Here is a 52,766-nt window from a genome sequence, read left to right on the forward strand (position 1 = left end):
AAACAAATCAGTCAGACGATGTAAGCGAGAGAGTGCGCCAATTAAAGGAAAACCGAAGAAATCATGGTTGTAAGTCCACTTCCGGGGTGCTGGATGCTGGGGGTTAATGGTGCTGTAGCGGACATAAAACAATTCACCAAGTTGGGCTAAATGTTGTTTTAAAGCTTGATGCCAACCGCCCAAAAGTTCAATATGTTCGACGTGCAGCAGTTTATTTTTGGACTTGGCTAAAGCGATTAATTCTTCAGCTTGTTTCACATCCACAGAAAGGGGATACTCGACAATGACGTGTTTGCCGTTAGTAAGGGCAGCATGGGCAATTTTACCATGATCTCGATTAATTGTAGAGATCACAACTAAATCGATATCGTCTTGCGCTACTAGCTGTTGCCAAGAATTCATCACTTGGGTTTGATATTCTTGAGCAAAGGTTGCTGTTTGTTCGGGAGTATGTCCTGCGATCGCGACTAAATGCGATCGCGGATCTTGCCGCAATGCTTCAGCCCGGAGTTTTGCCGCATACCCAGTACCAACTAAACCCACCCCCACGGTTGTATTTGCCAAAGATGCATCGGAATTATACATGATGTTCAGCAGTTCTGTTTGTTGGTTTTTGTACAGCGCTCTTGTTTACTGACTACTTAATTGGTCATAGTGCTATCAATGCCATAGGCATTCTATCAAAAAGCTAGTCTCAAGCAGCTTAATATCGTTTCACTTTCAGATAGCAATAATTTTGGTGTATTAGTCCTAAATTTTTTACACATCCAGGCGCAGATTTTATATAAATAAAACTTATTAGTAATAAGTAACTAAATTTCATTACTAATCGCGGTCAATTTTCGGTTACAAGGTTTAATTTTTCCCGTAGTATCAGAATTGAAGTAAATTTTGACCAACGGCTGATCCCAAAGGGGTAGCCGCACTGTTTGGTTTAGGATTACTTATACTGCCGTTGCAATAAGAGAGGAATACTAAATGGCTACTTACAAAGTCAGACTTATCCACGAAGCTGAAGGCCTAGACACAACAATTGACGTTGATGATGATACCTATATTCTAGATGCAGCTGAAGAAGCTGGTCTTGACTTGCCCTACTCTTGCCGTGCAGGTGCTTGTTCTACCTGTGCAGGTAAGATTGTATCGGGTACTGTGGATCAATCTGACCAATCATTCTTAGATGATGATCAAATCGAAGCTGGATATGTACTAACTTGTGTGGCTTACCCAGCCTCTGACGTAACCATCCAAACCCACAAAGAAGAAGACCTCTACTAAGATTTAGGCGTTACAGTCATCACCGCGCCTTGAAAATCATCTACAAGGCAGCAATCAGGAAAAAAAAGTTTTTTATCCTTGTTTCTGGTTGTCTAAATACAAAATTTCTTTTGCCATTATTGTTGGACAAAAGTTAAAAGGGGGAGTAAAAATGGATATTCCATTTCTGCCCCCTTTGTTTTGTCATTGGCTGATATTTCCTAATTGTTCAAGAAAGGCTTAATATCGTTGCCAAGCATTTTTATTTGCGTACCAGGATAATAGAATTGGAGAATTTTGCTACTCGACCAACCGAGCTTGGCTAAATTTTGAGCGCCAGTTTGACTCAATCCTACTCCATGTCCCAGTCCACCACCTATAAAGGCGTATCCCCACAAGTCTGATGTACCTTTGTTCAGGGGTTGTAAATAAAAAAGTGTACTGCGAGGAGCAGCAAAAGCACTGCGAACCTCATCTTTGTGGAGAAGAAACACACCGATATCCGTTTTCACCGCCAAATCCAAAATCCTGCCGCTTTGACTGCGTTTGACTACGGCTATGGACTCAACTGTTTTAAATTTGGCATAGGGACTCTTTTTCACCCGCAAAAATTTCTGTAAGTCTTTGGTAATATCCTCTAGGCTGGTTTGTTTGTTCCAGCGAAACACATCCCAGGTGCTTTCATTAAATCCTTGTTGCAGCTTAATAAACTGTTGGAAGTTTTTTTCGTCTGCTAAACTTTTCTGGGATAAGTTCCAAAGATTTGTAGATGCATCGATGACTGGACGTAAATAAGGACGATCTTCGCCATTCCAGACATCGCTAAATGAAGCAGTGACTCCACCTGTAGTCGAAGAATAGAGCGCGTCTACTAGCTCGTTGTTATAAGTTAGTACCATACCTCTTGTAGCTGCGATCGCTTGATCTGTTGTTTTAGCCACTCCATTCAGCCCATCATAAACTTGGCAGTGGGTATCGGCACATAATTGGTAGTCATCAACAGCAAACCTGCGTAAATTCCTAAGAGCATAGGTGCGAGCAATCACTGCCTGAGCTTCTAACGATGTCCTGGGCGCACTTGTACCAATTTCATAGGGTAAAACTCCCCGCAAATAGGTTTCTAAGGGGACTTGATTAACTAACGAGTAAGTACCGTAGGCATTGGGTTGCAAGTTCATCTTGCCGGCATAAAGACGCGCATTTCCAGGTTTTTCGGCTTTATTTACGCGAATTAAGTTTTTGCCACTGCTAATTTCTAGAAAGTTCTGGCTGTAGCGTTTACCGTTGACTACCCAACTGATTCGCGGTACTTGTTTGAGAATTTGGGTATCTAGGTAGGGAAGTTTTCGTCCAGAAGTTTCAATACTTTTTAATAGCAAGCGCCGAACTACCGGAGTGCTATAAACATCACGTTTTGCCCATACTTGCCAGCGTTCTGGCTGGGCTATTTCTACCTGTAGTCCCAGATCACGCCAGCTTTTAGCGCTGTCTTCGGCTGTTTCAAAGGTGCGGTAGTTTCCTAAAACCACTACCTCTTGAACTTTGGGTTCGGGTAGGGTTTCCATGACTGTTTCTAGTTGGACAGGTTGGGATGTGACTAGGGTTTGGGGCTGATTACCTACTGAAAATTTGAGCTTGATGCGATCGCCTTTTGTTGGTGTTAGTTCCAGCTTGGCTGCGGGTGTCGCTCCAAATCGCTGTACAATCCCAATTTTTAGTTCCACATTTTGGCTATTGTTCACAGGCTCGGATGCAGCAGTTAGTCCCAATAAGCACAAGGTCGTCAGTATTTGGTAGGCAGAACGCCAGAAAAAAATTTTCATGGAAACTTTATTTTGCTCCCACAGTGAGGCTTTGGGGCTGATTTTAATTGGTTTTGTAGCGTTTTTGTTGTGTCGCATGCTCATTCCCATAATAGCATTACCCGTTTTCCGCCCAACACTTGCTTTATTAAAGTCATAACGACTATGATTTATCTGGAGGTACAAAACAAAACTAATCAGCGAAACTCCTTATGGTTAGGATTCAAGAAATTCCCTTAAATCAAATCCAACGTCCCTTACCGCGTCAGAACGATCCCCAGAAAGTAAAATCCTTAATGGCATCGATTGCAGAAATTGGGCAGCAAGAACCGATAGATGTCCTAGAAGTAGATGGACATTATTATGGCTTTTCTGGTTGCCATCGTTATGAAGCTTGCCAACGTCTAGGCAAAGAAACCATTATAGCCAGAGTTCGCAAAGCTACCAAGAGTGTTCTCAAGATGCACTTAGCATGAAAAGCTATTAGCTGACAGCTGAATGCTTAGGGGAACCCCAAAAAATAAATTACCCAAAAATAGTAGGGTGGGTTACGGACTACCTAACCCACCATAAATTTAGGGGATAGTAATGGTGGGTTACGCAGCGTAACCCACCCTACAAATTGGGGATTTTTTTAATTGGAAGTCCCTAGAAACAACCAGCACTTCAATTGAGTTATTTGGAGCAAAAAATTATGTCATCTTCAGCAAAAGTCAAAAATGTGAATATCGGTATTGACGATGTTAGTAGAGGCAAAATTGCCGAAGGATTGTCTCGCTTGTTGGCTGACACCTATTCACTGTATCTAAAAACCCATAATTTTCATTGGAACGTCACAGGGCCGATGTTCCAAACATTGCATTTGATGTTTGAGACACAGTATATAGAACTAGCCTTAGCAGTTGATTTAATTGCCGAAAGGATTAGAGCGCTGGGCTATCCCGCACCAGGAACTTATAGTGAATATGCCCAACTGAGTTCAATTCCCGAAACTCCAGGAGTTCCTAAAGCGAAGGAAATGATTCAGCTATTAGTAGAAGGACAAGAAGCTGTAGTCAGAACGGCACGATCTATCTTCCCAATGGTAGATGAAGTTAACGACGAACCTAGTGCAGATTTATTAACTCAAAGAATGCAGGTTCATGAAAAAACTGCTTGGATGTTGAGAAGTTTGTTGGAAGAATAGAGATTAAAAAATGGGGTATAATAGGTAACAACGCCTTCTACCCCATCTTTTATGCCGGATGATGATTTCACCCAAAAGTTGCAAAATTTAATGCAACGTGTGGGTATTTCTAGTTTTAAATCTCTAAGTCTTGCTGCTAATGTTTCCGAGCGGCAAATTTTGTCTTTGCGACGGGGACAGCTTCAGCAGATGCGAGTGGAGGTGCTGGTTAAGCTATCAAATAGCTTACAGCTGTCATTGAGTGAATTTATAGCAACTTTTTCAGATGCGAGTTCTGATTTCCAAGCGCTGAGTGCCACGGTTAACACACCGCACCCAAATACTGAAAAAAAGTTATTACAAGAAATAGCCGATTTAAAAAGAGAATACGAGCGAATTGTGCTGACACTCGCACAACAGCGAGAGTTATTACAGCAAGAGTTTCAGCAGTCAAGTTTGCAAATTTTAGAGTCGTTATTGTTGTTCTGGCCGACAGCAGCGCAGAAAGCCAAGGAGAATCCCCAGCTAGAAGCGATCAAAATCGTGCCTTTGGTGCAGAAGTCTCTAGAGAAATTATTGCAGGCTTGGGGGGTGGAAGCGATCGCCTCCGTAGGCGCTGAAATTCCCTATAATCCCCAATTACACCAATTATTGGAGGGAACCGCCCAACCTGGCGAAATTGTGAAGGTGAGTTATATTGGATACAGTCAAGGTGAAAAGCTGCTTTATCGAGCTAAGGTGAATCGGCTCACAAATGTTCAAGGTTAACTATTGATTTGCTATGAATCAATTCCTATCATAAATTTGTTAATTATCAGTTCAAAAATAACAATTATATATGAGTTTTTAGTTAAAAAATCTCAAGTTTCTAGTCTAATTTTCATAATTAAAAGAATTTAGACGATTGGGAAAATTAGATTTTTTTTTAATTGCGATCTTGGTATATACTAGCTAAAACAGAACCTTATTGAGTCAATCAGAGTAACTTAATTATGAGTCAGCAGGTGAAAGTTCTTACAATTGAAAAAAATTTAACCGCCGACACCTCATCAGAATTTCAGCAACACATTGCCCAAATTCTAGAAAGTGGCGCAAAAATTGTATTAGTTGATTGTCAAAATATCACGTTTCTAGATAGTTCTGGTTTGGGAACTCTGGTGTTAGCCTTCAAAATGCTACGGGATGCTGGCACTAAAATGGTTCTCTGCTCGATTAATGAGCAAGTGAGGATGATTTTTGAATTGACTAGTATGAATGAAGTATTTGAAATATTTCCCAGCCAAGATGCCTTTAATAAGGTTTTAATCTCCCAAAATTAGTTAATCGAATTTAATTTGCAAGATAGATAAATCATCATCAAAGGCTTCTTTGGAGTTTAAATTGATTAAGTAATTCAGTATATTATCGAGTTGATAATCAACAGCATGGTGTTGTAAGCTAAGTATTAGCTGAATGAATCCATCTAGACTCCAAAGAGTGCCATCTGATTTAGTAATTTCATAAGCACCATCACTAAAAATATAAAGGCTACTAAATTCGTCAATATTACAAGTTTTATCAACATATTTGGCTTCAGGAAACATCCCAACTGGCATACCTGGTGTTTTTAATAGTTGGACTTCAGGACTACTAATAGAAGATTTTTTGGATACTAATATTGCGGGTGGATGTCCACCACTGGCATAAATTAATTGGCGATTGAGCCGATTATAAACTCCATACCAAATAGTAAAGTATTTGTCATTTTTATAATTCATTTGAAAGGTATCATTCAATGCTGCTAATACATGACTAGGTTGATAGTAATTCAGCCCTTTCAGCGCCCGAGAACGAAGTAAATTCAGTACAGAAACAGAGGGTAAAGTTGCTCTGAGTCCATGTCCAGCAGTATCTAATAGATAAATTGCTAAAGAGTCAGAATCAAGCCAGTAATAATCAAAGCAATCACCTCCCAGTTGTCGAGAGGGAAGAAATCGAGAATTGATAACCAGAGGCGTAGACATGGGTACAGGTAGAAGCGATTTTACATATTCTGCTGCTTCTGCTAGTTCTGTTTCTAATAATAACTTTTGGGTTTGTAAATCTCGATTCAATTGATGTAGACGTAATCCGGCTCTGACTCTGGCTTGGAGTTCATTTTGCTCGATAGGTTTGGAGATAAAATCATCAGCACCAGCATCTAGCCCCTTAACACGATCGGCAACTGAATCTAGGGATGTTAATAAAATAAAAAATGTGGTGGATAACTGAGGATCTTTTTTAATAAGATTGCATACTTCCAGACCGGTTAAACCTGGCATAATCCAATCACAAATAATTAGGGCTGGAGGACAAGCAAGAGCCTGTAAAATTCCTTCCTGTCCATGATTAGCAGTAATTACTTGATAACCCTGTTTTTCTAACATCCTTTTCAGGAATATCTGTATTGAGTAGTCATCATCAATTACTAGAATTTTAAACATAATAAATGGCGTATACAATCAATAAATATTCTATAGCAGTCCTACTTTGATTCACGAAATGACTCTTGGCAGCAGGCAAGCGGCAGTCTAGAGAATTAAGGTTGAGGTTGTTTTTTCACAAATCAAAAAGGAATCCTACTATATTAGGAAAATAAAAGAAAGTAAAAATCTAGTAGTTGCCAGGTACGTTAGAACATAAACTGATCATAATGCAATTTGCAGGCATGACAGCTGATTAGTTTCATCACACCATTAACCCATTTTCAAGCAACTTAATTGTGAATCCTTATGTTTTTTTGATATTCATCAAATATTATTATGGGGGTGCAAGAGGGTTGAGCCACAAGAGCAGGGATTTTTTTAGCTGGTTCAAGTCGCGGTATACTTCTTGCTTAAACCATTGACCTAAAGCATCAAATGGTGTAAAAGAAGTTCCAGGCTGCCATTTAATATCTTGACCTAATGGTGTGGTGTGATTTCCAGATAAGGTTTGTACTGTCACCATTTCTGGAAAGCGATTTTGTAAAATTTTTGTTAAAGCTGCGGATTGATCGAGATTATCATTGCTAAATTTTATAATTAAATTACGCCGGATTTGATAACTGTTTTGTACAAGCTGGTTAGTTTCTGTGGGTGTGGGGGTAAACTCGATTGCTAAGGTAGAATTTAATTGTTCTACTAAGGGGATAGCTTCTTTGGCGGTGTAGTTGTTAAAGGAGATGAGAATATTGCCTGCACGTTCTACTTTAAACTGGCTGCCAATGAGTAAATGGAGTTTACAGCCCATACTATGCCCAACGCCATAGGTAGGGAGGTAAAGCTTGCGTAATTCTCCAGAATCCTGTAAACGTTCTCGAGTGCGTTCAAAGTTGAGTAATACAGATTGCGCGATCGCACTATGATCTAATGTGTTGATAAAGGGAGTCGCTATCACAACATATCCTTTATCTGCAAACTGTTCTAGTAACCAACGGTAAGTCAGATGGGGTGCAGTGGCGACGAATGCTCCTCCCAAAAAATGGATTATACCGATGGGATTTCGGGGAATGATTACCCAGTTACCTCTGATTTCTTTCCAGTCCATACCGATATGGGATACCTAGGGTAAGCTACGTTAACGCTTAATTTATATTATTTAATTTTACTCCCTTGTTAGCAGAATATGAGGAAATTACCTCACCTCCCAGGAAAGGAGTTATGCCTTTCAGAAAATGAAACTGCATTACATAGTAGATCAAGAATAATTGACCGCAGATATAGACACCCGTAGGATGGCTTCTCGTATCGCCAAAAGCGAGGCTATGGCTAACGCCAACGCGCAGCGTCTCGTTCACGTAGTGTCTCCGACAGGAGAAGAGTAGAGTAGACAGATAAATCAATGGTTTTCATGATTCTGTGCCGCCTCACATAAAATTGGTATTATCTTTGACTTTGTAATTTTCTCATTTCATACTGCACATCTAAAGCGATTTGCAATGCTTCATTTAATAATCTGCCATGCTCACTGGCTTGTTCAGTAACTTGCATGGATGTTAAAGTAGCTAAATTATTAACAAATAATTCCGAGTTTTTAAGAATAAAAGTTTTATTTTCTCGCAAAATTTTTTCTGTTTTTAAAGCTCGAACTAAATCACTTTTTGTGAGTTTTAAGGCTTCAATCACTCTCTCTCTTTGCTTAATTTCTACTTCTGGGTTTCCAGCTGCTTCGATTTGGTCATTAATATTGATAGCTTTAATAACAGCATTATAGCGTTCAACATCATTGAGTAAAATTCGCAGAGAATTAGTCATATTAGTTTTGAGAAAGTTACTTTTAGCTTTCCACACCATATATAATATAGTTTGTGTCATACCACCCAGCCACAAACTCAGGAGGATTAATAATATCCCAGATGGGATTTTTATCTGTGGAGCAAATAATTTAAGGATTAGATCAATTAGCAAATAGACAAAAATTAAGGTAGAAAATCCAATAAAAACTACGGTAGCACCCTCGGAACCCTTTATTTTGCCTATTAATTGCTTTCCCCATTTTTTCAGCGGATTAGTAATAATGAGCAATTCCTCATTAACAGGTAAATTAGTCAATTCCCGAAGTTCTTTTTGACTAATGTCCAAGCCCTGTAAATCATCCCGCACAGCTTCTTAATCCTCGCCATAATAGTAATTTAGTCTAATATAGCAATCAAATTTAGAGAATAGTAATCCATCAGGCATTTTGGCAGACAAAGGCAGACAAAAATTTATCTAGCTAAAGATTCACTTCTGAGCTAAACAATTGCTTTTTTATACATTTTTTCTATTCATTTACAGAAATATACTTTAATTACTGCGAGAGATGGTAGTAAATGAATTGAGTAGTTTCTAGGGGCTACACCAGCTACTACTTATTAAATAAGACGAATACGTAATAACCAATTATAGTAAATATGAAAAGCATAGTGGCAGGATATACTACTACATCTTTGACAATAAATAATATCCAATCTTTCCTCAGTTCTTGTTTAAACTTGAGTTCCCGCAACTTGCGCTCAAGTTCTACGTCTTCTTTGGTAGAGAAATTGACAGTACGGCTGGTATATATATCATCAATAATTTCTGCTGTACTGCTTGTATCTTCGTCAGTGATAAAAGATTGGACAAAAGATTCTAATGGCTGATTTGTCTGTGTTGATAAAATTGGTAAGTTATCCTCTTTAAGATTCTTGAATTCTTTTTTGATAACTTTTTTAACAATTTTGACTATTAAAGCTTCCAAGTTTTTCTCTATCATGTGTTGTTAATTGAGAGAGTTTATATCATGGTGTTTCTATTTTTAGTTTAGTTGAAATTCAGTTGGAAGGACTGAAGTCTTTGCTACATAAACAGAACCTAGATAACTGAAGCCTGCGGTGCATTTGTCAATCAGTAATTGGGTTATGCTGGTAATTTTTATGGTTAGGTAGCCGCAGCATTAACCCAATCTACTATTTTAGAACTATTGCTTCTATACTGAAAAATTCAGAAGTCCTGAGAATTTAGAATGATAGTTTTCAGCCATTATAGATTCTAACATTTAGTTGCATTGGGATCTTCAAATTCACCAGGTTGACGGATGAGCAATTTATTTAAAATCATCTGACCTGAAGGATTTATTACCTGTAATCTCACCAAATCGGCTTGAACAGTTTGCCAGGAAACTCGATATTTATATTTGGCATTAGTCCAGGTGAAGACAGGACGGGCTTTATTACCAGATGCTGTACCACCAATTAAACAAAGTTTTTTTCCTGTTTTCAGGTTTAAGTTTTTGTAGTAATACTTACCTTTTGCTTGCCAAAGAGTTAAATTCCAATTGCGTGGTTGTCCTTCCACGTCAAAAAATTCCCCCTCTGGAAAAGCGAGGTTAGCCACAGCTTGATTCTGGACGGCAATATCTGTGACGATAGGCAAAGAAAGACCCAGAACTAAAGCGATGCTTATTCCTTTAATTCGCATAATTGATTACTACCCTAGAAGTAATATAATTTTAGCTACGTTATTCTATAATATTATTCTTTTGACCAACCTCATATTTACGCAATAAAACGCAAACTTATCCGGTTAAAATCAGGTAAATAATCAATCTTAGAAATCGGGGATCTGAATCAGGTGAGGTGAATATTTCCAAGTGTATGTGTGATGGTTCTATTGTCTTCTCTTATTTACATGATAGTTGGTGATGGTTGGGTGAGATGATGTGAACATATACAGGGTTTTTATAGCCTAATCCAGCATCATTTTGATATAATTGAGAAGACGATAGCATTATGATAAAAGCAATGTCACAGACAGGATTAAATCTATTCATTCCTATGGAATTATTGATTAACTCCTTAAATACCCTAAGTTTATCAGAAAAACGGCAAATTTCGCAGATACTGGATGAAGCGATCGCTCAAGCTGAAGAGGAAAATTGGCGAGAAGATGAAGCTAGTAAAAGAGAAATTCAATTAGTGCGCGATGAATATACAAATGGTAATTACAGTGAATTTAGTAATATCAAAGAACAGTTAAAACAAGGAGCTATTAAAAGAGCAGAACGTGATTTAGGATTAGTTGAAGAGTGGTTTAATTTGGAAGAAGAAGCGTGTTAAGTAAAGGAAAAATTATCTATCCCCAACGTGGTGAAATCTACTTGGTTAATTTTGATCCAACTATAAATAATTCTTGTTCCAGACTATTTAAAAAAGTAATTTGAGCTTGAACTCCTTTGCGAGTTAGCAAAAGATAACAGGTTTCTGTAACAACACACCATGTCGTAATTAAAGGTTCATTGTATTTTTTTAAAGCTTGTTTTGCTATTTCGTGGTAGGTGTCTTTTTGATCAATAAGTGCTAACCAAAATCCTGTATCAACTATGATCATATTTGTTTGGTAATGTATTAGATAAAACTTCTTTATATGTGGTTGATAAATTTTCTTCCACAGCACAACAACCAATTAATCCAATTTCATCAAATTTTTCATAGATACTTTTTTCTATATGATGATTTTCTGGTTGTGGATAACGTTTTTTAAGTAATTGAATAAAATCAAGTAGTAAGATTTGTGCTTCTTCTGGTAAGGTGTCAATATCTTTAGATACTTCTGCAATTTTTATTACCATCATTAACTCCTCAATTGAGTAAATTTTTTCGGTATGATTCTATTATCAACTACGCACTAAAGATCCCCGACTTCTTTTCAAGATTTTTCTATCATATCCATAATTAATCTTAGAAGTCGGGGATCTAAATCAGGTGAGGTGAATGTTTCGGTGGTGTATCTGTGATGGTTCTATTGTCTTCTCTTATTTACATGATAGTTGGTGATGGTTGGGTGAGATGATGTGAACAGATATAGGGTTTTTGGGTTGTAATTTAGGGTTATTAATGGTGGTTTATGTTGTTGTTTACCCACCTTCAAGAACTTTTTTAAGGTGAAATCCAGTTGTCTAATTTTAGCTATGAAATTCGGCTATAATGACGAGTGTTGTTAGTTACTAAAATATAGTTTTTAGTTATTGCAACACTAGCAATTAGTAAATCGAAATCTGCTACTGGTTGTCCTATTTTTCTAAGTTCTGCTTTTAATTATCCAAACTTTTTGACAGCATTATTATCTAAATTTATAACTTCAATATCTTGAATGAATTTTTCTGCACGAGTTAAATTTTCTGCTACTTTTTGAGAATTATAAGCACCAAAATACAATTCAGCAACGGTGATGTTGCAAATACAAATTTGCTCCCATCCTATTTGTTGAATTTTATCTTTGACGGAATTAATGTTTTTAATCCAGTAAATGCAGGTGTCAGTATCTAATAAATAAATTATAAGCTAATATCGTAGTTAGAAATAGTTCGGCTATCATAAATCTCTTTGACTATTTCTTCTGCTGTGCGTTCATCTTCCCAAGCACCATATTTTTCTATAAATGTATCTAGTGGATGTGGTTTTTGTTTTTGGGTAGATGAGAAAGTTATCTCATGTTCTATGTGTTGATTTTCTGGTTGTGGATAACGTTTTTTGAGTAATTGAATAAAATCCAGTAGTAAGATTTGCGCTTCTTCTGGTAAGGTGTCAATATCTTTAAATATTTCTGCAATTTTTATTACCATCATTAACTCCTAAGTTGAGTAAATTTTTTCGGTATGATTCTATTATAAACTACGCTAAATTGCACTTTGACGTTTGTTAGTTTTTTCACGAACTGCTTGACGAATATCTTCCCAATCTTGAGCAGTCATTTCTGTGGCATTTCCTGAGTTTAATCCTTCTAAGAGCATGGTTTGTAGTCGTTCGTTTGCTCTCTGTTTTTGGTCTTGTCGCACTAATTCCCGAAAATATTCACTAACGCTGCTGTAACCTCCTTGCGCTACCTGTTCTTCTATATAATCGCGCATGGTGTCAGGTAAGGAAATATTCATACTTTTCATAATGTGACTTCCTAAATCTACTTTTCTATAGTATGGCAGATTTTGTCATTTTATGCCATGATAACGGTGATGATTATTTGTAAAGTATTGTAAATACTAATCAATGAGTTTTCAAAATTACCAAATTTAGCGTATATTGTGGATTGACAAGTGTAACCTATAAGGTTACAGTAAATATTGTTATTTTACTTATGATCAGAAATTTCAAGCATAAGGGGTTAAGAAAGCTGTTTGAAGATGATAATAGAAGTGGAGTTAATCCAAATCATGCTGAAAAACTGTTAGATTTATTAGATAGACTAGATGCTGCATCTGTAGCTGAGGATATGAATTTTCCTGGTTCTAAGTTTCATCAATTAATAGGAAATAGGAAAGGTGAATATTCAGTTACAGTTTCTGGTAATTGGCGTTTAACTTTTGTTTTTGAAGATGGGGATGCTTACGACGTAAATTACGAGGATTATCATTAGGATTATGAACATGAATACTAACAGAAAACCTAGACATCCTGGTGCTTTGATTAAACGTCAATATTTAGAACCTTTAAATATGACGGTGACAGAACTCGCTAATATTTTGGGTGTGTCTCGAAAAACGGTTTCGGAAATTGTGAATGAACGTGCAAGTGTAACACCTAATATTGCTTTGCGGTTAGCAAGTGCTTTTCAAACTACGCCGGAACTTTGGTTAAATCTTCAGCAGAAATTTGATATTTGGTGTGCAAAAAATGAATCTGAAGAATGGAAAAATATTTCACCTATTGAAATTAGTTAAAATAGTCCTGGTGATAATTCTCAGGTGAGGTGAATGTTTCCATGTATATCTGTGATGTTTCTATTGTCTTCTCTTATTTACATGATAGTTGGTGATGGTTGGGTGAGATGATGTAAACAGATACTTTAATTCACCCTGCAAAATGATTTAAAATCAAGTAAATGTCTAGTTGTAAATCTCTCGCCGATGTCCAACTCTATCAATAAAAATAATTCTTTTCTCTGTGTCAAATTCATAAATTACTCGATAATCTCCAACTCTCAATTTAAAGAAATTTGATAAGTCAGCAGTCAGAGGTTGCGGTGTAATTTGGTCGAAATTTTCAGCTAACCAATTAATTTTATTAACTATTCTTTGACAAACCGATTTTGTCAATTTTTCTAGGTCTGCTAGTGCTTCTGGTTCATACTCAACTAGGTAATTCATCTGTTTTCTAAACCTAGTCTTTGCATTACTTCTGCTGTGGAAATACCTCTAACACCTGTTTCTCTGCGTTTCTTAATGGTTAATAGTTCTTGTTTGAAATTCTCTTTGATGCTTTGATTTGTATCTGGGTCTATTAGCAGTTCTTCTATGGTTTCTCTAACTGTTTCCCGAATGAGGGCTTTTAGTTCGTCAATGGTGAGATTATTAACTTGCATACTGGCGATTTTGTGAAAAGGCTTGTTTACTAATTTTAGCCTATCGGTAGGAGATTTGATTTAGTTCGGGTGATAATTCTCAGGTGAGGTGAATGTTTCCAGGTGTATCTGTCATGGTTCTATTATCTTCTCTTATTTACACGATCGCTCTACTAATCCCTAGTAATGCTTGAGTAAGATACAGGATTTTTGGGTTGTAATAAGTGCGTTATTAGGTGAATAGAAATTCTATATCCAGTTAGGTTAATTAATAGCAACAGAAGACTGAATAAGTGATAACAAGAAAACTTTGATTTCTTGTATTAATGGATGTTGTTGCAATATCTTAATTTCATCATCATTTAGATTTCTCAGTATTTTGTCATTGAGCGACGCTTTGTTATCTAAGACGGTTTCTAAAAATTCTTTAGGTTTGCTTTGAGCTAATTGCCATTCTAAATCATTAAATTGACGTTTTGCTATTTTTTCAATTAATGATTTATCTTGTAAAAATATAGATTCTATTTCTGGAACTGCTAGAGAAACTTGAAAAGGAATACCAGATGATGCTTGATTTAATACATATTTAATTAAATCTTTCTTTTCAAATATTTGCGATTCGTTATTTGTATCTGCATCTATGACAAGAGCAACTGGTGTTTTTCTAGTAGCAAGTAATGAAGTAGCTAAAGAACGCGCTCGGTAAGAACTTCCACCAGCTATAAATTGAATATCTTGAGTTAGATTTTTTGGTAATAATTTCTGTAGAATTTCTATGTCCTTATCACCTTCTGTGAGAATGTATGCTAGTTTCATGAAAAAGCTCCTTTACAATGCTGTAATTATTAAATGATAATGTCGTAATTTGGGATACCTTTATGAACACAAACGCGATATTTTTTGATGAGAAATTTACATATAGATTTATTTTTTAATGAATATTCAATTTCTTCTCCTCCCCACAATAGAATGGTTTGAGGTGCTACAAATCCAGTTAATGTTACTGTAGCTTCTGTAAATCCACTGCGACTAAACACACTACCAATAGCTGTTGCTGGTCTTCGCAATAATTGATTTCTGAGTTTGGCTATGGGTTCAATATTAACTTCCTCGCTGGTATCTTTACATTCTATCAGACAAGCTAGGCTATCTGCATATACTACGCCATCAATTTGTTCTACTATTTTACCTTGAATTTTAACGGTTTCTGGCCAAGCTATATCAGCACCATCAAGTTGAAATGCACGTAATATCAAATATTCTAATGCTTTACCTGCATCCCAAAAATTTGATGTCTTTTTTGTTTTAATTTCTGACCATAATTTTACTAAATCATCCCAATTATAAGTAGTAATTCTTGTTTGATATTCTGCATCTGTGGTCATGATTCTATTTCAAGTGTATTAATTTATTGACGATTTAATATTATACTACTAGCACGTAAGCTATTTATTCTAGGATTTGATTTAGTTCGGGTGACAATTATTAGGTGAGGTTAATATTTGTGCGATCGCCCTAAACATCCCTAGTAATGCTTGAGTGAGATAACGTAAACAGATACAGGGTAAGGTTTTCGGGCTGCGGATCTCTCCACTAATCCCTAGTAATGGTTGAGTGAGATGATGGGAACAGATACAGGGTTTTTGGGTGGTAATTCCGTGTTATTAATGGTGGGTATTGTTGGGTTTCCTTGCGTCAACCCAACCTACTAACTAAGGTGATGATGAACTTACTAAATCGGCTGTTTCTCGATCTAAAACGGTGAGGGCTTCTTGAATTAATTCGACTTCATGAGTTTCAAAAAGTGATTCACCACATTGGTCACAAACCCATGCTGGAATTGCATCCCAAGAAATATGATAGCCTTTTCTATCAATGGTAAATGGGGCTGTTCCTCGGTGCATTTGTCCTTTACAATATAAGCATTCCATTTTAAATTCTCCTTGTGAAATCAGATGACCATTGTGTTGAATCAGGAATGTAAGCGGTGATGATTGCTAAATATTCGTCTTTGGGTGAACAAACTACGTGAATTGCTCGGTTATTTTGTCCAAAGCCTAATATCAAACAACTATGACCTCTTGTATCTTCAGGATAGTCTTCTATGACTTCTCCTGTCATCACAATTGACTGAATTTCTTTTGTTGTAATCATGCGTTCTGGACGTGATATTTGTCGAATGGTGTGAGGAAGAAATAGAAGGCGTTTAGCTGCTGTTTCTTTTATACGTTCATGAATGTTATCGAATGCCACATTAATTTTAAAATAAATTCCCCCTATAGCATAATATTAAACTATCTATCAAATCTATGTTTGATTTTGCTACGGTGATAATTCTCAGGTGAGGTGAATATTTCCAGGTGTATCTGTCATGGTTCTATTATCTTCTCTTATTTACACGATCGCTCTACTAATCCCTAGTAATGCTTGAGTAAGATAACGTAAACAGATACAGGGTAAGCTTTTCAGGTGCGAACTGCTTGCAGCAGCGCTAGTTCCCTCCGGGACGCTCCGCGAACGCTATCGCTCTAATAATCCCTAGTAATGCTTGAGTGAGATAACGTAAACAGATACAGGGTAAGCTTTTCAGGTGCGAACTGCTTGCAGCAGCGCTAGTTCCCTCCGGGACGCTCCGCGAACGCTATCGCTCTAATAATCCCTAGTAATGCTTGAGTGAGATAATGTCAACAGATACAGGGTTTTTGGAGAGTTACTAAAATGGGCGTAGATTTTGGATATAATCGAATTAAGTTACCTTCCAGCTATATTTACACTATACTTTATAATCAAATGGAAGATGACTTTGATTATTTAGCTGAACAATCTCAAATTGCAATTGTCAAAGATAGAGTTTAGGACTTACGCATTGACAAAAAATATCATCTATGTAGTCTAGATAATGGCATCCTTGCGAAGGTTGGCAAAAATATGCTCACGGACAACAGAAGTAAACAGATTCCTTTGTACTTCATACCAATTGCTAATTATATTTTCAGAGCGCATAAACTCCAATTTCACAAAAGCTTGAAGTGAACAAAATATATGAGTTTTGATTGCACAGGTATCTCTAACCATGAACCGACAAATTCCACATACTTGTTTTATGGCTCGATGAAATGTTTCAATACCCCAATGGGTATCATGAATTGTGATAAAGGTACTTCTGGTTATGTCTTTGATTTTCTCCTCATCTAGTAGATATAAAATATAATGTCTAGAGTCTTCCTTTTTAAAGTCTTTCCTAAACAATTTTATAAATCCAAATTCTTTCAGATGAGTCCTTAATCCTTCTTGGGGAATAGCCAGAGTGCTTACTTGACAATACTTGTGTGGCTCATTTGAAACAGTTCTATTTTTTTCAATTCCGAATAGGAAACCCAATTTCTGGTTTTTTAGAAATTTCAAGTTTTCTACTCCAGAATACCAACTATCTCCTGTTACCATTCTGGGTTTGACTCCCCAGCTTATTATTTCAATTACCATTTCTCTAAAATAATCGTTTTTTGTTTTTCCCTCCTTTTTATCATATATTCTATAATTTATTGGTACTGAATTACCATTAATATCACTGTAATATAGACTAATTAAATTTAAGCCAATAATAGTTTTATGGGCTTTCCCTGACCAAAAATAACTGATTAATTCCGCATTTTTAGGGTCGCTGTAAATCTTTTCTATGACTGTATCGTCTACACTTAATATCCCTCCTTCCAGATTGATAATTTTCTCTATTATGCTGAATAAATCTTTGGGTTCGTATCTCTCTCTCAATAAAAAGCGGTTTACACTATCATGTGAAACATCTCCCAATATCTCCGCTAACCTACTGCACCCTCCATACTTTGGCTCTGACAGCAAAAATAAGGTGTAGATGTCTAGATTGCATTGTGCTGTCGAGGGTTTAGTAATTTCTCTCATTCTCTCATACCCATTACTCGACGACTCTTATTTATCAATGCACTATTTTGTTATTCTGTCAATGCGTAAGTCCTAGAATATTCAATTTCGGAAAGTTCATTTCTTATTTTAAGTGGCATATACAAAAATTACTCATTTAATTTATAGTTCATTTGATCTATATTTTCTAAAACTAGATTCTATTGATTTATCTATTGATAAATATGAATCACTTTCACTGCTAAATAGTTCTCTAAAGAAGTAGTAAAAATACATTCTTTGAGAATTACCAATTTTTCTAGCAGTTTTACTGATATCGTCTAATGTTAGAATTAACTCGTCAAGAAAACTTTGATCATTATTGCTAAGATTAATCTGGGTAATCTTCTGATTTATATCATCAAATGAATCAATCAGATGTTTATCTTTTAAAAATCCTACAGCAGCACCAAAACCCGTCATTAGTTGTGATTTAGTAAATATCTTATCTACGCTATCACCAAAAGGTTTACTTGATAATCGGATTTGCTCATCATTAAACTTCCAATCACCTGACAATTCGCGTATTTTTTTAACAAATTCATTATATGTTATTAGATAACTTTTAAATAGATCCTTATTCTGATTTTCCTGCGCGAGATTTTCTAAACTTTTAATGATTTCAAGTAAGTCTCTTCTATCTAAACTAGCCTCATCTCTAAGAAGGTAGGAAGTAAAGCCATCTATTACATCATTAAATCTATATTCAAATCTATATTCCCCAATTTCATGAGGACTTGGTTCATCAACTTCTTTAAGTAACTTGATTTCTGAAGAAATACTTTCATCAAGATAATCAGAATAAAGTATTTCTATTTGATGTCTAACAGACATAGGGGATTGACCAGTATTAAGTGTTAGCATTCTGTAAAGAATACCTATTTTATTAATGCCTAAATAAATTTCAAATCTTAATTTATGATTATGAAATTTTTTGAGTACATCTATATTATTTTCAAACTGTAAATCTTGATCTACATCTATTAATGAGTGTGTTCTTTGTAGTCCATCAAGAATTATTAATTTATCTTTATGGGAATTTATATAATTGATAATTGTATTATCATGAACATTATCAAAATCTATATTTTCCTGGATGTCATTACTAAGAGCTAAAACTATAGGTGGTATAGTACACCCTATTTTTATATCTTCTTTTAGTAGGTTATATATTGATGAATATGATTTTAATCTCTTCCTTTGCAAAGGATTGTTTTTACTAATAAAATTAGCTATTTCTAAATATTCATCAATAGAAATTTCCGTCAGAATATTGTGCGCGTTTATTCTGTTATCAAAGATTCGAGAAAGTATTTTCATAACAGTTAGATTCTATAGTAATCAATTCTATAATTTTATCATAGTTTTAAAAAAATAACTCAAAACAACACAATATGTAAAGAAAAATTAAGTAAGATTTTTTACGAGATATCCAACCGTGCGATCGCCCTAAACATCCCTAATAACGCTTGAGTGAGATAACGTAAACAGATACAGGGTAAGGTTTTCAGGTGCGAACTGCTTGCAGCAGCGCTTCGCTATCGCTCTAGTAATCCCTTGTAATGGTTGAGTGAGATAATGTGAACAGATACAGGGTTTTTGGGTTGAAATTTAGCATTATTAATTATAGGTATTGTTGGGTTTTGTCAACCCAACTTACTAACTTTTATTTTCATGAAACTAATTCATCAATTTTTGCTATTTCATGATTTTTCTGATTTTGACAAAATTCTTCAAACAAGGTAAAAAATCTATTTACTGCGCTTTTTTCATCGGCTGAATGGAAAAGAAGAATACTTGACCATAATTGACCTGTTTCTACATTGAATTTGTGTCTTATCCATTGTAAAAAAGTTTGAAATTCAGTTTCTTCTGCTGTTAAAGGAATACCAATTTCTCGACGGGCAAAATAGTATCCATCTAAAAATGCTTGGAGGCTAAAAATAGAATTTTTACCTAAATACATTGCAGGTCTTTTTTTGATCTTTTGCAGTAAGTTGTAGAGATTATCCATGTTTAACTCACTAAATTTCTAGGTTAAAAGTAAGTTTCTGTGATTTGAAACTCTAATCCTGCATCTAAAATAGGTGAATAGAGATTCTGTATCCAGTTTAATCGGGTAATGCCTTGATGGTGAATATTGTCAAAAACAAGTTCTCCGTCATTTATCTCAATAATAACACCTTCATGATGACCAGTGGTAGCAATCAATTCTCCAATACTATCATCACAAATTCTGCCATAAATTGGATCTTGAGAATTTGTGGAGATTTGAATATGTAGGATGATGTGCTAAAATATAAAAGCAGAGCAGTAAATATTAATTTATCCTCAAGGACAAATCAAATGACTGTTGAAGAAATAATTATAGACAAGGTAAAAATATTACCTCCTGATAAACAACAAGAGGCGTTAGATTTTGTAGAGTTTTTATTAGAAAAAATGCGAAAACAAGGGTTATCTAATCAAATAAAAAAATCAAGTATTTCGGCTTTAACTATGGCTCAAGAATACGTTGGTTGTGTGGAAGCAGCCGATGATTTATCTACTAATAAAGATTATATGAATGGTTACGGTACATGATGAGAGGATGTGTTTTATTAGATACGGGTCCATTGGTAGCTATAATTAATCGTCGTGATCAGTTTCATGGTTGGGTAACATCACAATGGGATAACATTGAGCCTCCTTTATTAACTTGTGAAGCTGTAATTTCTGAGGCTTGTTTTTTGTTGCGAAATGTTTATGGTGGTCAAGATGCTGTGATAAATTTGGTGAAGAATGGAGTTATTAAAGTACCTTTTAAGTTGGATGATGAATCTGTAATTATTGGTGAACTTATCAAGATTTATCAATCTGTTCCGATGTCTTTTGCAGATGCTTGTTTGGTACGGATGTCTGAACTTTATAATGATAGTTTTTTATTAACTTTTGATAGTGATTTTCTGATTTATCGGCGCAATAAAAATCAAGTTATTCCGGTAATAATGCCACAATAGGACGTTTGATTTAGTTCAGGTGATAATTTTGGTGGTGAGGTGAATATTTACACGATCGCAGCTATCGCTCCACTAATCCCTAGTAATGCTTGAGTGAGATAACGTAAACAGATACAGGGTAAGCTTTTCAGGTGCGATCGCTCCACTAATCCCCAGTAATAGTTGAGTGAGATAACGTAAACAGATACAGGGTAAGCTTTTCAGGTGCGATCGCTCCACTAATCCCCAGTAATAGTTGAGTGAGATAACGTAAACAGATACAGGGTAAGCTTTTCAGGTGCGATCGCTCTACTAATCCCTAATAATGGTTAGGTGAGATAATGTAAACAGATACAGAGTAAGGTTTTCGGACTGCGATCGCTCAGTAATCCCTAGTAATGCTTGAGTGAGATAACGTAAACAGATACAGGGTAAGCTTTTCAGGTGCGATCGCTCCACTAATCCCCAGTAATAGTTGAGTGAGATAACGTAAACAGATACAGGGTAAGCTTTTCAGGTGCGATCGCTCTAGTAATCCCTAGTAATGCTTGAGTGAGATAACGTAAACAGATACAGGGTAAGGTTTTCGGGTGCGATCGCCCTAAACATCCCTAGTAATACTTGAATGAGATAACGTAAACAGATACAGGGTAAGCTTTTGAGGTGCGATCGCTCTACTAATCCCTAGTAACGCTTGAGTGAGATAATGTAAACAGATACAGGGTAAGCTTTTCAGGTGCGATCGCTCCACTAATCCCTAGTAATGCTTGAGTGAGATAACGTAAACAGATACAGGGTAAGGTTTTCAGGTACGATCGCTCCAGTAATCCCTAGTAATGGTTAAGTGAGATACAGGGTAAGCTTTTCAGGTGCGATCGCTCTAGTAATCCCTAGTAATGCTTGAGTGAGATAACGTAAACAGATACAGAGTAAGGTTTTCAGGTGCGATCGCTCTATTAATCCCTAGTAATGGTTGAGTGAGATAATGTGAACAGATACAGGGTTTTTGGGCTGTAATTTAGTGTTATTAATGGTGGGTTACGATGTTGTTAACCCACCATACAGTATTGTTTATCCCTAGTTTAAAGAAAGGGATTTCTGTATACCTAAATGTGTAATATATATAGGAGTTATATCGTCAAAAACTCGATATTCGTCCTTGATATAGCCCTCCTTACCTAAGTAAATTAATATGTTTTCTAATTCATTACCGTCTACACCTGTTTTTTGACGAATCTGTTGAAAGATTATTGCTTTTGATTCATCACCATCAGCGATTTCAGCAATAATTCTCAAAACTAGGTCTATTTTCTGTTCTTGAGTCATAATTCATACCTAAAGAAGAAACTACTAAACACCATAGTATTCAGTATTGCCAGATTTGGTTGGGTATAAACCGTAATGGATTAGAGGGATATTTCATCCTGGTTTTTTATAACTTCAATTATTAGGAAAGGACAAAATTTTATATGATATGCCCTCAGCTAAGAAAATAAAAAATACTTCCTATAGTAGCACCTATGACACCACCAATAGCAGCACCAACAGGTCCCCCAATAGTAGCACCAACTCCCGCACCGGCAATGGCTAAAGCTGGAATAACTTCTATAATTTTTTTCTTAATTTCTTCTTTTTGAAACTTTGTAAATATGAAATCATTAACATTAAATTCACTTTCAGAGTCTGCTTCATTTTGAGATTCAGATTTATTATAAAAATTCCAATTCGGCTCTTTACTATTTTTATTAGATTGTGATTTATTGATTCTAGAAGCTGTTGCCATTAAAAATGGAATAGCTCCTCTTTCAGTCATTCTTATAAATACTTGTGTATATAGTTCTTCCAACCATCTTTTTCCATCTGGTGTTGTTTGACTTTTATTATCTACTGCAACTGCGGGAATTTTATTTGCAATTTCATTACCTGTGTGTTTTGCAATCTCATTTCTAATGCGTTTAGTTCTTTCTGCTAATTCTTCTAAATAATCATCAGCGTTATTTGCACGGGTGAAGACAATAACAGAATGTTCCCATACTGTCGGTGTAAATGCTTCGGAAATGATTTGTATACCTTGTTTTTCAGATCCGTCAACTCTTGATTCATCAAGACGAGTGACAAACCAAAGTAAATCAATTTGTTTGACTTGACGTTGAATCAATTCTATATACTTTTCATTATTACCTTTTTCTGGAATCTCGTCACATAAACCAGGTGTATCAATTATTGAACATTTAACTCCATTTATTTCATGTTCATATTCCTGAACATCCATTGTTGTAGGATCATATTTCCCTACAGTAGCAATTTGTTGGCCAAGTAATGAATTAACCGTACTAGATTTACCAACTCCAGTTCTACCTGCTAAGAGAAAAACAAATTCTTTATCTTGAGATAGTTGTAATTTCTCAATTAATAAGACTAAGATTTCACCGAATGAAGAAGATATAGATTCTTTACTGGCTTCTAATTTTTTTGTAAGTTCCTCTATCAGCTTTTTAGTTGATTCATTAAGCATGAAATTGATCCTTATGTTTTTCAAAACAATACAATAGATTATAATTTAAACCGCAAATGTACGCAACCCAACGCCAAAACATCCGCGTTAATCTGCGTACATCCGCGTTCTAATTAATGCACCAACTCAATAGCCCGCTTAGTCAACGCCTCCGCAGTCAAACCATTAAAAGCCATCAACTCACCCGCACTAGCCGTAGTTTCCCCACGCTTCCAGGCGAAAGAATCACGTTTAGAATTACTGCGTAACATGATCGGTTCTAACATCGCCGCAGCCCCACCTGTCACACCAATTAAGGCATCTCCACCAAACAATTGCTCAAAATCGGCATCACTTAAAAAACCGTTATCAGGTTCAGAACAAGTATCCCAAGCAGTATCATGAGGACGATATAAACGACGGGGATTGATAATAGAAACAATCTTCACACCAATACCTTCAGTTTCTAAAAATGCCGCCGCTTCAAACACAGGAATTAATGTCAAATCGCCAATGACAGCAAATACAACAGTTTTCCCACCAGCCACTTCATGTAATAACACCGCACCATCAATTAAGCCTTTTTCAGTTTGGGCAAAGGTGCTACGAATTGGCAAAGGAGACTTACTAGCAGTAATGACAATGCCCTTATTTTTTGTTTGCAAAGCCCAGTCATAACAGACTTGAATACTGTTAGCATCTGGGGGAAATAATGGGAAGACATTTCCTGTTCTCATCAAAGAAGCAAAATAAGCTTCAATTTCTGGTCTTTGGTGAGTCCAACCGTTGCGTCCTTGTTCTAAGGCCCCCGCAGTAAATAATGTAATTGTCGAGGGTGTTTGACGGCGTAATTCTGCCATTGCTTGGGTGACAGTTTGCCAAATTGGTAAACCATTGATGGCAAAAGATTCATAAGAACACCACAAAGTTCTCGCACCCATTAAGGATAAACCAGCGGCTAAACCTGCACAAGCATCTTCGCTCAAAGGTTCGTAAACTTGACCTCCTGGGGCTTGATTATATAAATCATCGGTGGTGGGGTGATTGATTTTTAAAGCTTGGTTAATGTTAGCAATTCCTGAAGCTTCGTTACCGTCAGCATTAGTCACGAGGAAATTTTTATCTTTATTTCCTACTATTCCTACTAACCTACCCATTGCCGTTGTCGCCACTTGAGGAACTGCCCCAACCTTATATTCTTCTAATGGTAATTCCCCTAAATCTGCTAAGGGTAATTCAAATTCTGTCACCACTGTTTTAGCAGCGGGTCCACCTCCAGCCCGTTCGGCATTTGTCCGCACAATTTGCCATGCTGCGGCTGATAATGCCCGTTTTTGTAAAGCGGTGACAATATGGGGCGCGTCTAATGTATCTTTAGGATAGAGGTTGTGTGATTTTGCCCCCAAGGCGTGAACTCCTGCACCTTTGAGTTGTTTGATAATAAATACCGTCAATTTGCCGCTAAGTGCTGAACGGGCAGCTTTATCCATTCCTACTAATACCGCTTTGGTAAATTCTAGACGGTTCTCAAAAGAAAATGCGGTACTATCAACATATTCACTGGCTTGATTTTGGTCGTCAAAATCTTTAGCATTGACTAATACGACTTCGGCAAAACCGTTACCTTGCCAATAGGCGATCATCTCTGCGTTGGTTTTCAAAGATACCATGCTGTGGTGTTCTTGGCTGTAACCGTTCCACACCAACACGGGTAAAAAGTTGGTAACGGTGGGGTAAGCGGTGTTGAAATGTGCCATTGAACTCATGATATAGGGTTCACCCAGTCCCCCGTCTCCCAGGGTGAAGGGGAAGAGTTTATCACGGTGCAACAGTGCAGCAGACATGGCAAAATGTTGTCCTTGTCCCAGGGGTCCAGCAGGTGCGAGAATACCGGGAATGTAGCCGGAAAGGTGTCCTAATAATCCATGCTTTTCTCGAAAGCGATCGCGCAATTGTTGTACTGTAGAAATGCCCATGTCTTCTAAGGAACGGTCTAAGAACATGGCACTATAGAAACCAGGGGCGTGATGTCCCACTTCGGTGATAATGTTTTTATGTCCCAACATGACCAAAGCTGCATAAGCCTCCGCTTGGCTGGCAAAACCGCCGGGGTGTCCAGAAGCCTTACTACCAGTGACTTGTAGGGTTAGGTAGCGCAGGGCATCAGCCGCGAGTAGAGTTTGATATACTGCATTTGTATCGGTAGGATTTGCGATCGCACTCTTGCCCGATTCTATCGCGGGAGTTGCCCCATAAGTTTGAAAATCTGGCAATGCTTCCCCAAAATATTGTATTCCTTCACAAAAATCAGGAAGTGCGGAAGATGCCTTTGATGTAGTTGCTGTCATGCTGAGTACCTTAATAAAAAGCCAATAAACTGGATAAGCTCGTTTAATGTAACCAAAATTTTACATCTTCGCGGTTATAACAGTGAATTGCTTTTTCGCAATATCAGCATAAGCAACTTAAATATAGCAATGCTATTTGATATCAAGTCCGAGCAGGGGGCTTTCTGGCAGGGGAAGGAAAAGTTATTTTGACAGATATGAATAATAAAACTCTTGTGGTGCGGGCAAGATGCCCGCCATGCACCTCACAAGAGTTAAACTACTAAATAGACATCTATTTCCGAAAAATCAACAGTAAAAAGCTTGTTGTCGTCAAAAATCGGGGGTATGTAATATTCACTGAATAAGCTATTTAGCTCATCATAAAACATATTGAGAGAGAAAGCCGCTAAACCACTACTCCATAAAGGAATAAGAGTATTACCTCCCGAAGTTGACTCCATTTCTTGTAAACTTAGCTTCTGAAAAAGTCTATTTACTTCAACAGAACTTAATTCAGTCTTCATGATTGCAGCCATTGTCTTAATTTTCACATCAATAAGTGAGCAGTTGTAAAAATTTATTGTGGGTAAAATATCTGACAAAAAATGCCCTAAAAAGCAGTTTTTACCCTCAAATAACTAAAAAGTTGGTAATTTCAGTATCAGAACACAAATAATTAATTACCAAGAATTTATCACAATGTATATTGACCTGGAATAGTCTATAGTGTTGACCTTATTATCGCGGATGCCACTATCTACACCTTTAACATCACCAGTCCCTGTATTCTCCACGTTTCCAGTATTGGTCGTGATAAAATAATTATTGATGCTACCACCACTACCACCCGCTATAGTCTCTGCTTCTTCTGAAGATAGCGCCTGAAAAAGGATTTTTTCATCATGAGCTTTTAAGTTAGAAATTACTATTCTTGCCATTACATTATCCTCTAGATCGAAAGTTGACTTAACTCTTATATTTTTACATTAGCAAATTATAAAGAATATGAAGTTTCTATATAAATGAAAGTTTTTAGACATTATTTTAAGACATAAATAAAAGCATTCTGTCTAAAAAAAATGCAGCTTTTGTTTTCAAAAAAATCTATTTAAAACGGCGATAAATCTCGATATAACTAAAGCATGACACAGATTATCTCAAGACATATTTCTATGTATTTTGTCTATAAATTGATTTTTTTGATTTTGAAATGCCTAAATTTAAAATAATATAAAGTTTTTATTTATAAAAAGCTATATGCACATTATTTTAGGACATATTTCCAGAAATTCGGTCTGAGAATTGAATATTTTTATAGTTACTATAAGATTGGCATATCAATCCTTGCAGATGTTGTGAACACCTTGTAGATTCGGTTAGATGTGGTAATTAATTTATCACTCTCACGGTACAGGTATAGATAAATCACCAAACCGCGTCGTAACCCAACATTCACTATAAAATGTGTATTCACGATTCATTTAACAGCGCGCTAGAAGTAGCTTAAAACAATTCAGGAATCGTCCTTAGAGGATGTTTGAAAAGTTTTTAATGTATAAATAAACCCCTCTCCAAACCTCTCCCCGACACGGGAAGAGGCTTTGAAATCCCCATTCCAGTAACAAAAGTTTTTCCTTTTCCCTCTCCTTGTAGGAGAGGGTTAGGGAGAGGTAGGGAAGGGGGGTTAGGTTTCTCTTGATTATCGGTTTCATCTAATACTTTTCAAACAACCTCTTAGAACTTTACCTAAAAAACTTGAAGTTCTGAGAACCTGTGTAACCAGTAATCTTCGCCAGTTCTGACAAGTTCTGCACGCCGCTATAGGTTTTACCATTGATGATCCAAGTGGGGAAGCTTTCAATTTTGGCGGCTTGACACAATTCTGGTTTAGCTTTAGGGCTGTCAGCAGCGCATTCGACCTTAACGTTATTGTCGCTAATGATTTTGTAAGCTTCTTTACCAAAGAGGAGCTTCTGTTCATGACAGTGCGGACACCAATAAGCAACATATTCCTTAGCGCCGACTTTGACAAGATGCTCTGCTAAGGCTATTTCTGCTTCACCAGATGTGGTGGTAATTTCCCACCCAAATTCTGGTTTAGGCTCTACTTTGGGAATAAAAGTAATTTGCCCAGGTTTTCCAGGAGTTGCGTCGAGATTTCCATCTGGGGGATTGGTGTTAGCATAAATCGCATATCTGACAAGTCAGAAGAATCTATCCCTTGTCAATGAGTACATTTTTCATATACTGCTATATAGTAAACATAAAGTTTTGTGAAGTGAGGGCTAGGAATGTACATAGTACAGATTGCCTCAGAATGCGCTCCAGTAATTAAAGCCGGAGGGTTAGGAGATGTTGTTTATGGACTCAGTAGAGAATTAGAGAATCGAGGAAACACAGTCGAACTGATTTTACCTATGTACGACTGTATGCGCTATGACCATATTTGGGGGTTACATGATGCCTACCTCAACCTGTGGGTTCCCTGGTATGGCGCAGCAATTCACTGTTCTGTATACTGCGGTTGGGTACATGGAAGAGTATGTTTTTTCATTGAACCTCACAGTGAAGACAACTTCTTTAATCGCGGTTGCTATTACGGTTGTGAAGATGATGATATGCGTTTTGCATTCTTCAGCAAAGCAGCTTTAGAATTTTTGCACAGAAGCAATAAAAGACCAGATATCATCCATTGTCATGATTGGCAAACAGGCTTAATTCCCGTCATGCTTTATGAAATTTACAAATATCATGGCATGGAATATCAACGGGTTTGCTACACCATTCATAACTTTAAACATCAAGGAATTGGTGGAGTTAAAACTCTGGAAGGAACCGGATTAAATCAACCATCTTATTACTTCCAATACGATAAGCTACGCGATAACTTTAACCCCTTTGCTTTAAATTATATGAAAGGGGGAATTGTTTATTCCAATGCTGTCACCACAGTTTCACCAAACCATGCTGTAGAAGCTCAAAACAGTGATATTGGCTGCGGTTTAGGTCATACATTAGATTTACAAAAAGAGAAATTCACTGGAGTTCTCAACGGGATTGATTATGACTTTTGGAATCCCGAAATTGACCGTTACATCCCTCATCATTACAGCCGGGATGATTTTGAACAAAAAGCATATAACAAAAAAGCTTTGCGAGAAAGGCTGATGCTAGGTCATGCTGATAAACCCGTCGTGGCTTACATCGGTCGATTAGATAACCAAAAAGGCGTGCATCTTGTTCATCATGCCATTTATTATGCCCTCAATAAAGGAGCGCAATTTGTATTACTAGGTTCAGCCACAGAACCAGCAATCAATGCTCACTTTCAGCATGAAAAACAATTTTTAAATAGTAACCCAGATGTGCATTTAGAACTGGGATTTAATGAAGAATTATCCCACCTCATTTATGCAGGGGCAGACATGATTGTTGTCCCTAGCAATTACGAACCCTGTGGATTAACTCAAATGATTGGGTTAAAATACGGTACTGTTCCCATTGTTCGGGGTGTTGGGGGATTGGTGAATACAGTATTTGACCGAGATTACGACCAAAATCTGCCCTCAGAAAAACGCAATGGTTATGTATTCTATCAAATGGATAATCAGGCGCTTGAGTCAGCAATGGGACGGGCAATTGATTTATGGTATCAGCAACCGGAAGAATTCACGAAACTAGCTATTCAGGGTATGCAGTATGACTACTCTTGGAATGTTCCGGGGACAGAATATTTAGAGATTTACGACTGGATAAGACATAAGTGGTAAGTCAGTAGTTAAACCTGCATAGTTGAGGGTGCGTTGCTTGTCGTATGTAATTAACGCACCCTCAATTTTTCAGTTACTTTAGAGGAAGATAGATTTACACCAATCAAAAAAAATTTTATGCCTCTACCAAATGGCCCCAAAACCCCGGCACTTTTCCAGATCATGCGCTGGGTATTAAGTCCCATGTCATATATGGAAGCCTGCGTCAAAACCTATGGAGATAGCTTCTCACTTAAGTTAGATATAAACTCTTCTCCTATCGTCTTTTTCAGTCATCCCCAAGCCGTACAGCAAATTTTAACCACTGATACCAAAGAATTAGAAGCACCAGGAGATTTAAATGAGATTTTTCAATACTTACTGGGCAAGAATTCTGTGATTTTATTGAGTGGCACACAACACCAGCGTCAACGTCAGTTAATTATGCCTCCGTTTCATGGTGAAAGAATGCGGAATTATGCGGAAGTAATTGACAATATCACCGAGAAAGTCCTCAGCAAACAGCAAATAAATCAACCTTTCAATATCCGAAATATTAGCCAAGACATTACTTTAAGTGTAATGATGCAAGCTGTATTTGGACTCTATGAAGGAGAACGTGCGGAAAAATTACAGCAGCTACTTTGTGAAATTTTAGAAGTAGGTAGTGAAGCCTGGAGAGTTGCTTTATTGTATATTCCCGCTTTAAAAAATGTGATTGGTATTTCCCAACTCTGGGAACAACAGCAGCGTCAACAAGACAAAGCCGACCAACTCATTTATGAGGAAATTAAAGAACAGCGAGAAAATCCTGATTCGTCACGCACAGATATCCTCAGTTTACTCATGGCGGCTAGAGATGAAGATGGTCAACCAATGACCGATGTAGAATTACGTGATGAATTGATTACTCTATTGGTAGCAGGTCACGAAACCACAGCCACCGCTATTACCTGGGCTTTATACTGGATTCAAAAACTACCAGAAGTGCGTCAAAAGCTATTAGTAGAACTGGATAGTTTGGGAGAAAATCCAGATTCTAATGCCATCTTTAAATTACCCTATCTCACTGCTGTTTGTAATGAAACATTGCGAATTTATCCTATCGCCATGTTGACTTTTCCTCGACGAGTGAAAACTGCTGTATCAATAGGTGGTTATGATTTAGAACCAGGCACAGTCATCTTAGGTTCTATTTATTCAACTCATCAACGGTCAGATATTTATCCTGAACCCAAAAAGTTTAACCCAGACCGCTTTTTAGAAAAGCAATTTTCTCCCTATGAATTTCTACCTTTTGGAGGTGGTGCAAGACGTTGTATTGGTCTAGCTTTTGCTCAGTTTGAAATGAAATTGGCACTAGCTAAAATTCTTTCTAGTCGTGAATTAGAACTAGTTGATAATGGGGAAGTTCAAGCTAAACGCCGTGGTTTGGTAACAGGGCTAGACCGTCCTATTCAGATGGTTATCAAGAGTCAGCGTCAGGTGAAATCCCGAACTTTAGAAACCACTAGTAGTATTTAATTTTTTGGCATTTTTTGGCCTTGCTGATTTAACAGCAAAGAAATGAGAAATTTATTTCTGTGCTCAAACTGAATTTCATTTTTAGGGGTAAAGTATAATGCTCATGGGTTTTAACTTAACGTGAAAGACTCTTCATTAACCTTATATCCAACTTACTCAATGACCAATCAATCCAGAAGAACCCCACCCCCGTTTTACTAATGTAAAACTTCCCCTCTTGAGGGGAGGGGACTAAGGGGTGGGGTAGAACGGCTGTGGGACTAGCGTTTAAGCTTAAGTTGATACTCATGGACACGGGGATGCAATTTGAATGATTATTAGCTTAAAGATTTGACTTGATTTAAGTTGGTTTTCATATCAAGTCCGGCTAATTGCTGTTGAAAAAATTCTCCGCTTCCCAGTATTTAACCGGACATCATATCATTAAATACAGTTCAGTTCTTCTAAAAGAGAATGCACAGTATTGACCTATAATCTACCAATTGGGCTATGTCTCTTTATAGATACTCTTCTTAGGCACTAGCGTATACATTAGCCAGTAGTGGAAACTTAGAAGAGTCAAATTTGTTTATGCCTAAAAAGCCAAACTTTGAGGAAAAATTATTATCTCAGGAAGTTGAAAGAAGAATATCTGAGGAGTTAGATGAAGTAGAACAAATAGATATAGAGATAAAAACTGATATCGGGAAATTATTTCGTGGACAGGTAAATCAGGTTGCGCTTGCTGGTCAAGGGTTAGTAGTTCAAGACAAAATCCGCGTCCAGGATATAAAACTGCAAACAGATAGCATTTCTATCAATCCTTTAAGTGTGATATTGGGTCAACTAGAACTCAATGAAGCAGTAAATGCCGACGTTCGCATTGTTTTCACGGAAGCAGATATTAACGATGCCTTGACTTCAGAGGTGATTTACAGGTGGGTGAGACAATTTAAGTTGAATGTAGATGGTGAAATTGTCAGCTTTGAACCGCAAGAAATGCAGGTATTTTTACCCGGTGATGGCAAACTAGAATTTAAAGGTAAGGTATGGCTCAAAGAACAGGAGAATACTCATATCTTAGGTTATCATGCCATTGCTCATCCCCGAACTCAGACAAAACCCCCCATGTTGGCAAGTTTTCGTTGTACTGAAGGAGAAGGAATAAGAGTAGAATTAATAGCAGCTGCTATGCAAAAAGCTAAAGAAATAATCAATTTACCATACTTGGAGTGGGAAAATATGGTATTTTCTATCAAAGATATGGAAGTAAAAAAGGGTAGTTTAATCCTGATACTCAAAGCCCACATAAAGCAAATTCCTTCAATGGACACTATGCTTTATCCTGATTAGGATTCACTCTGGTAAATACTAATTTTTATAAATAACAAATCCTGTAAATTTATAAAAATATTCCTCATCTTGAAAACCTAGTTTATTTGAAAAAAACATAACTAACATTTATGCAAGAATATGATGTTGTCATGATCGGTGCAGGACACAATGGGTTAGTGTGTGCTGCCTATTTACTCAAAGCTGGTTATAGCGTTCTGCTACTAGAAAAGCGTTCTGTTCCCGGTGGTGCAGCCACAACTGAAGAATGTATCCCAGATCAAGCACCAGGGTTTAAATTTAACTTGTGTGCTATTGACCATGAATTTATTCATTTGGGGCCAGTTGTTGAAGAATTAGAACTGACAAAATACGGCTTGGAATATTTAGAATGTGACCCAGTTGTTTTTTGTCCACATCCAGATGGTAAGTATTTCTTAGCTCATAAATCCATAGAAAAGACTTGTACAGAAATCGCTCGTTATAATGAGCGTGATGCTAGGAAATATGCCGAATTTACAGATTATTGGCAACGGGCAATTAATGCCATGATTCCCATTTTCAATGCTCCACCCAAATCAGTTGTAGATATTTTTGGCAACTACAATATTCAGAAATTAAAAGATTTATTTTCTGTAGTAGGTTCTCCAAACAAAAGCCTGGATTTTATCCGCACTATGCTGAACAGTGCTGAGGATATTCTCAATGAGTGGTTTGATGAAGAATTTTTGAAAGCACCACTTTCTAGATTAGCATCAGAACTGGGTGCGCCACCTTCACAAAAAAACCTGGCAATTGGGGTGATGATGATGGCAATGCGTCATAATCCTGGTATGGCTAGACCGCGCGGAGGCACAGGTGCATTGGTGCAAGCATTGGTGAATTTAGTCACAAGTAAAGGTGGGGTAATTCTCACAGACCAGCACGTGGAAAAAGTTTTAATTGATGATGCTAAAGCTGTGGGAGTGAGGGTTGCAGGTGGTCAAGAATATCGAGCTAAATATGGAGTAATTTCTAATATTGATGCTCAACGTTTGTTTTTACAAATGACTGATAAAAGTGATATTGATGCAGTTGATTCTGAACTATGGGAAAGATTAGAACGGCGCATTGTTAATAATAATGAAACCATCTTAAAGATAGATTTAGCTTTAGATGAGCCGCTACATTTTCCCTACCATGAACACAAAGATGAATATCTCATTGGTTCAATCTTAATTGCCGATTCTATGAATCATGTAGAACAGGCTCATAGTAAATGTACATTAGGAGAAATTCCCGACTCTGACCCATCAATGTATGTGGTCATGCCTAGCGCTCTTGACCCTAGTTTAGCACCTCCAGGTAAACATACAGTCTGGATTGAATTCTTCGCTCCTTATCAAATTGCTGGTGCAGAAGGTACAGGTTTGAAAGGCACGGGTTGGACTGATGAATTGAAAAATCAAGTTGCAGATCGGGTAGTTGATAAACTAGCAACTTATTCGCCAAATTTGAAAAATTCCATTATTGCTAGACGTGTAGAAAGTCCAGCAGAATTGGGAGAAAGATTAGGTGCTTACAAAGGGAATTATTATCATATTGATATGACGATGGATCAAATGGTATTTTTCCGACCTTTGCCAGAAATAGCAAACTATAAAACCCCCATTGATAATCTATTTTTAACTGGTGCGGGAACACATCCAGGTGGTTCAATTTCGGGTATGCCAGGACGCAATTGTGCTAGAGTATTTTTGCAAACCAAACATCCTATTAGTCAGACTTTAAAGGATGCAGGAAATTCGCTTAAGTCTACTGTGGGTTCGGTGTTTGGGATTAGTTAGTTATAACTGAATGTAGGGTGCGTTACAGCGTTAATGCACCTATTTTCATAGATTACAATTTTGTAAATTGCTAGTGATTGATGATATATCAAACCTATTTTTATCAGTCCCAATAGGAGTAATTTGCAATTTCTTCTCTCTTCATAAGCAATTCATACTTGTTACCGATGACAAATAGGAATAAAAGCTGATGAAATAAGAATCACGTTACCTATACGGAAGTCATGAAAGACCGTGTTTTAATTCTAGGTGGACGAGGAAGGATTGGTAGCGCAGTTGCTAACGATATCCTCACTTACACAGAGGCGCAAATTACCATTACTGGACGTTCCCCAGAGACGGGAAAGGCTGTAAGCTTGTCTTCGGGAGGACGAGAGCAGTTTTTAGTTTTGGATTTGACCGAAGTTGACAAGTTGCGGGAAGCGATCGCACAATCGGATTTAGTCATTCACTGTGCCGGACCATTTCACTACCGAGATACTCAAGTTCTGGAAATTTGCATTGAACAAGGTGTGAATTATCTAGATGTTAGTGATCATCGTTCCTATACTAATAAAGCGTTAAATTTACACGAAAAAGCCGTGGATGCTGGAGTAACAGCAATTATTAACACGGGAATTTTCCCCGGTATTTCTAATAGCTTAGTCCGTCAAGGAATCGAGCAATTTGATGTAGCAGAAAAAATACATTTAAGTTATTTAGTTTCTGGTTCTGGTGGTGCTGGTGTTACCGTGATGCGAACCACATTTCTCGGTTTACAGCATTCTTTTCAGGCTTGGATAAATGGTGAATGGCGTTTAATTCAACCTTATTCTGATAGAGAAGATATTAACTTTCCACAACCCTTTGGAGTGAGTGGAGTTTACTGGTTTGATATGCCAGAAACAATCACATTACCCTATTCTTTTCCAACTGTGAAAACTGTAATTACTAAATTTGGCTCGATTCCAGATTTTTATAATCACTTAACTTGGATAGCTGCCCATATTTTTCCTAAATGGTTAATGCAGCGTCGATACATGATTGAATTTTTGTCTCATGTTAGTCATAGCATGACCGATTTTACCAATATTTTTACTGGAATTGGGGTAGCAGTGCGAGCAGAAGTAACAGGAAAAAAAGATGGGGAAACAGTAGTTTATGCTTCAACTTTATTGCATAATAATACTGCTGTTGCTTCGGGTATAGGTACAGGTAGTATTGCTAAATTATTACTAGAAGGTAAACTCAAACGCCCTGGAGTTTCACCTGTAGAAGCAGTATTAACTACAGAGTTATTCACACAAATTATGCAAGAACGGCAAATACAAATTAATTCCCAATGGGTGAAACTATAATATCACAATAATATCCAAATGTAAGCTTAAACATAGGCTTACAAAAAAACTATTCAAATTCATCAATTGTTGCATGAATATTAGACTTTGTGCGATTAGCAATATTGCTTTCATACCAATTCATTAAAGGAGTGGAACTAATTCCATGTACAATCACAGAAACGACAATAGTCGTGTAAGTTATCCAAGTAATTTGTTCAGCAGCCTCACCTTTTAAGCCGTTGCTTAAGCTAAAGGCAAGATAATATAAAGAACCTATACCCCTAATACCAAACCAACCAAATAGCAAGCGAGTTAGTGGATTGAAAGTTCGACGGTGAGAATTTAGAGGACGTTTACCAATGGTGCTAACCCATACGCCCACAGGTCGAATAACTAAAAATAATAAACTTATGACTAACAAAGATTGGGTAGCATACTTAAACATTGGCTCCCATAATAATATTGTTCCTAAGATCAAAATTAGACCAACTTCTAGCAGCTTTTCTAATCGCTCAATAAATTCTAATTGTGCCAGTGGCTTGTGGGGATTTGTGTAACTCCTTTGGACAGCTAACCCTGCCACAAATACTGCCAGAAATCCATAGCCATTAACAATTTCTGTTAAAGAATAAGTGAGTAAAATCGTGCTAATAGCAACAAAATCCTCCATCACAGCATCAGCAGGACGATATTTTTGAATTTTTTTATCAATCCATACTATGGCTATGGAAACAATCAGTCCCATAACAATACCAGATGCGATCGCCCAAATTACATCAACTGCAACCCAATTTCCCAACCAATTATGCCAATTACTATCTTTGAGGGCATAAATACCAAAATAAACAAAAGGAAAAGCTAAAGCATCATTTAATCCTCCTTCAGAAGTTAAACCAAAGCGTAACTCATCATCGTCATTTGTATCTGTCAACTGCACCTCTGAGGCTAATACAGGGTCAGTTGGCGCAAGAATTGCACCTAATAAAATCGCCTCTCCCCAATTCATCCCCAACCATAACTTTCCAACAGCAGCCAGGGAAAAAATGGAAATTGGCATTAATAATGCAATCAGTCTCACCGTAATATTCCACAACCTCCATTTCAGGGGTGTAACTATTTTTAAGCCACAACTAAATACAGAAACAATAACGACAAATTCAGTTAGTCTTTCTAGTAATTCGGCATTGAAGAATTCATCACGACGTAATTGAATCAGTCTTAAGCCATAAGGCCCCAAAAAAAACCCTACCATTAGGTAGATCATTGCAAAAGAAAGAGGTAAACGTGAAATCCAACCTGACCCTAAAGTCACAATCAGTAAGAGTAGACCAATTACCAACAAATCAAGAATATAAATATCTATCATTGATTTTTGTATAAAAAATAATTACTCCTCTGCAAATGTAGTCGAAGTTACTTTTAGGTATAAATAACCTAAAGGTAGATTTTGTGGAAATTTTTGGCATTTCTTGGTAGATTTGTTAGCCTAGTGAGAAAATAATTTATAGTAATTTTTGCCATGCAATTACCTGGTGAGTCCCAAACCTCAAGATTTATGCAGCGTCTACAATGGGTTTTCAATCCTTTGCAACTGATGGAAACATCTGCAAAAACCCATGGTGACTTTTTTACCCTGAGACTGACTACCGAACAACCATTAGTTTTTATTAGTAACCCCGAAGCAATTCAGGAAATTTTTACAACGCCACCAGAATATTTTGATGCGGGGAGGGGAAATAAACTGATCAAACCTTTAGTTGGCGAAAACTCTTTGTTATTGTTAGATGGCGTACCTCACCAACGCCAAAGACGGCTATTAACACCGCCTTTTCATGGAGAAAGAATGAAAGCCTATGGTCAAATTATCACTGATATGACTAAACAAGTTATCAGTAATTGGCAAATTGGCGAACCTTTTTCAGTGCGGGATTCTATGCAAGAAATTTCCCTGAGAGTGATTTTACAAGCTGTGTTTGGTTTGAGTGAGGGAGAACGTTTAACAAGATTGCAAAAACTGACGGCTTCCTTGTTGGATTTATCAGGTTCTCCATTGCGTTCTGCTGTCACCTTTTTCCCTGCATTGCAAGTAGATTTGGGTGCTTGGAGTCCTTGGGGAATATTTTTGCGTCGCAGAGAAGAAATTTACCAACTCCTCTACACCGAGATTCAAGAACGCAGAGATAATTTTGATGCCTCTCGCAGCGATATTCTTTCCTTAATGATGTCAGCGCGGGATGAGAATGGTGAAGCAATGACAGATGTAGAATTACGTGATGAGTTAATGACTTTATTATTTGCAGGTCATGAAACTACAGCGTCAGCTTTAACATGGGCATTATACTGGATTCATCATTTACCAAAAGTCCGGGAAACTCTACTAACTGAGTTAAATTCGCTGGGTAAAAATGCCGATTTCAATGAAATTTTTCGCTTGCCTTATTTGACTGCTGTTTGTCAGGAAACTTTACGCTTTTACCCAATTGCGATGATTACTTTACCCCGCATGGTGAAGACACCGACAAAAATTATGGGTCATGAATTTGAGCCAGGTGTATTACTTACGCCTTGTATATATTTAACTCATCGCCGCCCAGATTTATATCCAGAACCGGATCAATTTAAACCAGAACGCTTTTTAGAACGGCAGTATTCACAATATGAATATCTCCCTTTTGGTGGTGGTAATCGTACCTGTATTGGTATGGCATTTGCAATGTTTGAAATGAAGCTGGTTTTAGCTACAATTATGTCACATTTAGATTTAACTTTGGTTGATAATATTGCCGTCAAACCTATCCGCAGAGGAGTAACTTTAGCGCCTTCTGGTGGTAAGTGGTTGGTGTCTACTGGTAAGCGGGAAAGGGTGAAGATTTCAGTTGGGGTTTAGTGAAATAAAACTTACAAAAAAATCTCCAATTTGTAGGGTGGGTTAGGCACACAACATAAGATCATAAAGATCAAAATTTGCTCCCGTTGCGACGTAACCCACCATTTATACTGGTAAGGAAGGGTGGGTAAAGGTGGGTTAGCGAAGCGCAACCCACCCTACAGTCTCTACAGTTTTTTGGTAATTCATTTTTTGGTGTTCCCTAAAACTACAAAAATAGTAGAAGTTTAAAAATTGCTGTGTAGAGACATATCAGAAAACGTCTCTACATAGGTTTTTTAGGTTGAAAGTGAGATTCTAAATCTCCAACTTCACACCCTGAATTGAATAATCTAACAACTCCATTGGGTGCATTACTGAAATTTTCTTATCCTCTAAATACTTACTAATTTGTAAACTACATCCAGGATTTGGAGAAGCAATTAACTCAGCACCAGTATTTAATAAATTTTGTACTTTTTGCTTACCTAATTCTTCAGCTACTTCCGGTTGCAGCATATTATAAACACCTGCACTACCACAACACAAAGCCGCATCTATTGGTTCTCTTAAAGTCACTCCTGGAATTTTTCTTAATAACTGACGAGGTTGAACACTAATCTTTTGTCCATGTAATAAATGACAAGCATCTTGATAAACTAAAGTCAAAGGTTTATCAGTTAAAGGTGAAAGTTTAGCAGTTAAACCCACATTAATTAAAAACTCTTGTGCATCTTTAACCTTCCCTGCAAATGCCTTTGCTTTTTCGGCATATTCTGGATCATCAGCTAAAATGTGACCATATTCTTTTAAAGTATGACCACAACCAGCCGCATTAATAATGATAAAATCAACATTAGTATCAGCAAAACTATCAATCATTTGTCTTGCTAAAACCTTCGCTTGTTCAGTTTGTCCTTGATGTTCTGGAAGTGCAGCACAACAACCTTGAGATTTAGGAATAATTACTTCACAACCATTTGCAGTTAATACTCTCACCGTTGCTTCATTGACAGGAGAGAAAAACAGCCGTTGCACACATCCTAAAATTACGCCAACACGATATCTTTTTTCACCTTTAGCGGGGATGACATCCGGTAAATTATCCTGAAAAGACCTGAGAGTAATTTCTGGTAAAATAGATTCCATTGCTGCTAACCGGGGAGATATGGCTTTAATTAACCCAGTAGCTTGCAATAACTTAGAAACTCCCAACTTTTGATAAACCAATAAAGGAAAAAGTAAAATTCTTAAAAGATCAGGGTTGGGAAACAGAGAAAAAATCAATTGACGCACTAACTTATCAGGTAAACTGCGGTTATAATTCCTCTCCACCTGATGCCGAGTTGCCGAAATTAACTTATCATACTGCACACCAGAAGGACAAGTTGACACACAAGCCAAACAACCTAAACAAGAATCAAAATGTTCAACAGTTGCCGTATTTAAAGCAATTTCACCCTCATTAATAGCATCCATTAAATAGATGCGTCCTCTGGGTGAATCCATCTCCTTACCTAACACTCGATAACTAGGACAAGTAGAAAGACAAAAACCACAATGAACACAACTATCAATCAACTTTGGATCTGGAGGATGACTTTCATCAAAACCCTTTAAATTCTTAATACTAGCAACATTATTAACAGCACCATCTGAAACTTGCATTTCTCTTTCCCCTCTTAACTTCTCGTTTTTTTGCGCCTATCCCTACGGGACGCTACGCGAACGCGGTTCATTCTCTTAAAACTTAAATCCCACCCACAAACCGACCAGGACTTAAAATATAATTACCATCAAACTGTTCCTTAATGCCCCGCATAATATGTAAAGCATTACCAGTATACCCCCACGCATCCAATCTTTTTTTGATTTCCACTGGTGCAGCCAAAACACTTAAAAACCCATAATTAGATTGACATAAATCACGCAAATTCAAAACTTGACTTTCATTTTCTAAACTTACCAAACCTAAACCGCTACTAAGGTGAATCAAACCCATTTCTATCTGATTAATAACCTCAACTGCCGTAGTTGGTAATACTCCTATTTTGCAAGTAATTAGAGAATTTGTAACATCAGCATGGATTTGTTCTGGTAATCGTTGCCATAGATAAGCTTCATTTTCTGCTGAACAAATTGTCCCATCTAATCCTAATTGTTGCCCAATTGCCAAAAGTCGGTTTGACTGTTCTTTCACACTTTCGTTAATACTTTGAAACCGGGTAATTAATCCTAATCCTTCCCCTAAACCTAAATTATAAACCAACTTATTTGATAATAAATCTGCTTGAGTTGGTGTTAACTCAGAACCTTGCAAAATTGTAGCAGCTTGGGATATTGCTTCAGCTTTACCAGTTAATATTACCGTTGCTGATGTTTCTGGTAGTGGATAAACTCGAAAAGTGACTTGGCTGATAATTCCTAAAGTACCGTAAGAACCGGTGAATAATTTCATTAAGTCATAACCAGCAACATTTTTTACTACCCTTCCTCCAGCTTTGGCAATTTGTCCATCTGCACGGATAAAAGTTATACCTAAAAGTTGGTCACGCACACCTCCATAACGTTGACGCAGAGAACCTGTATCCCCAGTAGCGACGATACCGCCAATGGTGGCTGAAGTGGGTGTAGCAGGGTCTAGGGCTAACGTTTGGCGAGATTTTGCTAAAATTTCCTGAAGATGGGCAAATTTCATCCCTGCTTCGACGGTGACGGTTAAATCACCAACAGCGTGTTCTATAAGTTGGTTAATGCGTTCGGTACTAACGACAATATCAATATTTTTAGCTAAACCACCCCAGTTGATTTTACTCGCATTACCACAGGGGAGAACACGCCATTTATTACGGTTAGCAGTGGCTATGACAGCGGCTAATTCTGCTTGGGTGTGGGGATAAACGATACAACTGGGATGGCTTTTGGAGTCTATCGCCTGCTGGATACGTTGTTGCTGACTGGGTTCGAGATTTTCCCAAGGTAAGACAGCGTTTTCTGTGTTGATAATAGATGCTAGGGTAGATGCGTAGACAGTTTGTGTCTTTTCGTTAGACATCGCATTCATCAGTTTATTTTTTATATCCTCTTTAACTAATGTACTGGTTATTGTGAACAAATATGGGAGGCAGAGCCTCTTGATGGCATTCCCAGTCAGAGACTGGGAACGAGGGATAATACACACATAAAGAGGAAAGTAGGTAAATTAATCTAAATCAGGTTCAACACCAAGCGATCGCAGTTGGGCTATTAATCTTTCTGTTTTCTGTCTTTCTTGTTCTAACTTTTGTCTTTCTTGTTCTGCTGGAGTTAACACCCAATTACCATGTTTATCATACCAACGCAACCAAGGCATATTTACATTTTTATAACTTCCTTGCCAGACTCCTAAACCTAATTCTATTTCTGGTATCCAAAAACGGAAATCTGATAAACTTACTTCAGCATAACGAGCGCCAGTTAACTGAAACATCCTAAACTCAGATTGATAACGGTCAAAGATGGCGTAATAGGGTACTCTTAAAATTTGCTCGTAAACTTCCCATTTACCAGGTGGTTTTTCCACATCTCGCAATGTTTGTCCTAAATCTTCTTTTTCTGTTCCTGGTGAGAGTAATTCAACTACAATATAAGGATTAACTGCTTCTTGCCAAACTACATAACTTAACCGCAAATCTCTGTTGTCATAAAGAGAGGGAACACCTAAAACGGCAAACCAATCAGGGCGTTTATACCAAAGTGGGTGACGAGAATCATAATAAAGATTCATATCACTGACTGTAAATATTTGGTCGCTAGGATAGTTAGGTGGACGGAATGTTTCTGATAACAATTGTGGTTGCAATAAATGAAATTGATCTGGCAAACCAGGTTCCTCCGGGTCTTCGCTAGGAAGATCATACATTGTAGGTAATGTTTCTTTAGGGGAAAGTGGCGGATCTGTTTGATACATTCTTGACAGTCCTAAAGATAGAATTTCTATTTCTATTATGTAGCAAGATAATATGGTATTTGAAGATTACTGGAGATTTTCAGAAATTGTATTTTGTCAGAATCAGGATGTCCAGGATTTGAGGATGAACAGGATGTTGTTTGAAACTAAAAATTAAAAATTGTCAGAATCAGGATAACCAGGATTAAAGGATGAACAGGATAAAACTTGAGGCAGATCCTTTAAAATAGCATTCCCAGTCTCCAGACTGGGAACGAGTTATACAGATGATCAAGCTTCACAAAACCAATACAAACACCAAATCTATTGATTGAATAAGGGATAATATGTACTTAGGGATAGGAGTACCATGACAAGACCAACAATAAATGACATAATACGACCTGGTGTGTCTAATATTGTTTCAGAGGTTTTAGATAAAAAACCTGCAAACATAAAAAATGACCCAATCAGCAATAAAATAGCTGCGAAAATAAATTTCATTTTCAAATCCTCTAGTCGCAATTATTCATTTAGAGTAACAAAATGTTATTTCGCTGTAAAGTGGAAATACTCTCTCATCAATGAATCAAGGTAAATAACTATTCAGTTACTCAATTTGTTTTTACTTGTTACTCGTTCTTAGTTTCCTGGTGGGAAGGAGAATATACAAGAATCAAATCTTTCTAATCATGAATTGATCCGTCTGGCATCATAGCACCTTTTAGATTAGCTTCTGTGATGTTAGCTGCTGTGAGGTCAGCTTTTATGAGATTGACTCCTCTGAGATTGGCTCTTGTGAGGTTTGCTCTTCCAAGTTTTATCCAGAAGAGTTTAGCGTCTTTAAGATTAGCTCCTATGAGATTAGCTCCTTCAAGGTTAGTCATTTGAAGTTCGGCTTCTTCAAGATTAGCTCCTTCAAGATTAGTCATTTGAAGTTCGGCTTCAATGAGGATGGCTCTTTTGAGGTTTGCTCTTCTGAGTTTTGCCCATAGGAGTTTAGTTTCTCTAAGGTTAGCTCCTTCAAGACTAGCTCCTTCAAGATTAGCTTCTTCAAGATTAGCTTTTTCAAGATTAGCTTCTAGAAGGTTAGCCCCTTCAAGGTTAGCTCCTTTAAGTTTAGCCCCTCGAAGATTGGCATTGCTAATATTAACATTACTTAAATCAAGCCTTTTATTTTCTGGATCTGGATGTTCGCGTCGTCCAATTACAGTGAGAGATTCTTGAATATCAAGTCGAAGTTTTGGTAATTCTTCTATCTCTTTTTCCTTTTGAGTATTTAGCAATTCATCTATTAACGGTTTTTTATCCTGTGACTTCTCCTCTTTTTTAACAGGTGCATTCTCACGCACAAAAGCTGTAAGAACTTCCATAATTGTCCATTGATCTTTTTCTGAATCTTTGGCAATTCTTTCTAGAGTATAAATCGCGCCTAATCTGACTTCAATTTTTTCACTCGCAAGCTGTTCTATGGCTTTAGCAAAGCGTTCTGTAATTTGCTTATCTTGTGCAATTTCAGCATTTTTATTAGCAGCAATCGCACTTTCATTAGCAGCCTTAGCACTTTCTTCCATAGCGTATGCACGCTTGGCTGCAAAGAAAATATTAATAAATACTGCAATTCCACCAATAAATAAGCCAGCAGTTTTTAAAATTTCCACCACGTATTCATATTTTTCTTTTACTAATTCTATCCTCTCAGTAGTTAAAATAATTGCAATTGAATATATTACAACTAAAATAGGTATAGCAACAATTACTACCACTGCGGCTATCAACCAATTTCTTTTTATATCGTTTAGATCATCGTTAGACATAATATTAATTCTATTCCCTAAATACACAATTCCTCGTTCCCAGTCTCTGACTGGGAATGCTATCATGAGGCTCTGCCTCAATATCTCACAAATCAATCAAATCCACTTCTAATAAACTCGGTAATCCCATATAATTACGATAACTAGAATAACGCCAATGAGCCGGATCATCAACATAACCACGTCGCACCGGATTATTGTGCATATACTCTAATTTCTGCCTCAACATTTCCTCATTTAAAATCGCCTGGGGATGAAACCCTTCTTGCCACAGTTGATACTCTTGTTTTATCTTATGTTTTATTTTATAAAACTCCAGTTGACCAAGTATATATTCAGCTTTATTTTTATGAAGTAAATCAATAATAGAACGGGCAGTGAATGATTTAAAATTACCTATTTCTTTAGATAGATTTGCAGCCGCAGCGATAAGATGAAGATGATTTTCCATGATGACGTAACCATACAATGTCATACGCTGCTGTCGTTGCAGAAAGTTGAGGGAATCTATAATAATTTTAACAAGTTCAGTTTGTCCAAATAATGGCATCCAATTGACTATTGTGCTGGTTATAAAGTGTGGTTGGGTTCCTAATACATGATAGCGGCTGCGTCCCATTGATTGATTTGGTTTGGTAGATGTGGTGATTTGATTTTAATATGGGACGCAGAAGTTATACATCGTATTATTAACGATAATTAGGAAATATAGCGGTATGCACTTGAATGAAATACATCATAGTCCCCTCATCGCTTGCGGGGAGGGGGTTGGGGTGGGGTTCATGTATCTCACTCAACCGAGAACCGCTATATGAGATACATGAATTCTTGATTTCGAGTTTTTGGGAGGCAGAGCCTCTTGATGGCATTCCCAGTCGGAGACTGGGAACGAGGGATAACTACACATTTAACGGTTGTCTAGTTTTCACTGGTTGATAATGTTCATTATTTTCAATTGGTACAGATGAAATAATTTCTTTCCCTGTAATCAATCTCGCGCCACGATTGCGGGTAAAATAATTCCAAACCCATTGAATCATCACAACTAATTTGTTATCAAATTCAATGAGGAAGTAAATATGAATAAATAGCCAAACAAACCACGCGAGGAAACCTTTAAGTTTGATGAAACCTAAATCAACAACTGCGGCGTGTTGCCCAATCATTGCTAAACTGCCTCTATCCACATAGTTAAATTGTGGTAGGGTTTCACCTTTAAGGCGTTTCTGAATTAGTTTAGCTACATATTCCCCTTCTTGCATCGCTACTGGTGCAACACCAGGTAAGGGTTTACCATTTTGATGGGCAAAATTTGCTAAGTCACCAACTACAAAAATGTTGGGATGTCCTTTAATACTTAGGTCTGGTTCAACGATAACACGCCCGGCGCGATCGCTCTCTACTCCAGTTCGTTCTGTCAAAACTTTCCCCATAGCCGAGGCTTTCACTCCCGCAGCCCACAATACTGTTTTCGCAGCTATCTCTTTAACATCTTCACCTTGTTTGATAGTCACAATATCATCAGCAATATTGGTAACTAAGGTTTTTGTCTGGACATTTACGCCTAATTGTGTTAAGGAAGTTTCTGCTTCTTGGGATAATTCTGGGGCAAAAGGTGGGAGAATGCGATCCATACCTTCTAAAAGTAAAATTTGCGCTTCTGATGTGTCGATGTTGCGGAAATCTTCTTTCAGGGTTTTGGTTGCCAATTCTGCGATCGCACCAGCTAATTCTACACCAGTCGGACCACCACCTACAATTACAAAAGTTAACCAAGCTTGGCGTAGTACCGGATCAGTTTCTTTTTCAGCGGCTTCAAACGCCATAAAAATCCGGTGACGCATTGCAATTGCATCTTCCACAGTCTTCAAACCGGGTGCAAATTTCTCCCAGTCATCTTTCCCAAAATAAGAATGCTTCGCACCCGTAGCCACAATTAACGTGTCATACGCTACTGCTTCACCGCTAACAATTACCTGTTGTGCGTCAGGATTAATATCATCAACTTCACCCAACAGCACTTTTGTATTTTTACTTTTGCTGAGAACAGAACGCAAAGGTGAGGAAATATCCGCTGGAGACAAAGCACCCGTAGCTACTTGGTACAAGAGTGGTTGAAATAGATGAAAATTGCGTTTATCAATCAGGGTAACGTTGACATTAGCTTTAGCTAGGCTTTTTGCCGCATAAAGTCCACCAAAGCCACCACCAACTATCACTACCTGATGTCGTGGGTTATGATCATGTAACTCAACCATAAGAAATGTTTCCTTGCATTACCGATGCTGTAACTATTCTTAACAAATTTGTATCAAAGTTATCATAAATATTTCTGTTTATGTTGAACACCTTAAAAAAAAATTAAAGTATTCATAATTTCCACATAAAAGTAAAATTTTTTTTCTATAAGATTTTATTTAGATACAGATAAGTATAGTTAATATCAACTTATCCCTAGTCAAGGGCAAAAAATATACCTAGATGTGTCTTCAACAAGATTCTGACCTAGAGTATTTATTTTGGTAACACAATTTGGGGTAAAATCAAAAGTCTGCCAATTTTATAACTATGCTTGCGGACAGGAGATGCTTCTATGGCGCGGATGTATTATGATGAAGATGCCAATTTAGACCTTTTGGCTGGAAAAACGATTGCTATTATTGGTTATGGTTCACAAGGTCATGCCCACGCCCTTAACTTAAAAGACAGTGGTGTAAATGTAATTGTAGGATTATATCCCGGTAGTAAGTCAACAGCAAAAGCCGAAGCTGCTGGCTTGACTGTGAAAAATGTAGCTGACGCTGCAAAAGCTGCCGATTTCATCATGATTTTATTACCTGATGAAGTGCAGAAAACAATTTACAAAAACGAGATTGAACCAAATTTAGAAGCAGGAAATGTTTTAGCCTTTGCACATGGCTTTAATATTCACTTTGCACAAGTTGTCCCTCCGGCTGATGTTGATGTGGTAATGGTTGCACCTAAAGGGCCAGGACACTTAGTACGTCGGACTTACGAACAAGGACAAGGTGTACCTGCTTTATTTGCAGTTTATCAAGATGCTACAGGCAAGGCACGCGATCGCGCAATGGCTTATGCTAGAGGTATCGGTGGTACACGCGCAGGTATTCTGGAAACTACTTTCCGTGAAGAAACCGAAACCGATTTGTTTGGTGAACAAGCAGTATTGTGTGGTGGTTTGAGTGCTTTAATCAAAGCCGGTTTTGAAACCTTAGTTGAAGCAGGTTATCAACCAGAACTAGCTTATTTTGAATGTCTGCACGAAGTCAAATTAATTGTTGACTTAGTTGTAGAAGGTGGTTTAGCTACCATGCGCGATAGTATTTCTAATACCGCCGAATATGGTGATTATACTCGTGGGCCAAGAGTCGTTACTGCTGACACCAAAGCAGAAATGAAGAAAATCTTGAGCGAAATTCAATCTGGACAATTTGCGCGGGAATTCGTATTAGAAAACCAAGCTGGTAAACCAGGTTTCACCGCAATGCGTCGTCAAGAAGCAGAACATCCTATTGAGGAAGTTGGTAGAGATTTACGCGCCATGTTTAGCTGGTTGAAAAAAGCATAATTTTGGAGAATTGGGAATTGGGAATTAGTGAAAAATTATAGCGGTATGCACTTACCCTTGGTAAATCATAGCCCAATACTGTTAAGTTAAGAGTTTTTCGGACACTACAGATAACGAAATTTCAATGGTTTCAAGCCATCCTGATTTCACTAACTTAACAGTACGTATTGCATCATAGCCCCCTCCTCGCAAGCGAGGAGGGGGTTGGGGGTGGGGTTAAAAGTATCTCACTCAACCAAAAACCGCTATATGACTCCTGACTCCTGACTCCTTATTTACTATTTTTTTTAATCAAATTGTTGACAGTAGAAGCCGTTTCTTCAGGTTTTCCAGATCCAGGAAAAACTAAAACACTCTTAACTTCCGGGTTATCTAATAATGCTTGTAAACGATGAAATTGTGGTTCACTAATAGCAATACCATGATAATTTTTGACATAATTTAATTCTTCTTGGAAATTAGCATCATTATAAACCTGAATAAAGACTCTATCCACATTCCATTTTTCCCAATCAGCCGCAAAATATCGTTTAGCCCAATAAGGATTATGATGACAAATATCAAAACTAACTGATGAATTAGCTTTTTTCATGCCCGTAATCATTTGCTGCACAAAAGTAGTTAACTTAGCAGTGCGATCTACTTTTCCTGGTAATTCAGCATGATAACCTAAATAATCATCCCATTGCACAGCGTCAATTTTTGGATACCTTTGTACAAACTCGACTAAAATATTTTTAAAGAAATTCGCAACTTCAGGAATTTCTACATCAAGCACATAATGTTCTATGGCAGAATAGGTTTTATCTACACCAGGAACCACCCATTTTTTCTCAATTGCTAAATCAAAAATAGGGCTATTTTTATCTATTTTAATTCCTTTCTCAAAATAAGCGTGAACCTGCATTCCCTGTTTATCAGCTTCATCAATTAACCAATCTAACCATTGATCTTGAAACAGATTTGGACAACTTTTATAACCGAGAGTTTGCTGCATTACCTTACTATTGTACATAGTACAACCATTACCCCAAACACCATGAATAATAGTATTAAATCCTTGAGAGCGATAATAACGGACTCTTTCACGAATCTTTTTTTCATCGGCATTATTAGTAACTTGATAGCGACTTAAATAGATGCCTCTAATTATTTTTTTCTCCCAAGGATTTGCCGGTAATGGTGCTGTTTTCGGTATGCTAGGTTTAATGGGAGTTAGTTGATTATTAGGAGTAATTTTAGCAATGCTTGATGCAGCAGGAGAAGGAATTTTTGTAGGAGTTGCTTGAGGTATTGGGACAATAATTGGTGCAGGATTTGCTGTAATATTTGGTGTAAAATTGACGATAGGATTAGTGATTTGTTGAGCTTGAGATACAAGTTTACTTACATCTATATTGTTTCTCTGGGTAAACAACCAATAACCCCCTGCGAAAATAATTAGTATTACAGAAAAGGGAATATTGGCACATCCACATCCACTTGGTTCTTTTTTCTGGTTCGACATAATATGATGATTGGCTAGTTTTTTAAACTATTACTATTAAATAGTCATTGAGTCAATTAATAATGAGATACAGTTTAGGGTATGTAATTTACGGTTAAGAGTCAAAAATCGTAACTTTACTTTACCTAAAAGGTGACTAATTTATTTTATCTACCACGATATTTACCAAATCAAGTTAATTTAATTTTCTCTTGTTGTCTATATCAACTTATAAATCAACGTTCAGAAATTGGCGTATTTTCATAACCACATATTTAACGCTTTGCTCAAATGATTTGTCAAAAATTAATTTTCCCCCAGCTTAACCCATCATTATCCTTTAAGTTGATGGTGCGTTACGGACTTTAGCGCTAATACACCCTACAAATTGAAGATTTTTTTTATTTGTAAGCCCCTTCCTTGAGCTACCTCAAAGACAACGTGATAAAATTCTGGCAGATTGGGGATAGAACAACTTCAGAGGTCAGATAGATGACCAACACTATCCTTAATTTCTCAACTGCTTCAGGATACCAAGTTTTAGCAGCAGCAGGTAAAAAATATTTACGTCCCGGTGGACACAAAGGTACAGAAAAATTATGCCAATGGGCTAATTTTCAACCAGGTGAGACAGTTTTAGAATTAGCTTCTAGCTTTGGTGATAGTGCTATTTCTTTGGTTCAACGCTACCATGTAAGGGTAGTGGGAATAGAAAAAAACCCTGAAAGTGTAGCTAGTGCGCGTGCTAATATTCGTGCTGCTGGCTTAGAAAATGAAATTGAAATTATTGAAGGTGACATTTTCCACCTGGATAAAATTCCAGGAAAGTTTGATTACGTTTTCGCTGAAGCTATTCTGACAATGCAATCTCCACCGGGGAAAGCCAAGCTGTTAACAGAAATTCACAACCGACTTAAACCGGGAGGTAAATTTCTCTCCCATGAATTATTAGCTAATGACAAAGAAGCAGAAATTAGTGCAGATTTAGCGCAGGTAATTCGAGTTAATTCTACACCTCTTTCAGCAACTAACTGGATTCAGGTTTTTACACAAGCAGGATTACAAGTACAGAAACATGAAATCGGTGCTATGGGTTTACTGAATTGGTGGCGAATGTTGCAAGATGAAGGCATTATCAACACCATGCGGATTTTCTGGAATATCTTAACACAGCCAGCTATCCGCCAACGGGTTTTAGAAATGCGTCATGTTTTCCATAAGTATCAGCAAGAACTAGGCTACATCCTTATATGTGCTGTTACTGATTAATATCTTGACACTTTGGAAATTTTACTCTTACATTGATATGAGTTCTACTGTCACCCAACTACAAGAACAAATTGAATATCCCCGTGCGGGAGTTTTCAGCAAAGTCCTGGCAAAAGATACAGCTTGTCAATACACACTCTTTTGTCTAGCAGCTAACACCGAAATTTCAGAACATACCTCTACGCGCAATGCTACTGTCAATGTCTTAGAAGGTAGAGGTTTACTAACTTTATCAGGGGAAAATATTAAATTAGAACCTGGAGTTTTTGTTTTTATGCCTGCTAACGCACCTCATGCTTTACAGGCTGAATCTAATCTATCATTTCTGCTTACACTTTCTGAAAAAGCAGCAGATATTAATTAATTATTTTTGGAGATTTCTCAAATGTCATCACTAATTTCCACCTTCACCCAAAATTTAGCTTTTTCTGCACCAGAAATAGAAGCAATTCTTTCCACACCTTTAAATGAGGTACTGAATTCACCACAATTAAAACAAGAATTAGACAGTTTAGATATTAAATTGCTGCGAGAAACTTTACCTACAGCAGGTGCAGTTTTAGCTACACATTTACCACCTTTTTATAACTGGCTAAAAAATGAATTAGGAGTTCAGCGTGTTCCTGACAGTCCAGATCATACAACAAAATGGGTAATTGGTTTTCTCAATAATCAAGAAAGTATCAATCACCTCGTTGAGTTACATCGTCCAGTTCCACACGCAGCTTTAGAACAGGCTGTTCCTCGTTTGGTGGGTTTATTTGATGGTGTGGAAGATATTACAGTACGCAAGGAATGGGAAAAGGCTGTTGCCGCACTTTGTTTGGTTTTAGTTGTTGATGCCCGTGAACAAGAAAAACTTGCCACAGTAGGTTAATTGTTTTGGTGGGCATTGCCCACCCTACTCAATTTTACCATCGGCAATATCGTTTAAGTTATGAATATTAATTATCGTGATTTCTCCACCTCGATGATAGGCAATTGTAGAGTTGATACTTTTAATTAATCGCACACATTCTTCATAGGTAATACCAATACTCCGCGCCATGCGATAATAAGATAAACTTTCTTTTAACCTTTCACCTTTTGGTGTGGTTTCTGTTCCCGATGTAGTTGCAAAATATTGAATTAATCTGGCAAGTCTAATAATTGCCCTTTCGGAAACTAAGCCGTGAACTGTTTCATGTAATTGCTGAATGCGGTTATTGAAAACTACTAACATTCGCAAAGCAATATCAGGCTTTTGTTGAATCGCTGTTAATAAAGCATTTCTTTCAACAGTGATAATTTCACAATCAGATTCTGCGGTGACAGTGGCTGGAGAAATGCCATTACCTAACAATGCAGGTGCGGCGAAAATTTCCCCAGTTCCTAAGTTGCGAAGTATTGTTTCTTTACCTGTGGTTGCTGTTTTACTAACTTTAATTACTCCACTGGCAACAGCATATAATTTAGCAGGTAAGAAATCACTTTCATGAAAAATTATCTCCCCTTTTCCATAATTTTTCACCACAGTATAAGGTTGCAGACTTAGTTGATCTGTGGTTTCTAAGTCTGCAAACACTTTAATTTGAGCAATTTGTGCTAAGGAAGCTTGCATTATAGGGCAAATGCGGGACGATGTTGAATCCAAGGATTAGCGGCTTCTAATTGCGCTGCGAGACTAATTAAAGTAGACTCAGCGGCTGGTTTACCCATTAACTGCACACTCATGGGTAAGCCGTTACTATCAAAACTGACAGGAATGGCGATCGCAGGTAATCCAGTTGCATTGGCTACAGGACAAGGTGCAACCCAGTTAACAATATTTTCAAATGCCTCTTCTGGACTCAAATTTGCCCATTCACCGACGCGAATGGGTGAATGTAAATAAACTGGCAATACCAGCACATCAAAAGTATCGAAAAACGCGATAATTTGCCGTGAAACTATCTGCATTTTGGCAACTGCTTGTAAATACTCAGCCAAAGAACTGCTTCTAGCTAATAACCAGCGATTCACCGGCTGCAACGCTTCTGCTGGAAGCCCTGCTGCTGCTATTCCAGATTGCCAGACAATTTGAAATGGTTCAACTAAACTGCTGAAATCTGGGCATTTTTCTTCTATTTGATGTCCAAATTTTGCTAGTAATTCGACTGTTTGCAAAACCCCTTGTTGACAGTTAGCGTCTGCTGTTCCCAAGGGAAGAATGCTGGTACTAAAAGCAATTTTTAAATTATCGGTTTTTTGTTGAGTTGCTGCCAGAAATGAGGGTTCAGGATCTGGCAACCAATAAGGATCACCGGTAAAATAGCCAGAGATAACGTCTAACATAGCGGCTGCATCA

Annotated in this window: 57 protein-coding genes and 2 pseudogenes (1 of these 59 only partly in view); 21 read left to right on the forward strand and 38 right to left on the reverse strand. The window is 37.2% G+C overall.

The genetic code is table 11. From position 1 onward, the window contains the following. On the reverse strand, positions 1–585 hold the 5' portion of the coding sequence (locus A9Y75_RS15075) for a Gfo/Idh/MocA family oxidoreductase (RefSeq protein WP_071190368.1). The gene continues 423 nt to the left of window position 1, outside the view; the window shows 585 of its 1,008 coding nt (coding positions 1–585); it begins with the start codon at positions 583–585; its stop codon lies off the left edge, out of view. 393 nt (positions 586–978) lie between these two features. Between A9Y75_RS15075 and A9Y75_RS15080 the strand changes: the two genes are divergently transcribed. Next, the gene (locus A9Y75_RS15080; RefSeq protein ID WP_071190369.1) at positions 979–1,278 is read left to right on the forward strand and encodes a 2Fe-2S iron-sulfur cluster-binding protein; all 300 of its coding nucleotides are present in this window, start codon (positions 979–981) and stop codon (positions 1,276–1,278) included. A gap of 200 nt (positions 1,279–1,478) precedes the next feature. Here A9Y75_RS15080 and A9Y75_RS15085 read toward each other — a convergent pair whose 3' ends face one another. Continuing rightward, positions 1,479–3,158: a SpoIID/LytB domain-containing protein gene (locus tag A9Y75_RS15085; RefSeq protein WP_071190581.1), complete on the reverse strand. Its 1,680-nt coding sequence runs from the start codon at positions 3,156–3,158 to the stop codon at positions 1,479–1,481. A 113-nt stretch (positions 3,159–3,271) separates the two neighbouring features. On the opposite strand from A9Y75_RS15085, the gene A9Y75_RS15090 reads away from it, so the two are divergent. The 4 genes from A9Y75_RS15090 to A9Y75_RS15105 all read left to right on the forward strand — a co-directional run bounded on the left by A9Y75_RS15090 (position 3,272) and on the right by A9Y75_RS15105 (position 5,543). After that, a complete protein-coding gene (locus A9Y75_RS15090) occupies positions 3,272–3,535 on the forward strand; it encodes a sulfiredoxin (RefSeq protein WP_071190370.1) in 264 nt (87 codons plus the stop codon). Positions 3,536–3,753: 218 nt separating this feature from the next. Continuing rightward, on the forward strand, positions 3,754–4,245 hold the full coding sequence (locus A9Y75_RS15095) for a Dps family protein (protein ID WP_071190371.1): 492 nt from the start codon (positions 3,754–3,756) through the stop codon (positions 4,243–4,245). A gap of 51 nt (positions 4,246–4,296) precedes the next feature. Next, positions 4,297–4,992 carry a nucleotide exchange factor GrpE gene (gene grpE, locus A9Y75_RS15100; protein ID WP_071190372.1) on the forward strand — a complete coding sequence of 232 codons (696 nt, stop codon included), beginning with the start codon at positions 4,297–4,299 and terminating at the stop codon, positions 4,990–4,992. Between the two features lie 224 nt (positions 4,993–5,216). Then, positions 5,217–5,543 (forward strand): STAS domain-containing protein, encoded by a 327-nt coding sequence (locus A9Y75_RS15105; RefSeq protein ID WP_071190373.1) that lies wholly within the window; start codon positions 5,217–5,219, stop codon positions 5,541–5,543. Here the strand turns inward: A9Y75_RS15105 and A9Y75_RS15110 are convergent, their stop codons facing one another. The 5 genes from A9Y75_RS15110 to A9Y75_RS15130 all read right to left on the reverse strand — a co-directional run bounded on the left by A9Y75_RS15110 (position 5,544) and on the right by A9Y75_RS15130 (position 10,163). Beyond that, on the reverse strand, positions 5,544–6,686 hold the full coding sequence (locus A9Y75_RS15110) for a SpoIIE family protein phosphatase (protein WP_071190374.1): 1,143 nt from the start codon (positions 6,684–6,686) through the stop codon (positions 5,544–5,546). A gap of 316 nt (positions 6,687–7,002) precedes the next feature. Further along, positions 7,003–7,770 carry a DUF1350 family protein gene (locus tag A9Y75_RS15115; protein ID WP_071190375.1) on the reverse strand — a complete coding sequence of 256 codons (768 nt, stop codon included), beginning with the start codon at positions 7,768–7,770 and terminating at the stop codon, positions 7,003–7,005. Positions 7,771–8,105: 335 nt separating this feature from the next. Then, positions 8,106–8,825, reverse strand: a complete 720-nt coding sequence (locus A9Y75_RS15120) for a hypothetical protein (RefSeq protein WP_071190376.1) — start codon at positions 8,823–8,825, stop codon at positions 8,106–8,108. A 244-nt stretch (positions 8,826–9,069) separates the two neighbouring features. Further along, the gene (locus tag A9Y75_RS28545) at positions 9,070–9,459 is read right to left on the reverse strand and encodes a hypothetical protein (RefSeq protein WP_177176200.1); all 390 of its coding nucleotides are present in this window, start codon (positions 9,457–9,459) and stop codon (positions 9,070–9,072) included. Positions 9,460–9,734: 275 nt separating this feature from the next. Continuing rightward, positions 9,735–10,163 (reverse strand): hypothetical protein, encoded by a 429-nt coding sequence (locus tag A9Y75_RS15130; RefSeq protein WP_071190377.1) that lies wholly within the window; start codon positions 10,161–10,163, stop codon positions 9,735–9,737. Between the two features lie 323 nt (positions 10,164–10,486). Between A9Y75_RS15130 and A9Y75_RS15135 the strand changes: the two genes are divergently transcribed. After that, positions 10,487–10,801, forward strand: a complete 315-nt coding sequence (locus A9Y75_RS15135) for a hypothetical protein (protein ID WP_236721421.1) — start codon at positions 10,487–10,489, stop codon at positions 10,799–10,801. Positions 10,802–10,838: 37 nt separating this feature from the next. Here the strand turns inward: A9Y75_RS15135 and A9Y75_RS15140 are convergent, their stop codons facing one another. The 5 genes and pseudogenes from A9Y75_RS15140 to A9Y75_RS15160 form a co-directional block, all read right to left on the reverse strand. Continuing rightward, complete coding sequence (locus A9Y75_RS15140) at positions 10,839–11,072, reverse strand: PIN domain-containing protein (RefSeq protein ID WP_201788422.1); 234 nt, start codon at positions 11,070–11,072, stop codon at positions 10,839–10,841. Next, on the reverse strand, positions 11,059–11,313 hold the full coding sequence (locus tag A9Y75_RS15145) for a DUF2281 domain-containing protein (RefSeq protein WP_071190379.1): 255 nt from the start codon (positions 11,311–11,313) through the stop codon (positions 11,059–11,061). The genes A9Y75_RS15140 and A9Y75_RS15145 overlap by 14 nt, the downstream gene beginning before the upstream one ends. A gap of 337 nt (positions 11,314–11,650) precedes the next feature. Beyond that, positions 11,651–12,022 (reverse strand): annotated as a pseudogene (locus tag A9Y75_RS15150) (PIN domain-containing protein). Continuing rightward, complete coding sequence (locus A9Y75_RS15155; RefSeq protein WP_071190380.1) at positions 12,019–12,306, reverse strand: hypothetical protein; 288 nt, start codon at positions 12,304–12,306, stop codon at positions 12,019–12,021. Before A9Y75_RS15155 ends, A9Y75_RS15150 begins: the two are co-directional and overlap by 4 nt. Before the next feature lie 54 nt (positions 12,307–12,360). Beyond that, complete coding sequence (locus A9Y75_RS15160; RefSeq protein ID WP_027401152.1) at positions 12,361–12,624, reverse strand: type II toxin-antitoxin system ParD family antitoxin; 264 nt, start codon at positions 12,622–12,624, stop codon at positions 12,361–12,363. A 191-nt stretch (positions 12,625–12,815) separates the two neighbouring features. Here A9Y75_RS15160 and A9Y75_RS15165 point away from each other — a divergent pair, with 191 nt between their 5' ends. Beyond that, the gene (locus tag A9Y75_RS15165; RefSeq protein WP_063872057.1) at positions 12,816–13,094 is read left to right on the forward strand and encodes a type II toxin-antitoxin system RelE/ParE family toxin; all 279 of its coding nucleotides are present in this window, start codon (positions 12,816–12,818) and stop codon (positions 13,092–13,094) included. A gap of 10 nt (positions 13,095–13,104) precedes the next feature. Further along, positions 13,105–13,398 (forward strand): HigA family addiction module antitoxin, encoded by a 294-nt coding sequence (locus A9Y75_RS15170; RefSeq protein WP_028082106.1) that lies wholly within the window; start codon positions 13,105–13,107, stop codon positions 13,396–13,398. Positions 13,399–13,563: 165 nt separating this feature from the next. Here A9Y75_RS15170 and A9Y75_RS15175 read toward each other — a convergent pair whose 3' ends face one another. The 6 genes from A9Y75_RS15175 to A9Y75_RS15200 form a co-directional block, all read right to left on the reverse strand. Further along, complete coding sequence (locus A9Y75_RS15175; RefSeq protein WP_071190381.1) at positions 13,564–13,824, reverse strand: type II toxin-antitoxin system RelE/ParE family toxin; 261 nt, start codon at positions 13,822–13,824, stop codon at positions 13,564–13,566. Then, on the reverse strand, positions 13,821–14,039 hold the full coding sequence (locus tag A9Y75_RS15180; RefSeq protein WP_071190382.1) for a hypothetical protein: 219 nt from the start codon (positions 14,037–14,039) through the stop codon (positions 13,821–13,823). Before A9Y75_RS15180 ends, A9Y75_RS15175 begins: the two co-directional genes overlap by 4 nt. A gap of 243 nt (positions 14,040–14,282) precedes the next feature. Next, complete coding sequence (locus A9Y75_RS15185) at positions 14,283–14,834, reverse strand: hypothetical protein (RefSeq protein ID WP_071190383.1); 552 nt, start codon at positions 14,832–14,834, stop codon at positions 14,283–14,285. Positions 14,835–14,863: 29 nt separating this feature from the next. Further along, positions 14,864–15,403, reverse strand: coding sequence for a restriction endonuclease (locus A9Y75_RS15190; RefSeq protein WP_071190384.1), 540 nt, complete (start codon positions 15,401–15,403; stop codon positions 14,864–14,866). Between the two features lie 327 nt (positions 15,404–15,730). Next, positions 15,731–15,949: a YgiT-type zinc finger protein gene (locus A9Y75_RS15195; protein ID WP_071190385.1), complete on the reverse strand. Its 219-nt coding sequence runs from the start codon at positions 15,947–15,949 to the stop codon at positions 15,731–15,733. 1 nt (position 15,950) lies between these two features. Continuing rightward, positions 15,951–16,271: a DUF4258 domain-containing protein gene (locus tag A9Y75_RS15200; protein WP_083389624.1), complete on the reverse strand. Its 321-nt coding sequence runs from the start codon at positions 16,269–16,271 to the stop codon at positions 15,951–15,953. Positions 16,272–16,736: 465 nt separating this feature from the next. On the opposite strand from A9Y75_RS15200, the gene A9Y75_RS28550 reads away from it, so the two are divergent. Then, complete coding sequence (locus A9Y75_RS28550) at positions 16,737–16,874, forward strand: hypothetical protein (RefSeq protein WP_177176201.1); 138 nt, start codon at positions 16,737–16,739, stop codon at positions 16,872–16,874. Between the two features lie 36 nt (positions 16,875–16,910). Here A9Y75_RS28550 and A9Y75_RS15205 read toward each other — a convergent pair whose 3' ends face one another. The 4 genes from A9Y75_RS15205 to A9Y75_RS26595 all read right to left on the reverse strand — a co-directional run bounded on the left by A9Y75_RS15205 (position 16,911) and on the right by A9Y75_RS26595 (position 20,243). Continuing rightward, complete coding sequence (locus A9Y75_RS15205; protein WP_083389514.1) at positions 16,911–17,876, reverse strand: transposase; 966 nt, start codon at positions 17,874–17,876, stop codon at positions 16,911–16,913. Between the two features lie 201 nt (positions 17,877–18,077). Further along, entirely contained in the window at positions 18,078–19,274 is a 1,197-nt protein-coding gene (locus tag A9Y75_RS15210; protein WP_071190386.1) for a hypothetical protein, read from the reverse strand. Between the two features lie 352 nt (positions 19,275–19,626). Continuing rightward, on the reverse strand, positions 19,627–19,968 hold the full coding sequence (locus A9Y75_RS15215; RefSeq protein ID WP_071190387.1) for a hypothetical protein: 342 nt from the start codon (positions 19,966–19,968) through the stop codon (positions 19,627–19,629). A gap of 23 nt (positions 19,969–19,991) precedes the next feature. Then, entirely contained in the window at positions 19,992–20,243 is a 252-nt protein-coding gene (locus A9Y75_RS26595; protein ID WP_083389625.1) for a papain fold toxin domain-containing protein, read from the reverse strand. A 57-nt stretch (positions 20,244–20,300) separates the two neighbouring features. Between A9Y75_RS26595 and A9Y75_RS15220 the strand changes: the two genes are divergently transcribed. Both A9Y75_RS15220 and A9Y75_RS15225 read left to right on the forward strand, forming a co-directional pair. Next, a complete protein-coding gene (locus A9Y75_RS15220) occupies positions 20,301–20,537 on the forward strand; it encodes a DUF2281 domain-containing protein (protein WP_071190388.1) in 237 nt (78 codons plus the stop codon). Then, entirely contained in the window at positions 20,537–20,953 is a 417-nt protein-coding gene (locus A9Y75_RS15225; RefSeq protein ID WP_071190389.1) for a PIN domain-containing protein, read from the forward strand. The genes A9Y75_RS15220 and A9Y75_RS15225 overlap by 1 nt, the downstream gene beginning before the upstream one ends. Before the next feature lie 1,056 nt (positions 20,954–22,009). Here the strand turns inward: A9Y75_RS15225 and A9Y75_RS15230 are convergent. The 6 genes and pseudogenes from A9Y75_RS15230 to A9Y75_RS29675 all read right to left on the reverse strand — a co-directional run. Then, positions 22,010–22,258 carry an Rrf2 family transcriptional regulator gene (locus tag A9Y75_RS15230; RefSeq protein WP_071190390.1) on the reverse strand — a complete coding sequence of 83 codons (249 nt, stop codon included), beginning with the start codon at positions 22,256–22,258 and terminating at the stop codon, positions 22,010–22,012. Positions 22,259–22,412: 154 nt separating this feature from the next. Further along, positions 22,413–23,447: a GTPase gene (locus A9Y75_RS15235; RefSeq protein ID WP_071190391.1), complete on the reverse strand. Its 1,035-nt coding sequence runs from the start codon at positions 23,445–23,447 to the stop codon at positions 22,413–22,415. A 113-nt stretch (positions 23,448–23,560) separates the two neighbouring features. Next, complete coding sequence (locus tag A9Y75_RS15240) at positions 23,561–25,774, reverse strand: transketolase (protein WP_071190392.1); 2,214 nt, start codon at positions 25,772–25,774, stop codon at positions 23,561–23,563. A 254-nt stretch (positions 25,775–26,028) separates the two neighbouring features. Beyond that, positions 26,029–26,280: a hypothetical protein gene (locus tag A9Y75_RS15245; protein WP_143046426.1), complete on the reverse strand. Its 252-nt coding sequence runs from the start codon at positions 26,278–26,280 to the stop codon at positions 26,029–26,031. A gap of 156 nt (positions 26,281–26,436) precedes the next feature. Further along, entirely contained in the window at positions 26,437–26,694 is a 258-nt protein-coding gene (locus A9Y75_RS15250; RefSeq protein ID WP_071190394.1) for a hypothetical protein, read from the reverse strand. An 804-nt stretch (positions 26,695–27,498) separates the two neighbouring features. Then, a pseudogene (locus A9Y75_RS29675) lies at positions 27,499–27,903 on the reverse strand (hypothetical protein); the annotation flags it as partial. 144 nt (positions 27,904–28,047) lie between these two features. On the opposite strand from A9Y75_RS29675, the gene glgA reads away from it, so the two are divergent. From glgA to A9Y75_RS15275, 5 genes are all read left to right on the forward strand, one after another. Next, a complete protein-coding gene (gene glgA, locus A9Y75_RS15255) occupies positions 28,048–29,526 on the forward strand; it encodes a glycogen synthase GlgA (protein ID WP_071190395.1) in 1,479 nt (492 codons plus the stop codon). Between the two features lie 117 nt (positions 29,527–29,643). Next, positions 29,644–31,029 carry a cytochrome P450 gene (locus A9Y75_RS15260; RefSeq protein ID WP_071190396.1) on the forward strand — a complete coding sequence of 462 codons (1,386 nt, stop codon included), beginning with the start codon at positions 29,644–29,646 and terminating at the stop codon, positions 31,027–31,029. Positions 31,030–31,599: 570 nt separating this feature from the next. Beyond that, positions 31,600–32,361, forward strand: a complete 762-nt coding sequence (locus A9Y75_RS15265) for a DUF2993 domain-containing protein (RefSeq protein ID WP_071190397.1) — start codon at positions 31,600–31,602, stop codon at positions 32,359–32,361. Positions 32,362–32,471: 110 nt separating this feature from the next. Then, on the forward strand, positions 32,472–34,166 hold the full coding sequence (crtO, locus tag A9Y75_RS15270; protein WP_071190398.1) for a beta-carotene ketolase CrtO: 1,695 nt from the start codon (positions 32,472–32,474) through the stop codon (positions 34,164–34,166). 224 nt (positions 34,167–34,390) lie between these two features. Then, positions 34,391–35,503 carry a saccharopine dehydrogenase NADP-binding domain-containing protein gene (locus A9Y75_RS15275; RefSeq protein WP_071190399.1) on the forward strand — a complete coding sequence of 371 codons (1,113 nt, stop codon included), beginning with the start codon at positions 34,391–34,393 and terminating at the stop codon, positions 35,501–35,503. 49 nt (positions 35,504–35,552) lie between these two features. On the opposite strand, the gene A9Y75_RS15280 is transcribed toward A9Y75_RS15275, so the two are convergent. Then, positions 35,553–36,851, reverse strand: coding sequence for a sodium:proton antiporter (locus A9Y75_RS15280; protein WP_071190400.1), 1,299 nt, complete (start codon positions 36,849–36,851; stop codon positions 35,553–35,555). 153 nt (positions 36,852–37,004) lie between these two features. Here A9Y75_RS15280 and A9Y75_RS15285 point away from each other — a divergent pair, with 153 nt between their 5' ends. Then, the gene (locus A9Y75_RS15285; RefSeq protein WP_071190401.1) at positions 37,005–38,372 is read left to right on the forward strand and encodes a cytochrome P450; all 1,368 of its coding nucleotides are present in this window, start codon (positions 37,005–37,007) and stop codon (positions 38,370–38,372) included. 297 nt (positions 38,373–38,669) lie between these two features. Here A9Y75_RS15285 and A9Y75_RS15290 read toward each other — a convergent pair whose 3' ends face one another. From A9Y75_RS15290 to A9Y75_RS15320, 6 genes are all read right to left on the reverse strand, one after another. Beyond that, positions 38,670–40,019: a heterodisulfide reductase-related iron-sulfur binding cluster gene (locus tag A9Y75_RS15290; protein WP_071190402.1), complete on the reverse strand. Its 1,350-nt coding sequence runs from the start codon at positions 40,017–40,019 to the stop codon at positions 38,670–38,672. An 82-nt stretch (positions 40,020–40,101) separates the two neighbouring features. After that, positions 40,102–41,415, reverse strand: a complete 1,314-nt coding sequence (locus A9Y75_RS15295) for an FAD-binding oxidoreductase (protein WP_071190403.1) — start codon at positions 41,413–41,415, stop codon at positions 40,102–40,104. A gap of 138 nt (positions 41,416–41,553) precedes the next feature. Continuing rightward, positions 41,554–42,300 (reverse strand): Uma2 family endonuclease, encoded by a 747-nt coding sequence (locus tag A9Y75_RS15300; RefSeq protein WP_071190404.1) that lies wholly within the window; start codon positions 42,298–42,300, stop codon positions 41,554–41,556. Between the two features lie 665 nt (positions 42,301–42,965). Next, entirely contained in the window at positions 42,966–44,096 is a 1,131-nt protein-coding gene (locus A9Y75_RS15310) for a pentapeptide repeat-containing protein (protein WP_143046427.1), read from the reverse strand. Between the two features lie 85 nt (positions 44,097–44,181). Continuing rightward, entirely contained in the window at positions 44,182–44,715 is a 534-nt protein-coding gene (locus tag A9Y75_RS15315) for a transposase (RefSeq protein ID WP_071190407.1), read from the reverse strand. Between the two features lie 280 nt (positions 44,716–44,995). Further along, positions 44,996–46,354: an NAD(P)/FAD-dependent oxidoreductase gene (locus tag A9Y75_RS15320; protein WP_071190408.1), complete on the reverse strand. Its 1,359-nt coding sequence runs from the start codon at positions 46,352–46,354 to the stop codon at positions 44,996–44,998. Positions 46,355–46,689: 335 nt separating this feature from the next. Here A9Y75_RS15320 and ilvC point away from each other — a divergent pair, with 335 nt between their 5' ends. After that, a complete protein-coding gene (ilvC, locus tag A9Y75_RS15325; protein ID WP_015214206.1) occupies positions 46,690–47,685 on the forward strand; it encodes a ketol-acid reductoisomerase in 996 nt (331 codons plus the stop codon). A gap of 271 nt (positions 47,686–47,956) precedes the next feature. Here ilvC and A9Y75_RS15330 read toward each other — a convergent pair whose 3' ends face one another. After that, positions 47,957–49,192, reverse strand: a complete 1,236-nt coding sequence (locus tag A9Y75_RS15330) for a family 10 glycosylhydrolase (protein ID WP_071190409.1) — start codon at positions 49,190–49,192, stop codon at positions 47,957–47,959. 471 nt (positions 49,193–49,663) lie between these two features. On the opposite strand from A9Y75_RS15330, the gene A9Y75_RS15335 reads away from it, so the two are divergent. Genes A9Y75_RS15335 through A9Y75_RS15345 form a run of 3 tightly spaced genes read left to right on the forward strand, consistent with a single transcriptional unit; the run spans position 49,664 to position 51,317 of the window. Then, entirely contained in the window at positions 49,664–50,440 is a 777-nt protein-coding gene (locus tag A9Y75_RS15335; RefSeq protein ID WP_071190410.1) for a class I SAM-dependent methyltransferase, read from the forward strand. A 37-nt stretch (positions 50,441–50,477) separates the two neighbouring features. Next, the gene (locus A9Y75_RS15340) at positions 50,478–50,804 is read left to right on the forward strand and encodes a cupin domain-containing protein (protein WP_071190411.1); all 327 of its coding nucleotides are present in this window, start codon (positions 50,478–50,480) and stop codon (positions 50,802–50,804) included. Positions 50,805–50,825: 21 nt separating this feature from the next. Continuing rightward, the gene (locus tag A9Y75_RS15345; protein WP_071190412.1) at positions 50,826–51,317 is read left to right on the forward strand and encodes a hypothetical protein; all 492 of its coding nucleotides are present in this window, start codon (positions 50,826–50,828) and stop codon (positions 51,315–51,317) included. Positions 51,318–51,341: 24 nt separating this feature from the next. Here the strand turns inward: A9Y75_RS15345 and A9Y75_RS15350 are convergent, their stop codons facing one another. Continuing rightward, positions 51,342–52,040, reverse strand: coding sequence for a Crp/Fnr family transcriptional regulator (locus tag A9Y75_RS15350; RefSeq protein ID WP_071190413.1), 699 nt, complete (start codon positions 52,038–52,040; stop codon positions 51,342–51,344). Next, the coding region (locus tag A9Y75_RS15355; protein WP_143046436.1) for an amidase family protein at positions 52,040–52,766 on the reverse strand (727 nt) is incomplete at its 5' end. The genes A9Y75_RS15355 and A9Y75_RS15350, both read right to left, overlap by 1 nt.

This window comes from Trichormus sp. NMC-1 (assembly GCF_001858025.1).
Taxonomy (GTDB): Bacteria; Cyanobacteriota; Cyanobacteriia; order Cyanobacteriales; family Nostocaceae; genus Anabaena.

Excerpts from the sequence above, each read along its gene's own strand:
- A9Y75_RS15080 (WP_071190369.1), top strand. The coding sequence starts at position 979 with ATGGCTACTTACAAAGTCAGACTTATCCACGAAGCTGAAGGCCTAGAC.
- A9Y75_RS15085 (WP_071190581.1), bottom strand. The coding sequence starts at position 3,158 with ATGCGACACAACAAAAACGCTACAAAACCAATTAAAATCAGCCCCAAA.
- A9Y75_RS15090 (WP_071190370.1), top strand. The coding sequence starts at position 3,272 with ATGGTTAGGATTCAAGAAATTCCCTTAAATCAAATCCAACGTCCCTTA.
- A9Y75_RS15095 (WP_071190371.1), top strand. The coding sequence starts at position 3,754 with ATGTCATCTTCAGCAAAAGTCAAAAATGTGAATATCGGTATTGACGAT.
- grpE (WP_071190372.1), top strand. The coding sequence starts at position 4,297 with ATGCCGGATGATGATTTCACCCAAAAGTTGCAAAATTTAATGCAACGT.
- A9Y75_RS15105 (WP_071190373.1), top strand. The coding sequence starts at position 5,217 with ATGAGTCAGCAGGTGAAAGTTCTTACAATTGAAAAAAATTTAACCGCC.
- A9Y75_RS15110 (WP_071190374.1), bottom strand. The coding sequence starts at position 6,686 with ATGTTTAAAATTCTAGTAATTGATGATGACTACTCAATACAGATATTC.
- A9Y75_RS15115 (WP_071190375.1), bottom strand. The coding sequence starts at position 7,770 with ATGGACTGGAAAGAAATCAGAGGTAACTGGGTAATCATTCCCCGAAAT.
- A9Y75_RS28545 (WP_177176200.1), bottom strand. The coding sequence starts at position 9,459 with ATGATAGAGAAAAACTTGGAAGCTTTAATAGTCAAAATTGTTAAAAAA.
- A9Y75_RS15130 (WP_071190377.1), bottom strand. The coding sequence starts at position 10,163 with ATGCGAATTAAAGGAATAAGCATCGCTTTAGTTCTGGGTCTTTCTTTG.
- A9Y75_RS15135 (WP_236721421.1), top strand. The coding sequence starts at position 10,487 with ATGTCACAGACAGGATTAAATCTATTCATTCCTATGGAATTATTGATT.
- A9Y75_RS15140 (WP_201788422.1), bottom strand. The coding sequence starts at position 11,072 with ATGATCATAGTTGATACAGGATTTTGGTTAGCACTTATTGATCAAAAA.
- A9Y75_RS15145 (WP_071190379.1), bottom strand. The coding sequence starts at position 11,313 with ATGGTAATAAAAATTGCAGAAGTATCTAAAGATATTGACACCTTACCA.
- A9Y75_RS15155 (WP_071190380.1), bottom strand. The coding sequence starts at position 12,306 with ATGGTAATAAAAATTGCAGAAATATTTAAAGATATTGACACCTTACCA.
- A9Y75_RS15160 (WP_027401152.1), bottom strand. The coding sequence starts at position 12,624 with ATGAAAAGTATGAATATTTCCTTACCTGACACCATGCGCGATTATATA.
- A9Y75_RS15165 (WP_063872057.1), top strand. The coding sequence starts at position 12,816 with ATGATCAGAAATTTCAAGCATAAGGGGTTAAGAAAGCTGTTTGAAGAT.
- A9Y75_RS15170 (WP_028082106.1), top strand. The coding sequence starts at position 13,105 with ATGAATACTAACAGAAAACCTAGACATCCTGGTGCTTTGATTAAACGT.
- A9Y75_RS15175 (WP_071190381.1), bottom strand. The coding sequence starts at position 13,824 with ATGAATTACCTAGTTGAGTATGAACCAGAAGCACTAGCAGACCTAGAA.
- A9Y75_RS15180 (WP_071190382.1), bottom strand. The coding sequence starts at position 14,039 with ATGCAAGTTAATAATCTCACCATTGACGAACTAAAAGCCCTCATTCGG.
- A9Y75_RS15185 (WP_071190383.1), bottom strand. The coding sequence starts at position 14,834 with ATGAAACTAGCATACATTCTCACAGAAGGTGATAAGGACATAGAAATT.
- A9Y75_RS15190 (WP_071190384.1), bottom strand. The coding sequence starts at position 15,403 with ATGACCACAGATGCAGAATATCAAACAAGAATTACTACTTATAATTGG.
- A9Y75_RS15195 (WP_071190385.1), bottom strand. The coding sequence starts at position 15,949 with ATGGAATGCTTATATTGTAAAGGACAAATGCACCGAGGAACAGCCCCA.
- A9Y75_RS28550 (WP_177176201.1), top strand. The coding sequence starts at position 16,737 with ATGGGCGTAGATTTTGGATATAATCGAATTAAGTTACCTTCCAGCTAT.
- A9Y75_RS15210 (WP_071190386.1), bottom strand. The coding sequence starts at position 19,274 with ATGAAAATACTTTCTCGAATCTTTGATAACAGAATAAACGCGCACAAT.
- A9Y75_RS15215 (WP_071190387.1), bottom strand. The coding sequence starts at position 19,968 with ATGGATAATCTCTACAACTTACTGCAAAAGATCAAAAAAAGACCTGCA.
- A9Y75_RS15220 (WP_071190388.1), top strand. The coding sequence starts at position 20,301 with ATGACTGTTGAAGAAATAATTATAGACAAGGTAAAAATATTACCTCCT.
- A9Y75_RS15225 (WP_071190389.1), top strand. The coding sequence starts at position 20,537 with ATGAGAGGATGTGTTTTATTAGATACGGGTCCATTGGTAGCTATAATT.
- A9Y75_RS15230 (WP_071190390.1), bottom strand. The coding sequence starts at position 22,258 with ATGACTCAAGAACAGAAAATAGACCTAGTTTTGAGAATTATTGCTGAA.
- A9Y75_RS15235 (WP_071190391.1), bottom strand. The coding sequence starts at position 23,447 with ATGCTTAATGAATCAACTAAAAAGCTGATAGAGGAACTTACAAAAAAA.
- A9Y75_RS15240 (WP_071190392.1), bottom strand. The coding sequence starts at position 25,774 with ATGACAGCAACTACATCAAAGGCATCTTCCGCACTTCCTGATTTTTGT.
- A9Y75_RS15245 (WP_143046426.1), bottom strand. The coding sequence starts at position 26,280 with ATGAAGACTGAATTAAGTTCTGTTGAAGTAAATAGACTTTTTCAGAAG.
- A9Y75_RS15250 (WP_071190394.1), bottom strand. The coding sequence starts at position 26,694 with ATGGCAAGAATAGTAATTTCTAACTTAAAAGCTCATGATGAAAAAATC.
- glgA (WP_071190395.1), top strand. The coding sequence starts at position 28,048 with ATGTACATAGTACAGATTGCCTCAGAATGCGCTCCAGTAATTAAAGCC.
- A9Y75_RS15260 (WP_071190396.1), top strand. The coding sequence starts at position 29,644 with ATGCCTCTACCAAATGGCCCCAAAACCCCGGCACTTTTCCAGATCATG.
- A9Y75_RS15265 (WP_071190397.1), top strand. The coding sequence starts at position 31,600 with ATGCCTAAAAAGCCAAACTTTGAGGAAAAATTATTATCTCAGGAAGTT.
- crtO (WP_071190398.1), top strand. The coding sequence starts at position 32,472 with ATGCAAGAATATGATGTTGTCATGATCGGTGCAGGACACAATGGGTTA.
- A9Y75_RS15275 (WP_071190399.1), top strand. The coding sequence starts at position 34,391 with ATGAAAGACCGTGTTTTAATTCTAGGTGGACGAGGAAGGATTGGTAGC.
- A9Y75_RS15280 (WP_071190400.1), bottom strand. The coding sequence starts at position 36,851 with ATGATAGATATTTATATTCTTGATTTGTTGGTAATTGGTCTACTCTTA.
- A9Y75_RS15285 (WP_071190401.1), top strand. The coding sequence starts at position 37,005 with ATGCAATTACCTGGTGAGTCCCAAACCTCAAGATTTATGCAGCGTCTA.
- A9Y75_RS15290 (WP_071190402.1), bottom strand. The coding sequence starts at position 40,019 with ATGCAAGTTTCAGATGGTGCTGTTAATAATGTTGCTAGTATTAAGAAT.
- A9Y75_RS15295 (WP_071190403.1), bottom strand. The coding sequence starts at position 41,415 with ATGAATGCGATGTCTAACGAAAAGACACAAACTGTCTACGCATCTACC.
- A9Y75_RS15300 (WP_071190404.1), bottom strand. The coding sequence starts at position 42,300 with ATGTATCAAACAGATCCGCCACTTTCCCCTAAAGAAACATTACCTACA.
- A9Y75_RS15310 (WP_143046427.1), bottom strand. The coding sequence starts at position 44,096 with ATGTCTAACGATGATCTAAACGATATAAAAAGAAATTGGTTGATAGCC.
- A9Y75_RS15315 (WP_071190407.1), bottom strand. The coding sequence starts at position 44,715 with ATGGGACGCAGCCGCTATCATGTATTAGGAACCCAACCACACTTTATA.
- A9Y75_RS15320 (WP_071190408.1), bottom strand. The coding sequence starts at position 46,354 with ATGGTTGAGTTACATGATCATAACCCACGACATCAGGTAGTGATAGTT.
- ilvC (WP_015214206.1), top strand. The coding sequence starts at position 46,690 with ATGGCGCGGATGTATTATGATGAAGATGCCAATTTAGACCTTTTGGCT.
- A9Y75_RS15330 (WP_071190409.1), bottom strand. The coding sequence starts at position 49,192 with ATGTCGAACCAGAAAAAAGAACCAAGTGGATGTGGATGTGCCAATATT.
- A9Y75_RS15335 (WP_071190410.1), top strand. The coding sequence starts at position 49,664 with ATGACCAACACTATCCTTAATTTCTCAACTGCTTCAGGATACCAAGTT.
- A9Y75_RS15340 (WP_071190411.1), top strand. The coding sequence starts at position 50,478 with ATGAGTTCTACTGTCACCCAACTACAAGAACAAATTGAATATCCCCGT.
- A9Y75_RS15345 (WP_071190412.1), top strand. The coding sequence starts at position 50,826 with ATGTCATCACTAATTTCCACCTTCACCCAAAATTTAGCTTTTTCTGCA.
- A9Y75_RS15350 (WP_071190413.1), bottom strand. The coding sequence starts at position 52,040 with ATGCAAGCTTCCTTAGCACAAATTGCTCAAATTAAAGTGTTTGCAGAC.